This is a genomic window from Methanolobus vulcani, assembly GCF_006546655.1.
GTDB classification, from domain to species: domain Archaea; phylum Halobacteriota; class Methanosarcinia; order Methanosarcinales; family Methanosarcinaceae; genus Methanolobus; species Methanolobus vulcani_A.
In genome coordinates this window covers 230,466-288,136 of sequence record NZ_VIAQ01000006.1, presented here as the reverse complement: position 1 = coordinate 288,136, position 57,671 = coordinate 230,466, and the positions used below count along the sequence as shown (strand labels likewise).

The following is a 57,671-nucleotide window of genomic DNA, read 5'->3' as shown; positions in this document are numbered from 1 at the left end:
CGATGATGAAAACGGAAACACCGTTGAAAGAGAAATGGAGCCAATATATCAATACAATGGAATAATCAGGGACCAAACAGAAACAAGTAAAGTCCTTTTTACCATGGACAATCAAACTGTTCTGGGAACAATTGATTCAACCAATGAACGATATGTGATCGAGCAAATCGGATGGGTAATGGACAACAATACTAAAAGAACAGTATACGTTGCCTATAAAGAATCCGACCTTAAATCTATAATCAGTTCATACCCTTCCGGAAAAGAACTCCCTCTGGAATTTTCAGTCTACAATAGTGATGAATATCCACATACAATCTCAGTTGAATTATTCGATTCTGCAGGAACACTAATATTCGCAAATACATATGCTTTAGGTCCTAATGAATATGTCATCTCACCCGAGATGGAAAACACTGATGATAATTACATCTATAAAGCAACCTTAGAAGACAATGTAACTGCCACGTATAATTTCATACCCGATGCCTATGACTATTCTGCAGCTAGTATAGACATCATTAATGACTCAGATAATGGAAAAGCATTCATAAACTTTGGCATGTCAATAGCTTGATTTGAAGATACTCCATCCTTTTTGGATGGAATTTCTCTTTTTCATGAAAAACTCATTTCAATCAATATCATCAGATAAAATCGAAACATGTGGATAGTACATTTTATAACGTCCATTCTTTTTGGAATCGATCAAATCATCCTTGTGAAGTTCTTTGATGTGCCAATGAACTGTACTTTTATCAATCTTGAGCAGGTTAGCAAGCTCCTTTCCTGTAATACCCGGTCTTTCAGTTATAATCTCGAGTATCCTTTTACGGTTCTCGTTCTTCCTGTGAAGATGAAGCACTTTTTGCTCTTCTGTTTTAGAAGAAGTGATATGAAAGAGACCTTTTAACTTGCCTTTTTTAAATTTCTGTATTCTATTATCAGAGGAAAGTCTTGAAAGATAGTACCTTAGAGTACCTCTCTTCAGGTCAAGATCCTGAGCAATCTCAGATTCCATACAACCAGGATTCTCTGCTATGTAAGAAGCAATTTCCTGCATTTTTGGATTAATACCTTTTGATAGTACTTTGCCGAGAAGAAGTGGAAGACATTTTAATAGTGTTACTGTGGAAAATACAGCTCCGCTTATGACAGATAGTTGTATCCACAAAGGTAATTCCCAGAAAGTGATTTGCTTGTCTGCACCGCTGTCATCAACTACATCACCTTCTTCAAGAGGTAAATGCCCCGGAGTGACAATATACTCGTGCTCATCACCACCGCCAAATGGGTGCAACAACGCAGAAGGATGGTATAGATAGAAAAATGGACTTTTTTTAACACGGTAACCATCATCACCATTTAAAGTGCAGACTGTTAATACCGTTCCAAAAATAATAATCAGGATTAAGCCTGCTCTAACCAATGAACCAATTCTCATAATCCTCTAAGTTTATCCAAAAATCACAGCTTAGTATATAGTGACCATCAACCAATCTCATCAAATATTGCTAGAATTTTTTTGTATAGCTTTCTAAGAAAATTTCTTACCGGAACATATTATTTATTCCTTATGGCCATATTGTCCAACTATCCAATAGATTCCTATTTACCGTATAGTATTTCTGAAATGGAAGGAATATCACACTGTTGACTTATGCCAGAAATGCAGGATTATCTAAAACCAACGGATATCATCGACTTCGATCACCCAGCCGTCATCAAAAAAGCAAAAGAACTTGCAGGTGACAGTCAAGACCCAGCAGAAATAACCAGATTCTGCTTCGAGTTCGTCAGGGACGAGATCAAACACAGCTATGACTACCGTATGAATCCTGTCACCCTGAAAGCATCCGAGGTTCTTGAGTATGAAACAGGCTACTGCTATGCCAAAAGTCATCTTCTTGCAGCACTTCTCAGGGCAAACTCAATTCCGGCAGGAATCTGTTACCAGCGTCTGAGCAGGGATGATAATGCAGAAGGTGGACCATTTTGTTTGCACGCCCTGAATGCAGTTTATCTAAAAGAGTCTGGATGGTACCGAATTGATGCAAGAGGAAATAAAGAAGGAGTGAATGCTCAGTTTAACCCACCTCATGAACAGCTTGCATATAATATAAGAATCGAAGGTGAAGCTGACCTGCCTGAAATATGGGCAGACCCGATTCTACCTGTAGTTGAAGTTCTTAGCAAATATAAGAGGTATGATGAGGTTTATGAGAACTTGCCGGATATTCCATTGATTAGCAAAAAATGAGAGTTACAGATAATTAAGGAGCAAAAGACATGCGTCCGAAAGAACTTATTCAAAAATGGGTTCAAACTTTCAATAATGCAGACTCATCCGGCCTTGCTGAAATGTACAGCGAGACAGCCGTGAACTATCAGGTTCCTGAGGAACCGGTGGAAGGAAAAGAAGCTATCGGGAAGATGTTCAAAGAAGAGTTTGCACGTGCTGAAATGGTCTGCATAGTTGAGAACATTTTTGAAGATGGCGAGTGGGCAATTCTGGAGTGGAAAGATCCTCTGGGACTTCGTGGATGTGGATTTTTCCATGTTATAAATGATAAGATCGTTTTTCAGAGAGGATACTGGGATAAGTTATCTTTTTTGAGACAGCATGGGCTTCCGATACCGGAAGAGTAGAGAGATTTTGTTATGTCTTTCTACTCAACAAAAGTCCTATAATGAGAATAATCAATATCATTGACATAAAACCTTTTAGTAAAGGTTCATTTAATGTATTTGTACTAGTCGTAAGTTCTAAGCTACCATCAATCGCTACATCCTCATCTACAGCTTCATCCGGAACCGGCATAGATTCAAATGAAAATAGAACCGGAACCTCCTCAACACCATTTTTAAGAGCCTCTTCATCAATGACACTGTAAATCTCAGCCATAAGACTCTCATTTACTTCAGAGCCTATGAGAAGATCAACTATTAAATATCCTTGAAAATTCAAACCATATCCTATTACAGGACCATCCGGATAAAAATATGGCATTATGTATTCACTTCTTCCCTTCACAATTGGTTCGAGTGAACTCAACCACTCTCTTTTTTCATCTTCTACAAAGAACTCACGTTCTCTTCCGTAAAGAAAACTCTCTGTCTCAGGGGATTGGTTTTCCATTATTTCCAGGGCTCTTCTTGCTTTGTTCCTTGCATACTCATTTTCATCATCCAGCAATTTAGTCAATGGTTCTATTGCATCTGGATTAGTTGTTCCTATTAGTGCTTCTGCTGCTCTATCTCTTACCTGGGGATTAGCATCTGATAATAATGGAATCAAATAATCTTCAGCAGGTTCACCAATCATTCTCAGATGATAAGCTGCTTCAACCCTGAGTTCTGTATAAAGCAACTGAACCAATACAGGAACCGCAGGTTCTCCTATTGGTTCAAGAGCAGCAATAGCATGTCCTACCGAATGACTATACTCCTTTTCTTTTAAAAACTCAGCTAGTGGTTCAACCGCTGGTTCACCAAAACTTCCAAGAGCAGTTTCAAGTGCCCGACCAAATTCCTCTTCTTCCTGTGTTTCTTCCCATTCCTGCTCTGAAAGAGCTGTAATCAAAGGCTCAATTGCAGTTTCATTACCTATTTTTCCAAGTACAAGAGCTGCATTTTCCCTGACGTCGTAATTTTCATCATTCAGAGCTGTAATCAAGGGCTCAACTGCAGGGTCACCAATATTAACTAAACTTTTAGCAGCATTTGATTTGATTGTAGTATTGGAATTACCAAGCTCCTGTATAAGCTGATCTATTGCTTCATCAGATACACTCTCATCACTTTGATTTTCACTGGCTTGAACTTGTGAAGTCACCAGAAACAATGCAAAAATAATAGTAAGGAAGATTCTTGCTTTCATATTAAAATCTTATACAATATTAGTCATAAAACTATAAAATTTTTATTCCTATATCCAATAAAATTATAGTTTCCAATTAAACAAAGCTATGATTAAATCCAGATTAAACATAATTTAATAGCAGAAACCATCTAGTGTGATTAAGAAATAATTATGGTCCAGATAGACAAACTCCGCAAGCTCCTGAAAAATACTCCTATTAACGCATTCATCGGCTGGACAATAATTCTGCTGCTGACACTGCTTGGAATAGGTAACTTCATCTACGGCAGGTTCATGTGGACAATACTGATTGCCTTTGTCATAGGCATAATAATAACACCCGCAATCAGGATGCACAAACTCTCAGTTATGCCATCATGGTATTTTATTTTCCTGGCCATTCTTCCAATAGTGGGGAGTTCAACTGCATGGTATTTCTTTTCCACCAGTATACCCTTTTATGTTTCAATAGCAACCATTGCATTGCTAATGGCGGCTGAGATCAACTGGTTCACCTCGGTCAAAATGACCTACAGGTTTGCAATACTGCTCGTTATCGCCACAACACTTGCAATATCAGGACTATGGCACCTTATTGAATGGCTGCTGGATATTTATTTTGGAACCAGCTACCTACCTGGCGGCTTTTCACCTGATGCCATCAATGATACTGTGATGTACCAGTTCATCTATGCCACAATAGCCGGGGTTGCAGCAGGAGCTTTGTTTGGATGGTATTTCAGATCAGCCAAAAATGGAGACCTTGTTGAAGTTCCAACTCATATCTCAGTGGAAACTGATGATTACGTCACACACAGACCACCTGCTCCTATACGCAGGCTTCTTGGTATTTCCGACAAAACACAGGTCCTGGCGGCCAGAATGATGCAGGGTGGACTGGTACTACTACTGCTGTTTGGTATTTTCAGAAAAGACCTGTCCACCACAGTGAACGCAACAACCGGACTTATGCTCACTTTTGTACCTCATGTAATCACACGCAAATACCACATCAAGCAGGATACAGGACTTGTACTGTGGCTCACATTGGCTATCTTCCTGCATACCATTGGGACCTTTGAATTCTACGACTATATAGACCACTGGGACCATATCACCCATGCACTTTCAGCCAGTGTGGTTGCTGCTGCAGGATACACTCTGATAAGAGCCATTGACATCTATGTTGATGAGATTTACATTCCTCCCAGGGTACTCTTCATTTTTATCCTCATTTTCGTATTTGCAATGGGAGTCGTATGGGAAATTATCGAGTTTTTGAGCGATGAACTTACATCAACACTGGGATTCGATGCCATACTTGCCCAGCATGGTATTGGCGATACAATGCTGGATCTCATGTTCGATCTTTTTGGAGCTATGCTTGCAGCAACCTGGGGAACAGCCTATCTTTCAAACATATCCTACAAGCTGGCAGCTAAATTTGATGAGATGGGAAGTTTGAAAAATACAAAGTAAAAACAAGAAACAAAAAAGAAATTAAAAGAATAAAAAGATAGGGTTAATTTGTTGATCAACTTGTTTTAACCCAGTCCAAGAGCTGCAAATCCAGCACTTATTCCATTGCTAATAAGTTCCTGAGGATCAATTCCTGTAACCTGAAGCATTACATAAACACCAAGGAAAGTACCGATCATACTTCCAAGGTTGGCAAGAGCTGCCACAAGAACAACACGGAAGAGATTGTTCTTCATCATATCCTCAGTTGTTTCGATCTCAACAAGCTCCTTGAAATTATCAGTTGTAGGAGGGCGATATTTTGCTTCGGTCAGACCTGCAAACCATCCTGCAGCCATCATCGGGTTAAGGGATGTGAGCCATGCCACCGAAAAAGCTGTCAGAACTGAGTACGGATGACCTCTTGCAAGTATTGCTCCGACGGCGCTAAGAACACCGTTTATGATGAACCACCAGGCAAATGCAAGTGCAAGTGTTTCCAGTGGAACTCCGGAAAGAATAAGCAATGCGAATGTTCCAAGAGCAATTGCAACCACCAGTACACCGAAAAGCTTCATGATGCTAAATTTCTTCTTTGGAGCTTCAACCCCATAGTTAATTCTGGGAATGGTCTTCGGGTTTTCAAGATAACGCTGGATACCTGTCCTGTGGCCAGCACCGACGACAGCTACAATCTTCTTGTTGCCACCCATTGCAGCTTTTACAAGATTGTTGGCCATGTACGCGTCTCTTTCATCAATAAGAACCTTGACAGCATTCGGAGATGTATCCCTGAACTCTTCCACAAGCATGGAAACCATATCCTGATTTGTGATAGAATCCATATCAATTTCGTCGGTACCTCCGATACCAAGAACAGCAGCAATAAGTCCACTAAGCATTTTCAGCTTCTCGATGAAACCCATCTTGCTCCAGAAACGCTGCAATGTTACCTGAATATTCCTGTCTATGAGAAGAACCTGTGCACCACTGGCTTCAGCAGCCTCGATGGCACTTATCATTTCAGCACCGGGCTGCACACCCATCTCGTCAGCAAATTTCTTCTGGATATGAGCCAACAGCATATGAACAAGATAAAAATAGACCTTACCTTCTTTGAGAAGCTCCTTTACCGGAATGTCAGTATTTTTAACATTACCTTTGATAGCTTCATACCTGGCATGGCAGAGTTCAACTGCAACTATGTCCGGTTTTTCACGCTCAATTGTAGCATTCACTTCCCTGACACTTTTTTCAGAGACGTGGGCTGTTCCCACAAGAATTATCTCGCTGGGCCTGTCGGCATTTTCAGGTTCACCTTCAGATGCAGGTTTTTTAGGAATATCATCTTTGATGACCTCTTTTATAATCTGGATCTCAGAAGGCCCTGAACTGGAAAACGATGAACTCCCTGGATATTCCTCGGAATACATATCATCATTTGTTGATGTGTAACTGTAATCCGAAGACTTTTCCTGGGAATCACTTAAATTATCATGTTTCAATGTAGATCCTCTTTAAGATTGTAGAACTACCTGGTCACTCGGTCAATAACATCAGCGATCTCATAAGATCAGTTCTTGAAAGGATGCCTTTTACAATATCGTCATCCATAACTAGAACCCGTCCTATATTATTGATCGTCATTACTTTGAATGCTTCTGCCGCACTGGCGCTTGATGGCAATGTTACAACATCCTTGGTCATAACATCGGACACAAGAACCGCATAGCGCTCATGTGGCATTACATTACGTATGTCTGTAAAGGTTACAATCCCTTTTAAAGAATTGCTTTTTATTACAGGATAACCCAGATGTTTGTTCTCAAACATAAAATGTGAGAGTTCCTCAACTGTCATCTCCGGTTCAACTGAGATTACATCCTTTGACATGATGTCGCCAACCTTGTATCTTTCAAGACTGACCGTAACAGTGGTTGACTTGTCTTCTTCTGAAGCACCTATATACACAAAAAAAGCTATCAAAAGCAGCCACAGATTTGAAACAACACCTATCAGAGCCATCATGAAAGCAAACATCTTTCCAACGGATGCAGCATAGTGAGTTGCCTTTATGTAACTCATCCTTTTTGCAAACATGGATCTTAGAATTCTTCCGCCATCCATAGGGAAAGCCGGAATTAGATTGAAAAGTGCCAGTATTATGTTTATGGTGGCCAGGATATTTACCATCAGGTACAACCATGTGGTACTGTAAGATGAAATTAAAGAAGATGTTGCAATATTTAGTCCCAGCAGACCAAAACCTATTATAAGACTTACAAGTGGTCCTGCAAATGCCATCTTGAATTCCTGGGAGGGCTCCCTTGGAATCTCTTCCATGGATGATACGCCACCAAGTAACATCAGTGTTATATCTTTAATCTCAACACCGTAACTTTTAGCTATGTAGGAGTGGCCAAGTTCGTGGAGCAATACACAGACAAATAGTAGTATGGTCGTTAAAAGTGAGAGACCATATGTTATCGCAGGCGAACCAATATCCGCAAAACCATAAGGCTGCGGGTTTGTTGCGAATACAAGCGCAAAAATGGGAAGAATGAACAGAAAAGTGATGTGCACTTTTATGGGTATTCCCATGATGCTCCCGATCTTATATGAAGAATTCATGACAGTAATTTAGATGCGTTAATATTTATTTTTAACTTATTTCTGAAAATGAGAATTTTTTTCTCTGGAATTTCTTCATGAGAATTCTCCTGAATCAATTGGTGAATACTTTCACCCCGCTTGGCTCAGGAGTATAAGTAACAAACACATACTAGAATTTAGAACAGGCAAGATGAACACACGCCTTACACGTTTCAAGGCCAGGTGCCATCAAGCCTCATCCCCTCAACTCTTATTTTTATTTTTTTTGTTTTGAGCTACTCGAGTGAATCAAGGACTTTTTTCAGGTCGGAAACAAAAGAGTCTATCATCTCAAAACTTACATGAGGCATGATAACAAGACGAAGTCCATGTGGATTTTGGGTTATTGAAACCTGCCAGTTAAATTCTTTTGCCAGCCTGCTTCTTACAATATCGCATTTTGGTATTTCCAGTGCAACTACATTCATAAGCGGCTCTATTAACGGATAAACATTAATCTCTGCGAGCTTGTCCAGAAGATAAGAGGTAAGTTCCATGCATCTTGAAACTGTTTTTCTGTAACCTTCCTTTCCCAGATGATTTATAACAGCATATGTCGCAGCAACTGCAGCTCCGCTTCTTGTTCCTGTTAATGTGTACTGTGTGGAAACAGTAAGATACGGAGTATCTGCTTTAAGGCTTTCAAGATGATGAAAATCACGGAAAAGAAGAATTCCGGCCGGAATTGTACTCAGGCCCATTTTGTGAGGGTCAATGGCTATAGAGGTTACTCCCGGCAATTTGAAATCAAACTCATAGGACTTTTTCAGGAAAGGTAGTACAAAACCTCCAAAAGCTGCATCAACATGCATAAAAATGTTTTTCTCAACAGCAATATCCGAGAGAGCTTTAATGGGATCTACCTGTCCGAATTCTGTAGAACCTGCAATTGCAACAAGACCGATTGTATTCTCATCTATAAGTGACTTTACAGATTCAACCGAGACTTTTAATTCATCATCAAGACTTGCTTTTCTGAGTTCAACATCAAGAATGTCTGAAACTTTATCAAACGAAAAATGAGCTGACTCCGGCACTACCAGATTTGGTCTTACGTATTTTTGGCCGCTTTTTAGTGATTTTTGGTACTTTTCACTCTGTAAAAAGAGGTTTCTCATTGAACGAATTGCCTGAATATTTGACTCAGTACCACCAGTTGTCATGTAACCAACTGCGTCAGCCTTGTGGAGAAGATCCCCAATTGAACTTAAGATCTCTTTTTCGAGATTATATGTTCCCCTGAAAAGACCAAAGTCACCCATATTTGATTCTATGAACTGCATATGTGCCTGAACTGCTATTCTGTGTGGATAGGTGCACATAGAACTCAACACACGTTCGTATTTCAGGTCCTGTCCTTTTGAATCGTTTAAGATGTTGCGTATTTTCTCTTCAGATAGGCCAGTTTCATTCATTTGCTATATGAATAAAAGAAGATGATTAAAACAGTTGTGTTGCAGAACAGGTTTGAAGAATAAATGAAAAGATTTTATTATGGTTTTAGTTTTTCTTTTCATTTGTTTAATGATATTATTTATTCTGTCAGACTAACCCCAATGTTTCAACTGGAAATCTGATTTTTGAAAACATTTTTTTGATTATTCAGTTAATTAACCAATTATTTATATCAACTGTTATCAACCATCCAACTATAAAATTTAATTTTGTTATTACTACAGATTTTTTATGGATGTGTGCGACCCCATGATTTCAACTGGAAATTTCAAATTGTGTTTATTTTTGAAAAATTCAGTTTACTTCTACTATTCTTCTATTATTTTCAGCTAATATTTTAAAAATTATTTTGAATATCTTAATTAAAATTAACTTAAAATAAAGAAAAGCTTATATAGTAATATATCGATACATACACTGCCATCTTTTTTTATTAATTTTTAAAAAAGATAGTCATATCTTTTTTCCAGCTTCCAGACGAAATCATAGGGTCTCTGTTTTTTATAAACCTTCCAGTTGAAATAAAGGGGTTTACTTCCATATGAAACAATATCCTTTATATTCTTCTTAGTTTATTGATCATTAATTAAGTATCCTGATGCTTTTTTAAAATAATTCTTATATTTTTATATAAAATTCCAGTTGAAACTAAGGGGTCTTCACCATAAACATTAATAACCTACACTTCCATTGTAACGCTTGGAATTGAGAGAGGAAATTCAATCAATCATTTCAATCAAAAAGCTTTCTTTTGAAGCTAGAGATCTGGTCCATTATTTTTAAGTCAGATTTCAGTTGATTTGATATGTTTTTGGTTGGTAATTCTTATCCATAACAAACAATGTTTGAGTACGGTTTGTAAGTTTAAGGATAGGGTGAAATAAGTAAATGCAAAATAAATCATTAGATGGTCTGTTCCAAGAATTACTGGAAAATGAACCTATTTTCAAAAACAAAGAAGTTTTAAGACATTCATATACTCCTGATTCGCTTGTTCACCGTGACGACCAGATCAATAGTCTTGCGTCCATTCTTGTTTCAGCACTTAGAGGAGATACGCCTTCTAACATTCTTATTTATGGAAAAACAGGTACAGGAAAAACAGCTGTAACAAGGCATGTTGGAATCGAGCTTGAAAGAAAAGGAGAAACACTTGGACTTTCCTGTAAAGTTGTCTACCTTAATTGTGAAGTTATTGATACTCAATACAGGCTCCTTGCAAATCTCACCAGACAGTTTGGTGAGGATGTACCGATGACCGGATGGCCTACTGATCAGGTGTTTTTCAAATTCAAGGAAACCATTGACAACGAAAGACAGGTTGTAATTATTATTCTTGACGAAATAGATAAGCTAATCAAAAAAGGCGATGACGTTCTTTACAACCTTTCAAGAATTAATACCGATCTTAAAAACGCAAAAGTCAGCATGATTGGAGTTTCTAACGACCTGAAATTCACAGAGTTCCTTGATCCAAGAGTAAAAAGTTCCCTTGGAGAGGAAGAGATAATTTTCCCGCCATATGATGCTGATCAGATCAGTGATATCCTTCACGAAAGAGCTCAGATTGCTTACAAGCCTGATGCCCTTGATGAAATGGTTATTCCTCTATGTGCTGCTTTTGCAGCTCAGGAACATGGTGATGCAAGACGTGCTCTGGATCTTCTCAGGGTTGCAGGAGAAATCGCTGAAAGAGAAAACAAATCCCATGTTCAGGAACAGCATGTTAAAGGCGCTCAGGAAAAGATCGAAGTTGACCGTGTCATTGAAGTTGTGCGCACACTTCCAACTCAGTCCAAGCTTGCACTCTACAGTGTAATGCTTCTCAGGAACAACGGTTACAAGAACGTAACAACCGGTGAAGTCTACAATGTATACCGCCAGCTCTGTCTCCAGGTAGATATGGATATTCTCACCCAGCGCAGGGTAACAGATCTCATGTCCGAGCTTGACATGCTTGGTATTGTCAATGCTGTTGTTGTAAGCAAAGGAAGATACGGCAGGACAAAAGAGATCGTATTAAGCGTTCCAATAAACAGTACGAAAAAAGTATTGTTTGAGGATTACAGGCTTAAACCACTTGAGTTCTTCAAACCTGTCCTCACAACACAGTTGCATCTTTAAACTTAAATCAGGTTTAAAGATTACAACTTTTTTATTCTCAACTTTTTAAATCTTGAAATCTTATATTTTTGTTTCTAAACCTTGGTTTTTAGTTCCTGATTCCGTTAGAAACCAGGAAGCAATAGTCTTAGATATCCAATATATGGAACTCTGTAGCGTGCAACACCAATTACCCATTCTTCCTTAACAGGCATCAGGTAACTGACCTGTCCCTGCTGGTCATAGTATTTATTGGTTACCTGGTTGTCACCTTTTGTAATATAACCGGAATAAGGCGCAGCAGGTCCTCCATCCCACATGGGCTCTCCTTCTTCAACATAATACATAGCCCTGTGAATGATTGGAGTTACACCTTCCTGTCCGTAGGGTTTGTAAAGGATCACGTTACCGTATTTTTCGAAGGTAGTGTAATTGCCGTTATTCATGCCTTCTTCATAAGTGACAACTTCGGTCCTGTCTATGCTCTGAATGAATATTATGTCGCCGATATTCATGTGTGGCTCCATACTTCCGGATTCCACTGCAACCATTGGTGTCCACATACCAAAAACGATCTGAGAGAAAGTTGCAAATACCAATACGGCTAACAGAACAGTCAGGATGTCCCGGGCAAGCGAAACAAAGAAATTATCACTTTCTTTGAAAACATGGTAGCTTTCTTTTAAATTCATATTCTTACCTGTCTTCCGTCCAAATCAATGAAAGAATCTATTAATGAGTATGGAATATAATTGCAAAAATAAAATGTTTCCCCCTTATAAAACATTTTTCAAATTTTTATTGTAAGATAAGCTGTACTTAAAATGCGTACTTAAATACGAATTATATCCGAATTGAATTATATCACCATGAATGAAACTGATGTGCTTACCGCCTTTATTGAAGAAGGCTATCAGATAAGTCCTGAAGCAGTGGACCTTATATGTTCTCATTGTTCCCCTTGGGAACTTGTGGCTTACGTACTTGAAAATATAGATCTTTCAGTACTTGTCATTGATGTTGAGCACATCGATCTGGAAGGTTTCAATTCTTCTCTCCATGTGAATGAAGAAACTTTTAAGCTCTCAGAAGAGCTTTCCCCGGAACCAGACAATTCATTCGATGATACATATGATTCATATTCTTCTTATCAGCCATCTTCAATGTCATCAGATTTCAGGAGTAATTATTGTAATGTTGACAACCCCATTTCCGTGCTTTCTGATATTACCGACAATTCAACATGTGTCGGTGAGTACATGGAATTTGTTCAGTTTTTCAGGAACAGGTACACAAGACTCAGTGATATCATTCGTGGAAGGATAACATCCCGCCCTATTGAGAGTCTCAAAAAAGGCAAAGGTACAAATTTCAGAGGCAGCCGTGAGGCAGGAGAAGTTTCCATAATTGGCATGATCTCTGATATGAAAAGCACCAGCAATGGCCATAAAATTCTGGAGGTTGAAGACCCTACAGGATCATTTTCGGTTCTCATACGCTCAGCTGACAAAGATCTTTTTGAGCAGGCCAGTCATTTCGTATTGGATGAGGTTGTGGGATTCACGGGAACTCTCACAAATGACGGAAACCTCATGATAGCTCAGAAGGTCACACTTCCGGATCTGCCTGCAGTAAACCCGAAAAAGACCGGAAGCTTTGGAAAAGCCATACTTACATCTGATATTCATATAGGAAGCAATACTTTTCTTGAGGAACCATGGGAGCGCTTCCTTGATTTTCTTAATGGGGACACTGATAACGAAGCCCTGCTGGCAATTTCAAAAGAAATTCGCTATCTTCTTGTTGCAGGGGATCTTGTGGATGGTGTGGGCATCTATCCGGGACAGGATGAAGAACTTTCCATCATGGATGTGTACGACCAGTACAAAAAAGCCGGTGAATATTTCCATATGATCCCAAAGCACATCAAGATCATTATTTCTCCCGGAAACCACGATGCGGTACGTCAGGCTGAACCCCAGCCACGACTTCCGGAATGCATCAGAGATTATTTCCCTGATAACGTCACTTTTGTAGGCAATCCATCTATCGTTGACCTTGATGGTGTAAAGGTGATGTTGTATCACGGTCGTTCTATTGATGATCTGGTAGCTTCAGTTCCAGGTGTGTCATATACCGAACCCACAAAGGCAATGGTGGAAATGATGAAGTTTAGGCATCTTTCACCAACATATGGAAGCCGTGTTTCCATTGCACCTGAAAAAAGAGATTATTTTGTTATTAGTAATGTACCGGATATCCTTCACTGCGGTCACGTTCATACAGTGGGAGTTGAATGGTACAAAAATGTCCTGCTGATAAATTCAGGTACCTGGCAGGACCAGACCGAGTTCCAGAAAAGAGTAAATGTTGTCCCGACACCTGCACAGGTGCCGGTGGTTGATCTTGAAACCCTGAAAACAACAATTTTAAAGTTCAATGAATGATTCGATAACCCGTTAATTTCCACTGGAACCTTAATGATTTATCATTACTTTTCCCTGATCTTCAGCAATGAATGATTCATCGTCTGCTCAGGGCAGATTGTCACACAACGCCTGCAGCTTGTACCAAGGCAGTGCTGACTGTCGATATTGACAATTCTTGCACTGTTTTCCTCAATTATTTCCAGTGCATCCTCAGGACATTCTTCCTCGCATTCATGGCAAAGTATGCATTTCTCAACCGGAGCTTCGAGTGTAATACCGATATCCTTTACGATATCAAGACCAAGGTAGCCTACATCATCAATATCCCTTGAAACCCTTCTTTCGATCTCAACTTTTTCAAGATCCTGTGGGAATACAGGAATACCATACATTTCTAGCATCTGGGCATACATCTCGGCTGGCATTCCCTGCTGCCATGTTGAGAGCTCGCAGACGTAGATATCCTTAAAAGTCTCGCTTGTGGCCATCATCAGGTGATCTGCATGTATCCTCTTTGCAACAGCAATAACTTCATCCAGCTTTGAAACATCTAGTGCAAGTTTTCTTGCAAGTCCGATAGAAGTATTCCCAAACTGGATAATTCCTTTTGAAAAACCAGGAACTGAACCTATGTGTCTTGCTTTGTTAGCATCTACATACGTGCCTGTTGCACCTGACATGTATGAGTACCTCAAATCTCCATATTTCAGGCCGGATTCAACCATCAGGGTCATGTGAGCTGCACGGATTGCTCCGATTGCCTTACCTACTTCCTCCACATCTTTGTCAGTGATGACAATACTATCACCAAGTATCAGTTTTCCATTGGGCAGTTGTGGTAGTTTTTCGATAAGTCCTTCCTTTATTGCAAGTGCCATTGTGGAAATAACTCCAGTACCGGTGATGCCTTTCGGGATAAGATCTCCTTCCTCGATGGTTTCACCACTTACCGGATCTACAAGAGGGCCTTTTCCAGGATTCATTGTACTGTCAATTACAGTGAGTCTCCAATGACCGTTCTCAACATTGATATCACTGATAGCTCCCGGACCTGCAAGCATTCCGCATGCAATTCCCTGTCCTTCGATTGCAGGACCGGCGGCTGCACTTGCGGTTATTATTTTCTCACCAATCTTCAATGCCATTTCGGCATTGGTTCCATAATCGGTAACAAGACAGGGTTCAGTCTGGTGAATGAAATCGGTTTCCAGCATCATTGCAAGAGCATCCGCACCAATCTCGTGTTTGATTGCCGGAGGGATGACTATCTCGCAGTTATCCATTGGGTAGACATCTCCGAAAATCTCGTTTGCAGGGAAAATCCTTGCATCTCTTTTCACATCCTTTACACCAAGAGATGCCTGTTTGTTCTCACCTGCATATGCAAGGTCCCTTATCTCCATGTTCTGGAAAAGTGAGAGTTGTATCGGATTACCGCAAACAGCTATTCTCTGTATCTTTTCAGGTTCAACATCGAACTTTTCAAATATCTCTTTCACAGTTTCGATAATCAGTCCGTGGGCTACATCTGTTCCGGTAGCCATCGCAAAATCGAGGTGGTCCATTACGTTTCCACCAGGAAGCGGGTGTCCCATTGTGATTACAGTCTTTACAGTTTCCTGTTTCTCAAGATCGATAAGCTGTGACCTGAAACCACTTGTTCCAAGGTCTAGGGAAATCACATACATTTTCTTAGCACTCCATTTCCAATTTCATTTAGATTTATACTTAGACTTAACTTACAGCTTAATTCTGGATTACAGAATACAGCATTGAAGCCACTCCTATTACAAGTGGCTCCATTACAAGGTCAACATGATATTTTTGTCCGATTTCAGGTGGAAGTCCGCATGGAATCCCCGGAGTTGAGACTAGGCACCTTTCCTCGATCATACCTTCGGATATGGTGTCTGCATTTGGTGTTGCCTCAAAGACCATTGAGAATTTCTTCCTGTCATCACTGCAATAGGGCTTGATTCCAAGTTCATTCACGGCTTTGTGCAGGAATTCCTTGTTCGGGTCGCATGCGTAGACATTGAATCCCTTGTTCACAAGATGGCAGGCTCCTGCATAACCAACTCTTCCGAGTCCGATAACAAGTATATCCTTTGATGTGGCTTCCTGGAATCTTGAAGCGATATCTGCATAGATTACACCTGTTGCAACGTGGTTGCTCACTATTTTTTCATTCCTCAGGTTGTGGGCAGTGAAGATGTGGTCATCCGCCATCATTATGATATCAGCACCCTGAGAAACAGCTTCATAATAACCTGTGACATCCGGGTGTTCTGTTATGAAACCTTCAAAGCCGAAATACCGGACTATGAACAGGAGTGACGATGTGAAGTTACTGATGACACCATTGCCAGCGGTGATTGGAATGATTCCTACTTTTTCAGTACCGGGCTCTGTATCGTATAGTGCTTTGCATATACCTCTTATATCAAGACCTGTGACTTTTTTTGCAATCTCATCATTCTCTTCAAGTTGCATTGAAAGGTTCTCAAGGTCTTCCGGTGTTAAAAGTGCCATTTTTATTCCTCCTGTTCTCTGTTCATGAAATGACCGATGATCATTTCCATTCCATTCTGTCTTATCTTTTCAGTCTCTTCTCTGTCGGTTCCATAGCTTATCAGGGTGAAAACGCTATCTTTGTTATCTCCTCTGGACTCGAATATTTCAAGTCCTTCTGACTCGTGGAACTGTACGTATTCGTCTCCCTGTGAGAGCACATGCTCACCAACAGGTTTTAGCTCTCCATTTTCAAGCAAAAGGTGCTCGTAGATGCAATAGTTAGTCTCAGGAACCATGTTAGTTTCCTGGACTTCTCCCAAAAACGCCTGCATGAGCATTTCCACAAGGTTAACTCCTGTAGAATGGTAAACGGCTGTGGGTGTCTGGCTAGGGAATCTTGCATCTATTTCCAGTACCTTAAGTCCCCTGGGGCTGTCTATTGCTTCAACGTCCATAATTCCCCGGAGATTGAGGTTCTTAGCGAGCTCATAGGTAATCTTCCTGAACTCAGGATAATTATCGATAGGTGTCACCATGTGGCAGTCGTAGGTATCATCGATGTGTATCTTCGTTTCTTTAACAACTGCAAAATGAGTTCCGTCACCAATTACCTCAAGAGAAATAACATCGCCTTCAACATATTCCTCGATGAGCATTGAGGGGTCAAGTCCTTCCAGACCCTCGTTATCATATATTATAGATGTCCCGATGCTGCTGCTCTCACAAGGTGGTTTTACGAAATATGGAGGCTTGGTTGGTTTATCAGCAGGAGCTGGGATGTCAATTGACTTGAAATAGTCCTTGGAACGCTTCTTGTCCATGCTGATGTGATAGGCATCGAAGTCAAAGAGTACGGGACATGCAAGCTTGTCCTTTACACTCCTGAGGAACTCTATTGTCTCAAGGTTCTCATTCACAGGAATTATAGTATCCACGTTTTTTGAGAGTTCGATGAGTTTTTCAGGTTCCTTGACAACATCAAAGCAGTGAAAATCATCGACAACCTTGCGTATAAGGGGCTTTTCCCTGCGGTCAACAAGTACGACATCCATACCTGCCTTGTGTGCAAGGTAAGTGACCTCAAAACCCTGTAGCTTGCCACCTATTATGCATATTGTTGTCATAGTGCAGCCACCGGGATTCTTATTGGGGTTCCCTGCTGTTTTTCTATGATCCTGTTGAATTCAGCCTGGCTTGCTGGTTCCATTCCCATAGTCCTCAGGCGTCTGATTACACTTTTTGAGTCCCTGTCCCTTTCTTCAAGTTCCCTGTCATAGTTGACAACGCCTTCAAGTGAGGAATCTGCGGATATTATAGATGTGACAACATTTGCACCTGCATTCAGGCGGTCCACCATGCCATCGATTCCTTCAAGGTCAAGGGATGCTGGTATGAGTTTATCAGGGAACATCAGTCTGAGAACTGAGATTATCTTGAGCTCGGAGAGGCTGGATTCCTGTGATACCTGTTCAAGAGGAGTTCCTTCCTGTGGAACAAAGGTCATAACACGAACCATATCAGGTTGTCCCTTTTGCATTCCACGAAGGGAGATTATTGTAGATTCAATATCATTTCCAACACCTGTGAGGATTCCATCCTCAACACAGTAACCGTTGGTTCTGGCAAATTCCCTGGCATGATTCCTCTCATCGAAGGATTGTCCGACCCTCAGTTTCCGGTAGAGTTCCTTATCATGTGTTTCCTGGTAGAGTGCAAGGAAATTTGCTCCGTTCTCATGCAGTCTGCTGAGTGTCCTGTCATCCATAACACCAGGTGATATCATAATTGGAAGTCCGGTTTCTTCCTTTACTGCCTTTACAACATCAATGAACTTTTCAGGATTATTATGGAAATAAGGGTCCTCGCCCATGGTAAGATCTACCATGTGGATGGTCTCGTTCTTGATTGCTCGTGCTATGCTGCGGATCTCTTCCAGATTAAGGCGATAGCGCTGTATTTCGTTGCACCTGTTGTAGTAACAGAAAGCACAGTTGTTCTTGCAATGCGTTGAGAAGTAAACGAAACTATAGAGGAATACCCTGTTCCCGAAATAGTGGTCTCTCACTTTTCTTGCAACGTATTGAAGCTTCTCTATGTCTTCTTCTTCTGTCAGGGAAAGAAGCTCTCTAAGGTTATCATCGGTGAGCTTCTGTCCGTTTATTATATTATCAGCAATAATGTCAAGATCCCGGTAATTAATGTCCTTTATCATGGTTCTACCTCAAAGATTGATGCTTATTCCGTTGTAGTATGATTCTGATCTGGCTGCACGTTTGATGTTCTTGAAATCATGCTTCGCTTTTAGCAGCCTTTCAAGACCAAAACCGGCTCCGATCCAGGGTTTATCTACTCCCCAGTCCATATCCATTGGGACCGGACCAACAACGGCGGATGAGAGTTCCATTTTCTTGTGCATCACATCGATGGTGTCACCATAGACCATGCAGCTATCTTCAGCTATTTCGAATTCAATTCCCAGGAAATCCAGGAGTTCCTTTATCAGGTACTCAAGCTCGTCCCTGGTACAGTTGGATCCCATCTGGCAGAAATTGAGCATGGTGAACTCTTCAAGGTGACTGTTTCCGTCAGATTCCTTGCGGTAGCAGGGACCTATTTCAAATATCCTGACCGGGTCAGGAAGTACATTATCAAATTTCCTCAGGTGGTTGTAGAGTCCGGGAGCAAGCATTGGACGCAGACACATGTTGTCTCCGACCCTGAATATCTGCTCTGAGAGCTTCTTGTCTTCTCCAACTCCCATCCTTTCCATGTATTCGAAAGGAATGAGGATCGGGGACTTGACTTCAAGGAAGCCCATATCCACAAAAAACTCTGTAATTGTTCTCTCAAGTTTTCCAAGAAGGTTTTCACGGCTATCCTCATACATCTCCCTGATGTCCTTCTTACGCTGGATAGTCAGGGTGGATTCGAGTTCTGCAAAGGATCTCTTCTCCTTTGAGAATGATATCATTTCTCCGGGACCTAAAAGTGAGAGTATCCTGTTCTTTTGCAGTGGTGTGAACTCAGTCTTTTTTGACTTTGCTTGCTGTGGCTGTAAAGATGTCTTCTTCGCCTTCTTAGTACTGGAAGAATTAGGTTTGGAAGGGCTGGAACCGCTTGTATTGTGTTTCAAAGCTGATCTGTGGTAGGTGGAACTATCGGCAGTTATTCCAGCCCGGGATTCATTATGAATGTGAGTTGCAGGATTATCAGTTTCATTAACTGCTGCGGGTTTTACGTTAACAGGCTCGGCAGGCTTTTCAGGTGGAAGTCTGAACGAGCGAACGATTTTGATCTCAGCTTCATCCTTTCTTGAGATCTTCTTTGAGAATTCGTTGATTCTGTCGTCCGACAGGCGACAGCGTTTGCAGGGTTTGTGGAACTTATGGTTCCTCAGGGCCCTTGCGGACCTGCTTGTTCTGGAATTGCGTACAGTGATAATCTCTCCGCAATCCATTTCTATTCTAACATACTTCTGTGATGTCTGGCAACTCTTCACCCCGTGAAGATGTCCGTTGCGTGACACCCATAATCCATTTTTGCCAATAAGTGTATCAAGTGGCTTTCTTTCCATGCTAACAGCTCCTGGAGTCTAAGCTTTTTTCCAATCAATTCCTAAAATCCCAGATATTCGAGTATCCAATTGTGGTTTTTGTTGTATTGTTTCATGATTTTGCTTCCATCGTTTGTGTTTTTGGATCGTTTCTCATTGGTCTCCTGATTATAAGAGAAACATCTTTAGTTTTGGTTATCGACATATATATATATTGTCCTTGTTGGCTACTATTTATATTTTTGCATTTGTTCAGGTTAATGCTATATATATAACTTTCGCCAAAGCGGTTGTTTTTTGAAGGTACGAGAATACTTATTTACCTTGTAGCATGCTGATTTGTCTTTTATAAGGGACACTTTTCAGTAGAACAGAATGATATATAGCATAATTTGGTGGCAATATTAGCAGGGTATATGAATTGTCATAGGGTATGATAATCTTGTAATACCAGACTCATACATGAGAATTTCAGATTCTAATCTAAATAAGTAAATATGGACATATTAGCAAAGTTACCTGGAAGTGCAGGGGAAGTGCAGGAATACCGACCCGTATCCCTGCCTATGGATATAGACCCTTTTATTAAGGGATACTTCCAGTAGAACAGAATAATATATAGCATAATTTGGTGTTATTATCTGCATGACATGTGAATTGTCATGGGGTATGATAACTATCATTCTATGGATGAAATAATGTACTTCTAAGAAAACGTATAAATCTTCTCAAAAAAAAGCCGAAATTAGAAATTATTTATTGTGGCAATTTTCCATTTTATGCTTATATAAAGCTATTTCAATTGCCGTTCGAAGGTCATCTTCTTCAAAGGGTTTTAAAATGTATCCGTACGGCTCTGTCTGCTTTGCCCTTTTAAGGGTCTCATCGTCCGAATGGGCGGTAAGATATATTATTGGTATATTGAATCTTTCATGAATCTCCTGCGCTGTTTGAATTCCATCCATATCTCCTTTTAGTCTGATATCCATGATCACAAGATCCGGAAGGAACCCTTTAGCTTTGTTAATTGCTTCCATCCCGGTTGCTGCAACACTTGGAACCTGATACCCAAGCTTTTTCAGCCTTTTCTTTAGTTCCAAAGCAACGATATTTTCGTCTTCAACAACAAGTATCTTAGGAATAATCTCTATTTCTTCCATTCTAGTTCCTCTCTGAAAAGTTTATGATAAATTCTGTTCCGTGAATTGAGTTCATTTCGATGGTTCCATCGATCTGGTCAACCAACGTGGTCACAAGCTGTAAACCCAGGGATTCTGTATTTCTGAAATCTATATCCGGAGAGATACCAATTCCATTATCTTTTATTTTCAATAAAAAATCATTTTTAACGACATTGAGTTCCACACTTATTTCCCCTTCTTTCATTTCGGGGAAAGCATGTTTAAGTGAGTTTGAAACAAGTTCATTGATTATCATACCAAGCGGAACAGCTGTATCAACGTTCAGATAAACGTCTTCGATTTTAGAAACAAGCTTAATATCCTTCTTTCCATCTTTGCATGATCCGGATAGGTAATTCATCAATTTCTCTGTGTAATCAGAAAAATCAACACTCTTCATATCCTTGGATTGATATAATTCTTCATGTATCAGAGCCATCGAACGCACACGGTTGCGACTATCTAAAAAGGCCTCTATTACATCCGGTTCATCAAAATTATCAGATGCAAGATAAAGAAGACTTGAAATTACCTGTAAATTGTTCTTGACACGGTGATGTATTTCTTTCTTGCGAATATTCTCTGCCTGCAGAAGTGCCTCTTCCACTTTTTTGCGTTCAGTAATGTCAAGGATAATTCCCTGCAAAGTAATTTTGCCGGAATGATCACGCCTGGTAAACGTCCTTTCATCTACCCATTTTATCTCACCTGATTTAGTGTATATTCTGTATTCGTAGTTTAGTTCAGCCTCCTTTTTCATATAATAGTTGGAGATATGCAGGTGAGTCCTTTCACTATCATCAGGGTGTATGATGTCGGCATACTTAAGGCGATTAGATGTGAAATCTTCTACAGTATAGCCAAGTTTTGTGATGTTTTCTGAAACGAATTCCACTGGCCAGTCAGTTTCTGTCTTCCATTTGAAGGCTATAACAGGACTGTTATTGATTATACTCTCCATTTCTTCCTTAAGTTCGTTGGAGTGCTCAAGTTCTTCAGCATATTTTTTGAGTTCTTTTTCGTTTTGTTCTCTTTTACTAATGTCTCTTGCAATAGTAATGATTGCTTTATGCCCATCGAACTTGATCATGCGACTGCTCAATTCTACCGGAAAGACAGTACCATCTTTTCTCATATGGATTGTTTCCAGGAGGTTGCTCTTCATTTTACATAGCTCTTTAAGTACTGTGAGAAAATCTTTGCCACGATTTGAAGCATCCATGTCCATATACTTCAAAGAAAGGAATTCATCATGGCTATACATCATTCTTTTACATGCGATTTCATTTATTTCCAGAATATTTCCTTCTAGATCGGTGAGATATATTGCATCATTTAAACTTTCAAACAAAGTCCTGAATTTCCTTTCAGAATCTCTTAGAGCCTTCTCAGCCTTTTTTTGCTCGTGAATAGCCAGATCTAGCGAGTTTCTTGTTTCTTCAATTCCTTCGGTGAGGATATTAAAATCACCCATTCCATGTACTCGAACATTACGGGAAAAATCATTGTTCTGTATAGCAGTAAGTACGTTATTGGAATCTGCAATAATATTGTTTAAAGAATCTGCAAAATCATCCAGTGTATCTCCAAGGTGCTTGAATTCCCCTTTCAGTTCCAGTTCGGTACGTGCTCCAAGTTCTCCTTTTGCAAGTGCATTTGTAACTCTGATAGATTCACGTATCGGTGCTATCACAGCATCAAGGATCATATTAAGTCCAATTGGAATTTCTTTGAAATCTTTTTCTACATCTGTTTTTGCTCTTGTATCCAGTTTACCGTCAACAGCATCCTGCGCAATATTCCTGAAGTTCTCAACTATTTCATCTATAGGAGCGGTTATCGATGTTGCTATCAAATAAGAGACAAAACTCATAAAGAATATTGAAATAGTAGAAATAATGACCAGAGTATTTCTGAGTTTGGTAACCCCGGCAAACATCTCTTCTTTTGGGATCACAAGCACAAAAGAGTAGTTACCTGTCTTCACAGGTTCGTAGAACATTATTACTTCTTTGCCTGTCAAAGGATCGACAGTTTCAATACTCCCTCCCCTTCCATTTTTGATATCGTCTGCAGCACCTGATATTTCAGGAATTCCAAGATCATAAAGGGTGTGTGTTCCTATTGCCTCTTTGTATTCAGGGTGAGATACCAGAATACCGGTGTTTCCTGTCACAAATGCATATCCTGTTTCAAAGGCTTTTATGTCACTAACAACATCATCGATATAATCAAGAGATACATCAACACCTGCAATACCTGCGAATTCACCCTCTTTAAAGATAGGCACATCATAGCTTACCATGAAGATGCCCTGATAATAATAAGGTTCAGTAACAATTTTTTCCTGTGTTGTCTCTGGAAGCTGATAATAATTCTGGGTGTCATAGTCCACCAAAGGTTCAACTTCTATCGTTCCCTGGATAGTATTCCAGTAGGGTACGAATCTTCCGGTGGAATCATGGTATGGTGCATTGATATATTCGTTGTCGTTTCCGTCAAAAGCATCAGGTTCGTATCCTACATAGACACCTGTAAGAGAAGGATACGTTTCAAGGATATTTCTGAGAATATCATTCACTTCCTCCCTGTCAGAGGTTGTGTACATTTCCATTGATTTTGCAATGGTTTCTGCTATTGCCATATTCGCTCTCATATCACCGTCAAACTGGTTTGCATAATCCCTTGCCATCTCTACGGATTGGAGATATGCAAGCTCTCTCTGCTGAGCAGTCACAGTTGAGATACTGACAGCAGTTGAAATGACAAGTACGAGAAAGACACTGATCACTATATACATAATCAGCTTGGTTTTTATTGTCATTTCCTTCTTTTTCAATCACATACACCTTCCAGTCTCTTTCATATGGATACGCAGTCCCTGGTGTTCTGAATTCTAGATTTCAGTTGCCATATTTTGGTAATGTTTGAACATCTCTTCTCCCCAGTTCCGCGAACTCCGGGAATAACTCATTATATCCCTGTGGTCGTACCTTCCATTGACATTGAAAAAACTTGCCGAAATAAAATTATCCGTAACCACCATTGAAGGAGGACACACATCTTTTTCGTACAGGAATAGTTTCGTATTTTGCGAATCCCTCATTTTCTGCAGTTCCTTATCTTTGTCCTCAAGCATTCTTTGCATCACGGATTGTGTCAAAACAATTGACACTTCAGTTTCCTTCTCTGCAAGCTCACTGTAAAATGGTGGATATAGAGGATGATAGATGGAAAAAACGGAATGCACGTATTTTGAATGCAGAAGTCCCTCTGTAAACTCCACAGGAGGTTCGAACATATCGTTCAGTTCCGGTTCTGCAATTATACAGTCCTCGATTTCTCCCATCCTGTCCAGAAGGTATTTTGGTATTGCATTCAGATCTCTTTTTACCCAGTAATCCGTATCTTTTTCAAAAAGGTTTAAAATACCATTAACTGGTTTTACTGTTTCTGCTATAAGTTTTCCTATATAGGACAGTTCATACATTCCTTCTGGATTGCAGACAAGTTCCGCTTCCCTCAGTTCTTTAAGAGGAAGTATCAGTGAACGCCACGCAACACCGAATGCTTCCTTCATTTCTTCGGGTTTTTTTGGTCCGTCCAGTAATAGCAGCAATATTTTCCTTCTTTTTTCAGAGAACCAGATTGTTTCGGTTAATGATGATTCCATATGCTTTGCCCCCGTAACTATTTGTTAACCATCATCTGTCATCTGACAGAGCTTTTTTGAATTACACCGGTAATACTCAAACAGTTCATGGCACCACTCCAGTGAACTTTCGTCAAAACTAATGATATCCCTGTGATCATACCGCTTTTCTTCATTGAAAAGGCAGATGTAGCAAAACCAGTCAGTCACTGTTATCATCGGTATCCTGGGGTTTTCTTCACAAAGAAAGATGGATGTACCATTCATGCCGATCAATTCGTTGAATTGCCCGAGATATTCTTTTCTTATTTTGTCCAGTGCCGCTTCTGAAAGAAAAAGTACGATATCTGCTCCTGAAAGGGCTGCTTTAAGATAAAGAGAAAGGAATGAAGGATGAAGGTATGAGACAAAAGTCATGATTGTTTTTGATTTAGGAATATTATCCACAAATTCCCTGGGAAGTTCAAACATGTGGTTAATATCGGGTTCTATAAGGAAATAATGTCCAAGATCCCTCATTCGGCTGAAAAGGTGTGCGGGTATTGCATCAAAATCCCTGCTTGTCCAGAAATCTTTGTTTTCCTCGACGATTCTTGACGTGTCAAGAAATGGCAGCATATTATCAACAATAATGTTTCCTATGGTAGTCAGGCTGAAGTTCTCTTGTTCCTGTTTAATAAGATTCTGGTTTTTCAGGGTTTTTATCTGGGGCATTATTGATCTGGTTGTCACATTAAGTGATTTTTTAATTTGTTCCAGATCTCTCTCTCCCTCACTTAATAACAGCAAAAGGTTTTTTCTTTTTTCAGAATACCATACAGTATTTACCAGTGACGTTTTCATACCCATCTTTCCCTGTTTCCTGAAATACGAGCCTATCAGAATCTCTGGTTATATCAGCCGTTTTTCAAGTTTTTATTTTACCACTGAGGAATTTTTCAACACCTGAAATACTTTTCTACACTACTAATAACGTTTTGGTTTAAGCTATATTAATTTAATTTATGTGAAGATTCACAAGGGTATTTACAAATCATATACCCCATGATAATTCACAAAGGTAGTTACAATTCATGAGTCACATGAAAAATCAACCCCTCTTTTAGAAATCAATTCTAATTCAAAATTTCCATTCTTGTACTTAAGTAACAATGAAGGAGCTATATCTTGTAATTAATGAAAAATAGACAAGGATTAGTCTATATGCTGTAAAGTAAATGATGTATTTGCGGTGGCAATCCCAAGGATAGCCCGCAAAAGGCAGTTGTTTTGAGAATGATTGTAAAGATAGTTGCAACGCTGTAAAAACAACTGCAATAGGAAATTTGGAGGTAAAATATGTCAAATCAAGAGTTATTAGACAAACTCAGAGATACTATAGTCAATCAGGATATCAATGGCTGTGCTACAGCTACTCAGGAAGCTGTAGACGCAGGTATTAGTGCTGTTGATGCGATAGAAGGCGGCCTTTCAGTAGGCATGAAGATCGTAGGCGACAAATTTGAAGCAGCAGAGATCTATCTTCCACAGATTATGATGTCTGCAAAGGCTATGAATGCTGCAATGGAAATTCTGACTCCTATACTTGCAGAAGAAAAGACAGGAGAAGGAGTAGGAACAGCAATCACTTTTGTACAGGAAGGTGACATCCATGACATCGGCCACCGTTTAGTTTCAACTATGCTTGGTGCAAATGGTTTCAAGATAGTTGATCTTGGTGTTGATGTACCTGATGATACCATCGTAGATGAAGTCAAAAAGCTTGAGGGTAACAAAATCCTCCTTGTAGGTTCTGCACTCATGACAACCTCAATGCTGGGTCAGAAAGACACAGTGGGAACTCTTGTAGAAGAAGGTCTCAGAGACTCTGTCAAAATAATGTTCGGCGGAGCACCAGTATCTGATGCATGGATTGCAGAGATCGGAGCAGATGCAACAGCAGAAAACGCAGCAGATGCAGCAAGAGTTGCACTCAGTCTTATGAAGTAATCGAGGTGAAAAGTATGACATTTTCAAGATCATTAGATTGTTTTGAATTCTATGAGCGTGCAAAGAAGGGAGAGAAGATGACCCAGGATGACTGGGACCTCATGACAATCCCAATGAAGGCAATGGAACTCAAACAGAAATACAACCTTGATTTCAAGGGTGAGTTCGTACCAACCGACAAGGACATGATGGAAAACCTCTTCAAGGCAGGTTTCGAGATGCTCCTTGACTGTGGTATCTTCTGTACAGACACAGGCCGTGTAGTAAAATACACCGAGGACGAGATCTGGGACGCAATCAACAATGTCCAGAAAGAATTCGTTCTGGGAACTGGCAGAGATGCCGTAAACGTCAGGAAAAGAAGCGTTGGTGACAAGAGAAAGCCAATTGTCCAGGGTGGTCCAACAGGTTCCCCTATTTCCGAAGACATGTTTATGCCAGTTCACATGAGCTATGCTCTTGAGAAGGAAGTTGACACAATCGTTAATGGTGTCATGATGACAGTCCGTGGCAAACCACCAATTCCAAAGAGTCCATACGAGGTTCTTGCAGCCAAGACCGAAACCAGACTCATCAAGACAGCAGCAGCAATGGCCGGCAGGCCAGGCATGGGCATATAGGGACCAGAGACTTCCCTGTCCGCTCAGGGAAATATCTCCTCAGACTGTGTCGGTGGCCAGATCTGCAGCGACAGTCACGAAGTATCACAGCTCAACGAGCTTAAGATCGACCTTGACGCTATCAGTGTAATGGCACACTATCAGGGTAACAGTGACATCATCATGGATGAACAGATGCCTATTTTTGGTGGATATGCCGGTGGCATAGAAGAAACCACTATCGTAGATATCGCAACCCACATCAATGCATTTGTAATGAGCAATGCAAGCTGGCACCTTGACGGTCCGGTCCACATCCGCTGGGGCTCAACCAACACCAGGGAAACCCTCATGATCGCAGGATGGGCATGTGCAACCATTTCTGAATTCACTGACATGCTTTCCGGTAACCAGTACTATCCATGTGCAGGTCCTTGCACTGAGATGTGTCTTTTGGAAGCATCCGCTCAGTCTATCACTGACACAGCATCCGGCCGTGAGATTCTCTCCGGTGTAGCAGCTGCAAAGGGTGTTGTCCAGGACAAGACAACCGGTATGGAAGCAAGGATGATGGGAGAAGTTGCAAGAGCAACAGCAGGAATGAACATCGACGATGTCAACAAGGTCCTCGACCTTCTTGTAAGCTCCTACGAAGGTAACTATGCAAATGCACCAGAAGGTAAGACCTTCCAGGAATGTTACGACATTGCAACCGTAACACCAACTGACGAATACGTCAAGGTCTACGACGCTGCACGTAAGAAGCTAGAGGAGTTCGGTCTTACTTTCTAATCCCTCCGGAATAATACGCCAGCGATATTTTTCGCTGGTATTTTTTTTCTATGGGAGGGTATGAAAACCGTGTTAAATCATAAAAAGGAGGTTTTGTGATGGACGGATATTGGACGATCATTAATGGGATAATATACTTGCTGGCTTTTGCATTGATTGGGTGGGTCTTGCTTGACGCGAGTAAAACATCCAAGAAATTGAAGAGGTGATCATGTGACCAATGAAGTTACAGAAACGACAGGACTTGTCAAGACCCTAAGACCATACCATGTCTGGGCATTGGGAGTCGGAATAGTTCTTGTTGGTGAGTTCATGGGGTGGAATTTCACTGTTGCAAAAGGAGGAATTCTTGGTGCCCTGTTGGCAATGCTTGTCGCAGGAACAATGTACGTTATGATTTCTCTGTGTGCAAGTGAACTGGGATCCGCTACTAAACTGGCAGGCGGACCTTATGACTGGGCAAGGCTCTTTGTAGGACCAGGTGCAGCAGCCAGTGTTGGGCTTGCGGTATATATGGAATTTATAGCCCTGGAGGCTGCAGATGCCATAGTTGTTGCTTTTATTGCGCAGGAGCTTTTCCCGCAGTTGCAGGTTTTCCCTGTTACATTACTGGTAATTGCCACTTTGACATTTATTAACTACAGGGGTGTTGTGGCTGCACTCACACTTAACTTCTTCATGACTGCCATAGCTTTCCTTGCCATAATATTGTTCTTCTTTTCAGGAACATTCGGCGTCTTTGAACTTCATCCGGAGAACCTTTTCCAGGGTGCAATGCCAAATGGCATGATAGGTCTGTTTGCCGCTTTGCAGTTCGGTCCCTGGTTTTTCCTGGGTATTGAAGGAGCAGCAATGTGTGCAGAGGAATGTAAGCGCCCGTCAAGGGCAGTTCCCCTGGGACAACAGGCAGGAATGATCACATTGCTGGTCGGAGCTGCAATGACGCTCTTTATATGTGCAAACCTGCTCCCATCCAACATACCTGCCGAAGGTCTTGGAGTTTCCGTGTATCCACTTTTTGAGGCTGCACAGGTAAGCGGAGTACCAGTCCTGATTGCGCTTCTGGCAATTGGAACTTTGCTAACATGTGTTTCCAGTGCAAACGGCTGTGTTTGTGATTCATCGAGATCATGGTTTGCTCTTTCAAGAGATCATTTTGTGTCTAATTGGTTTGCTTCAGTGCATCCAAAATACCAGTCACCTTACAAAGCGGTAATTTTCACCATGCCTATAGCAATAGCCTTTGCATTCAGCGGCTACCTTGACCAGGTAATTACTTTCTCTATCGTATCCGGTTTGCTTTGTTACGTTCTGATACCATTCTCTTTGATACGTTTCAGAAAAATGTTCCCAACACACATTAACAAGGTGCGCCCATTCGTAAGCCCACTTCAGCCATGGATATCTTACTTTGCAATGGCAATAGCTATCACTATCATGTCCACGTTATTCTGGGGTTACAGATACAACCTTATTTTCGCTCTGCTTTTCTATCTGATAGCGTACTTCTACTTCCATAAAAAGCACAAGAAGCATCAGAAAGAATTTGATTGGGGAAGAGAAATGGGATGGCCAAATCCCAGTCACCATAAAACTGAGGAGTGATAGTAATGGATGGAGTCAATGAAGCAAAATACAATAGTGCGTTTGCAAAGGATACTTTCCTGATTCTGGGTGCGATTGCACTGCTGATTGTCGTGGAAGGTTATGTGGTCTTTACAATACTATCTGAAGCTGGTTCAGCTGTTGCACCTGCAATCAGGGGAATATACATCCTGTTCTTCGGATTGGTAGTTGGTATTGAAACCATAGGTTACCTGCAGGTCCGGCACTCAATTAAACAGCATATGTTTGATTTCAAGTACTATGATTGAGGTGAATAATATGAGTGAAGATGTTGAAAAGAAAAACTGGATGATGGAGGCATTTGACATAATTTTCATTTTTGTACTTGCTTTCATCTGTCTGGTTGTACCAACACAGATACAGGGTTCAGTACTTGTCGGCTGGTCAGAGACCGGGGCAATTCAGTTCGTATGGGATCCGGTGGGCTTTTTCAGTTTACTGGGAGTCATTATCGCATTTTTTGCGATTATGTTGTACCATTCTGTAAGCCATTATAAATACTGAAGAAATGTCAGCATAACTGACATTTCTTTTTGAATTTTGTGTTTAAATTTATGTTTAATTTAGTAATTAATGGATAGTATAAGGTGAAATTATGAGTTCAGATATCAATATTCAAAGAGCAAAGGATCATGATAACCTTACCGAAACGGAAAAAAAACATGTTCCTGTCATTGAGGCTCCTTCAGAGGTGATAGCCGGGGAACCTTTTGATGTAAAGGTAACTGTAGGAGATATTCCTCATGTTATGGAAGATGATCACTACATACAATGGATCGAACTATACCTGAACGGTGATCTTGTGGGAAGAAAGGAACTGCAGGCATCTGAAGGAAAAGCTGAAGCGACCTTTACCGCAGTAGGCACTGAAGAGATGATCTCTGCAAGGGAGATCAGGAACTGTACGATTCATGGTTTTGGTGTATGTGGTATATGCGGTACCAGGTCAGCCATTGTCAATCTCAGAGCAGTTGAAAGTTGTAATGTTCATGGATTGTGGGAAGATTCGAAAGGTATTGAGATTATTTCTTCTACTACCAAAGCCGGGAAGAAATGCACCTGGGGCCCACAGTTGTGATCTCATTTTAATTTACAGGAGATTTATCTATGACAGAATATACCCCTAAAGAAAGATTAGCACGTGCCTTAACAGGCCAGCCTGTAGACAGGATGCCAGCAGTCTCTGTCACCCAGACAGGAACAGTTGAACAAATGGAAGCTTGCAGTGCCTTCTGGCCTGAGGCTAACAGCGACGCAGAAATAATGGCTAAACTTGCAGAAGCTGGTCACACAATAGTTGGCTTTGAAGCCGTACGTGTGCCTTTCGATATTACAGCAGAAGCCGAGTTCTTTGGCTGTGAAATAAAGGATGGTACAAAAGAGCAGCAACCATCCGTTGTAGGGCATGTTGTAAGCAGTGTTGAAGACATCGGGAAGCTTAAAGGTTACAGCCTCGATCACGGTAGGATCGGAGTCGTCTGTGAAGCTATTAAAATACTGGCAGACAAGTATGGCGATGAACTTCCTGTCATGGGAAGTATGATCGGTCCTTTCTCCCTTGCACAGCACATTAATGGCGACGACTGGTTCATGGCAATCTTCACTGATGAAGCATTCGGACTTGCACTCATGGAATTCACAACCGATTTCTGTGTTGCATACGCAGAGAAGATGGTTGAAAGCGGTGCTGACACGATGGTCATCATTGACCCTACAGCAAGTGCCCAGCTCATTGGTGCCGAATTCTATGAAAAGTTCGTTGTACCTTTCCACAAAAGAATAGTTGATGCAATGCACGAGGTCAATGTGCCTGTAGTATTGCACATCTGTGGTGACACAACCCAGGGTCTCAAACTTATGGAATCATCGGGAGTAGACGGTATCAGTGTAGACCAGAATGTTGATGTAGCAACCGCTGTTGGCAGTGTTGAAAAAGCTGTAATTGTCGGAAATCTTGACCCTGTGAACATGCTCTGGAACCAGGCTCCTGAAGCAATAAAGGAGCAGTCACAGAAGGTCCTCGATGCAGGCGTGGGTCTGCTTGCACCGGGCTGTGGTATTGTCAGCAAGACTCCCACAGAGAACCTCCAGGCAATGGTAGAGATGGCAAAGAACCACAAGTACTGATTAAAAGTTTCTCCGGGTTAAATCCTTCGTACGAGTAATCATCACCTTCACCCGGAGAACTATTTTTTTATAAGTTTAGAGCAGCAACCAGCCTAGGATCGGAATCCGGTAATTTTCTGGTGATGATATTGTAATTCTGGATATTAATTCTTCTGATGTTATTTTTAAAGCTATTCTGTGGATCTTGGTCCTCTGCATTTCTTTTCGCTTTGAAATAGCTGATATTCTGTTTATGATCTATTTACGATTTTTTTCTTGGATAAATTCAAAATTATTTGTTTTATACTGGATTTTTACCAATCTATTAATCATTGTACAAAAGATATAAATAGTATCAGGCCAGTTTGCAGATGCCGGCTTCCACATAGTCGAGTAGAAACCAATCAACACAAAAAGGAGAAAACTGTTATGTCTGAAAAATCAGAAGATAGAGTATTTACTGCATCACCATTACCACCTGTATTGCATGGAGTCAGGTTGAGAGATGCAAAAGCTCCAGCTGAAGCACATACATCCTGTGAAAATTAAGAGTTATTCTTTCGTAATGATTTAATATTCTATTTGGAGTTGTAGGGATGATAAGGTCATCCTTATTTATTTGTAGGGAGAGCCTCATTATGTTATTGCGGTAATGGGGGGCTTGATGGCAACAACTCTTTCATTGAATAATATTCGGGTATGTCACTCTAGAACTAAAAAACAGAAAACCTAAAAAACCGGCTTTTTGTTCACTTTCACTTGGTGTAAAAATGGAAATTGAAGATCTTGTTATTGCTAATCTTGCTATTGCCATTCTGGCAAGTTTTTTTATCTATTCAGCGACCAATCCTCTCCCGTCAGGGATCCCAGTGCTTGAAACTCTGGCGATTGGTGGTATATGTGCTTATCTCTTTAGTAATCCAAATATTTTATAGAAACTTAGCTCTTTCTTGATTCAAAAATCTAATAATAGAGTCCTTGATCCTTATTTATTTTGGGTTGATCAGATATTTTGTTCACATTCTGTTTAATTTTGAAAATTTTGATTCCGCATCTTTTTTTGTTTTCTATGGAAAAGGAAGACTATGTAAGTAGGACAAGATCCATTAATTTCTATAGTCTATTTTGATGCTCCTCTAAGATTACAATCCATTGTAATAATACAATGACAATCGAATATTCCAATATTAATATTGAAAACAACATCAATATCTCTATTTTTCTCATAAGGACGTATAAGGCGGAATACTATGTCCGTTATTTTTAAATATAAGTGCTAGGAATAGTATATCCGTAAAATATAAGTATCGTGCCTGAAATCGCATATATATTTATCGTTCAGGTAGGTTACTTTTAATCACTAAGGTGGTAGAATGAACAAAATCATCATTTTGAACGAATCTGTGGATTGTATTGTCCACGAGCATTGTCCCATGGCTGGAATATAGGCAGGAACCGGCTACCCGATGGGTACGCCTCTTTCCTGGAGAACAGACCTGAATTGTCCAGAGGTGGGTGCATGAGCAATAAAGCTGAGACGTCTCAGTCAGGTATCGATTGGGAACATGGTGCTCAATGCGCTAAAAATATATGTGATCCTCAGGAACTTGAGAGATCCATTGACTGGAAACAGGGTCTTGCAATAGCACTGGGTGTTCCTCTGCTTATCCTACCTTCCATCGGATACCTTACAAGCTATGTCTGGTCCTTTGCAATAGTAATATGGGGAGCAACGGTTCTTCTTGGTTTTTTACAGAACTTCGCGTTCGGAGAACTGGCAACAGTCTTTCCCAAGGCATCAGGTCTTCCTGGTTATACACAGACAGTCTTTGGTTCAGATAAAGACAAGAATAACAGAGGAAAGTTCAAGTTCGGTAAGTTCATAGGTGGTTTCAGTGCCTGGAGTTACTGGTTTGGATGGAGTCCTGTTCTTGCAATTTACGCAATACTGATATCCAGCTACGTTCAGGGAATGGTCCCGGCTCTAGCAGGTATCAACTCAACACTTATGGCATTGGTAGTAGGAGTTTTCATCTTCGGTTCCCTTGCAATCATTAATTCAAAGGGACTTAAGAACGGAGCAGCCGCTGGAATGATCTTAGCTGTTATTTCCCTGATACCTCTTCTGGTCATCACCATTGCACCATTCTTCACAGGCGATTTCCAGATGTCAAATATCACAAGTTCATGGTTCCCGACTGACTGGAGCTGGGACTGGGAACACATACTGATCCTTCTCGGACTTCTTGCAATGGCTGAATGGAGTGCTGCTGCATGGGAAACAGCTGCTATCTATGGTCCTGAATACAAGAAGCCAAATTCAGATATACCAAAAGCACTGCTTGTTTGTGGAGCAATATGCCTTGTTCTTTACGTACTTGTACAGACATCTGTAATTGGAGCTCTTGGAGTTGACGGAGTTCTTGCAGAACCTATCTCACCCATGCTTCCACTGGCAAACATGGCACTTGGTCCTATTGGTGCTTCAATTTCAATTGTAATGTTGATTGGTGCAATGCTTCTGATCATCCAGACGGCTTTCCTTTCATCTGCACGTTCCATATATTCAATGTCAGTTGAAGGTAATCTGCCATCAGTTCTGAGTAAGTTGAATAAACACGGACATCCAATGAACGCAATGATCGCTGATGCAGGTTTCAACATGTGTTTAATTCTTCTTGGAACACCAACAGCTATCCTTGCAGCCTCTGCAATCGGTTACATCTGTGCCAATGGTATCAGTCTTTACACCTATGTAAAGGTCAGGAACGACCCTGAACTGTCCAGGCTGGAAAGACCTTTCAAGGCTCCAAGAGGATGGAAGAGTGTTGCTCTGGCAACCACCATTCTGAACACCCCGTTCTTCCTGATCGGTATCATCTACCTCAACAGTCTTGAACTTGGATGGGCGACAACAGGTGTCGGGTTTTTCATGCTCTGTCTCTTCATCCCACTCTGGATATACTCACAGCGTGAGAACAGGAACAGAATGCCTGCTGCTAGTGCAGTACACAGAGAGCATGGTATATTTGAACCCGAACTTGTTCCGGTAGAAGAATAAGTAAAATACTATGAGTAACACAGGTTCCTGATACTACGGTATCAGGATTCCTCTTTGATATTTGGATATTAATACTCTAAAACCAAAAAATATAAGAATTAAAAAACCGGTGATATTGCCTGTTTTCACTTGGTGTAAAAATGGAAATTGAAGATCTCATTATTGCTAATTTTGCTATTGCCATTCTGGCAAGTTTTCTAATCTATTCAGCAACCAATCCTCTCCCGTCAGGGATTCCAGTGCTTGAAACTCTGGCTATTGGTGGTCTATGTGCTTATCTCTTTAGTAATCCAAATATTTTATAGGACTCAGTACTTCTTCGATGCTATATATGAATTCTGAAAATACTATTATGCTACTATAGCGAGATTCATTTTAATATCAATATCTGTTTTCCCTTAAGATTACAACGCCATTGTAATGATTCAATCATAAGTAAATATTAACTCCTTCTTTATAAATTCAAGGGCAGTAGACATATTTGTCTGAGTTTATGATATATACATTTTCTTCTTATGCATTTATAGCTGATTGCTCTTCAAGTCTGAATTTCTCTATCATGAACTGAAGGCAAAAAGTATGGAGGTATTATTATTAGCAACGAAGAAATGTTCAAAGAACTCTCCGACGCTGTTGTCACATGTAAAAAAGATGTTGTAACAGCAGCCGTTGAGAAAGCAAAGGGTGAAGGTATCCCTGCACCTGAGATCATAGAGAAGGGTCTTGCAGCAGGAATGAACGAAGTAGGTGTGCTTTTTGAAAGAGGTAAGTTATTCCTTCCTCACGTAATGATGGCAGCAGGCGCAATGGAAGAAGGTGTTGCACTCCTTGAGGCAGACATGCCAAAGGATGCAGTAAGTAAGAAACTCGGTGTCATTGTTAATGGTACCGTTGAAGGAGATGTGCATGACATCGGTAAATCCATCGTGTCCACAATGCTCCAGTCTGCAGGTTTTGAGGTCCATGACATTGGCAGAGATGTCCCACTTCAGGACTTCGTTGACAAGATCAATGAAACCAATGCAAACATGGTGGGTATGTCTGCTCTTATGACGACCACATTGCCTGGTCAGAAAGAAGTCATCGAAATGCTTAAGGAGCAGGGTCTTCGGGACAAAGTAAAGGTCATGGTCGGTGGTGCTCCTGCAACCCAGGCATGGGCTGAAAAGATCGGTGCAGACTGCTATGCAGAGAATGCAAGTGAAGCTGTTGTAAAAGCAAAGGAGCTTCTGCTTTAAGGGAGGCATTATCATGGCAACTGAATATAAATTGAGAATGGGAGATGGAAAGCGCATCTTCATGACAAAGGAGCAGATTATCGCTGACCTGAAAGAAGGTATGGCAGATGCTGCCGACCTTGGTGAAATTCCTGATCTCAGTGAAGATGAGATCGACAAGCTTGTTGAGATTGTCACTATGCCTTCAAGAATGGTTGGTGTCGAACAGGGTAAAGAAGTACCTGTAACCCACGATATCGGAACAATCAGAATTGATGGTGACCAGGGTAACAGTGGTGTAGGTATTCCATCCAGCAGGCTTGTTGGTGCAATGATGCACGAGCGTGCATTCGGTGCTGACACAATGGAACTCGGTCATATCGACTACAGTTACAAACCAGTAAAACCAGTAATTGCACAGGAGATGCAGACAATGGAAGTCTGCCAGGCCAACATGGTCGTTCCTCTTCTCTACGGTGCAATGCCTAACATGGGTCTTTACTACACACCCGATGGTCCCTTCCCTAATCCGGGTGATCTTATGAAGGCTTTCAAAATTCAGGAAGCTCAGGAATCCATGCAGCATGCAGCTGAACACCTTACAAGGGACACAGTCTGGATCATGCAGAGGCTTATGGCTTCAGGTGCTGACGGTGTTAACTTTGATACTATCGGTGCAGCAGGCGATGGTGACATGTATGCATCACTCCACGCAATTGAAGCATTGAGGAAGCAGTATCCTGATATCTATATTGAAGCAGGAATGGCAGGAGAACTTCTGCTTGGTCTGCACGGTGAAATGGAATATGATGGCACAGTACTTGCAGGTCTGTGGCCACACCAGCAGGCTCCACTTGCTGCAAAGGCAGGAGCAAACGTTTTCGGACCTGTTGTTAACACAAACACAAGCAAATCCTCAGCATGGAACCTTGGAAGAGCTGTTACATTCATCAAGGCAGCTGTTAAGGCTTCACCAATACCATGTCATGTAAACATGGGAATGGGTGTCGGTAGTATCCCGATGTTTGAGACTCCGACTATTGATGCTGTATCAAGAGCCAGCAAGGCGATGGTTGAAATTGCCGGTGTCGATGGTATATAGATAGGGGTCGGCGACCCGATGGGTATGCCGATCTCCCACATAATGACTTCCGGAATGAGCGGAATCAGAGCAGCAGGTGACCTTGTTGCAAGAATGCAGCTTGCAAAGAGCATGAGAATTGGAGATGCAAAGGATTACGTTGCAAAGAAACTTGACGTAACCACAGATGACCTCAGTGATGAGTATGTGATGAGGGAACTGAGAGAAGAACTTGGTATAGGGGTCATCACTTCAGTAGCAGGCGCTCCAAAGGGAATTGCAGCTAAGATGAATATAGAGAAGCTTCTTGACCTCAACATTAACTGCTGTGAGAAATTCAGGGGACAGTTGAAGTAAAGAATCTTTTTCTTTCAAAAATCTGGCAATTGTTCAGATACAGAAAATATAGAAGGCACCTGTAATTGCTTTTTCAGTAAATACAGGTGTTAACCATTTTTGGAAGAAGGGGGAATTATTAAATGGAAAAAGAAGAAGGAATAGACTGGCATCATGCAGAACAGTGCTCTAAAGTGGTTTGTGAAACCGGTGAAGAAAGTGGACTTGAACGTTCGATCGACTGGAAACAGGGTCTCGCAATTGCTGTAGGTGTACCTCTGTTGATCCTGCCATCAATTGGATACTTTGCAGGCTGGCTATGGTCTGCTGCTATTATTGTCTGGGGTCTTTCCGTATTCCAGGGATTTATGCAGAATCTGGCATATGGTGAACTTGCAACAACTTTCCCGAAAGCATCCGGACTACCCGGATTCGCACAGAACGTTTTCAAAACCCGCAATTATACGGGTAAATATGACAAGAGTAAACTTGTAGGTGGATTCAGTGCATGGAGTTACTGGTTTGCATGGAATCCGGTACTTGCTATCTTTGCTATCCTTGTAGGTTTTTACCTGCACAGCCTTTTCCCGGGACTGGCAGCTACTTTCAGTGAATATCAGCTTTCACTGGCTGCAGGAATCGTTATATTCGGAGGTCTTATACTTATTAATTATCGTGGTGTTTCAAGTGGAGCACTGGTAGGTTATATTCTTGCAGCACTCGCATTTATACCTTTGATCATAATTGCACTGGCACCTTATGCAACAGGTGACTTCGTACTGGCAAACATCACCAGCACCTGGTTGCCAACTGACTGGGTATGGAATTTGAACAGTATTCTTATCCTGCTGGGTATTTTTGCAATGGCACAGTGGAGTGCATGCGCCTGGGAAACAGCAGCTATCTATGGTCCTGAATACAAGAATCCGGGTAAAGATGTACCAAAGGCACTTTTCACATGTGGTGCTATCTGTCTTCTGGCGTTTGTGATTGTACAGACAACAGTTACCGGAGTACTGGGAGTTGATGGTATTGCCAACGCACCTATCGATCCTATGCTTCCTGTAGCACAGGCAGCTCTTGGTGACATGGGTTCAACAGTTGCTATTGTAATGCTCATTGCCGCAATGGTCCTTATCATACAGACTGCATACCTTGGTTCTGCAAGAGCAATGCACTCCATGGCAATTGAAGGAAACCTTCCCAGAGTATTCGGTAAAGTGAATTCTCATGGAACTCCAATACTTGCAATGGTAGTTATCGGTATCTTCAACCTGGCACTCATTTCAATGGGTACTCCAACAGCCATCCTTGCAGCATCTGCTATTGGTTATGTCTGTGCAAACGGTATCAGTCTCTTTGCATACGTAAAGGCAAAGGCAGATCCGCATCTTGCAGGTCTTGAAAGGCCTTTCAAGGCACCAACCGGCTGGAAGAATGTTGCACTTATGTTCGGGTTTTTCAACATTCCCCTATGTCTGATCGGTATAATTTACCTCAACAGTATTGAAGGCAGCTGGTTCTCCACCGGTGTCGGGATTGTTGTTCTGGCTCTGTACATACCAATGTGGTATTATTCACAGCATGAAAACCATGTGGCTAAAAGAGTCGAAACACCTGCGGCCTGACATGCATCCGCAGTAAGTGCTAAAAACACTTGCTGCAACATTTTATTTTTATTACCGCATAACCTCCAATTATGCAGAAACAGTTAAATCCGGTAGTCTACTCCTGACAAGTAAAAGGCTATCGGATTCTTTTTTTGGATATCTTTAAGAAATATTCTGAGCTTTATCTTTAAAATGAGAGAACAGTTCTTTGCTCCATTGGAGCGCATTGCTGTCAAAGCTCATAAGGATTGTATGGTCATATTGTCCCTGTTTATTGAAGAAACAGAGGAAAAGGAACCTGTCTGTGGAAACCAGTGTTGCAAGACCGGTTATTTCATCTGATACGAAAAAATCTGTATTATCATAGCCGGTGAATTTCATCATCTCTTCATTGTAATCATTCTCCATTCTTTCATGGACAGAGTTAGTTGTAACAAGAGATACGGGAATTCCTTTTTCGGCAAGGCTTGAGTAAAGAGCCGGGTATTCAGGATGGAAATAAGCGTTAAAGGCCATAACATAGCTGGCTTTGTGTATGTTCTCGGTGAACTCTTTAGGGAACTCGAACAGGTAATTAAGATCAGGCTCAATAATAACGCAGTTACCTAATTCTCCAAGTCTTCTCAGGATAGATTCCGGTATGCCACTAAGATCTCTGTTTCTCCAGTAGCGGCTGTTCTCCTCAAAGACCTCAACAGCATTCAAAAGAGGCAGCATGTTTGCCACCAGTACTTTTCCCATGTTTGTCAGTATGTAATAGTCTCCGTTCTGTATGACAAGACCATGTTCCTTTAATTTCTTTATCTGGGGAATAAGGGCTGTGGAGGTTACATTCAGACTTGTTTTTATTTCTTCACGGCTTTTCTCTCCTTCAACAAGGAGAAGAAGAACATTTTTCCGTTTTTCCGAATTAAAGATTATGTCTATTAATGAATTGTTCATTCCAACCAACTACCGCAGTTTTACATACAGTCTATAATGATCACGATTGCTTTCAAAAAGGTTATGTGTTGCTATTACAGGCTGTTTCCGGTTCACTTTTTTCCATTTCATGCCTGTATAGTGCCATTTCAATGTTGCTGCGCAGATCATTGGCTTTGAAAGGCTTGACTATATACCCGTATGGTTTTGTTTTCTTTGCTTTTTCGAGGACTTCGTCATCTGAATATGCAGTGAGATAAACTACCGGGATGTCAAAGTTTTTACGAATCTCCTCAGCTGTCTGGATTCCGTTCATTTCACCTTTTAATCTGACATCCATAAGGATGAGATCCGGGAAAGTTATCTCTGCCATTTTTATGGCCTCTTCCCCTGTGGTAGCGAGAGCCGGTACGGTATATCCGAAGCTTTTCAGCTTCTTTTTTATGTTTAAGGCAATGATACTTTCATCTTCAACGACAAGTATTTTTATATCTTTCGTATCTTCCACAATAATCACCTGTTCTTCTTTACTTTAGTTTTATCCTGAATTTCGTACCTTCACTAGTATCCAGTTCAATAGTTCCATTTATCTGGGCCGTTAATGTAGTTACAAGCTGGAGTCCCAGGGATTCTGTCCGGGTAAAATCGATATTCTCAGGGAAACCACGTCCATTGTCACCGATCGTCAATGTCAGTTTTCCATCTGAAAGCTTCAGATTGACAAATATTTCTCCTTCCTGGCCCGGTTCAAATGCATGTTTAAGTGAATTTGAGATAATCTCGTTCACTATCATTCCCAGTGGTATTGCAGTATCCATTTCAACGAAGACAATGTCAAGATCCAGTTTTATCTTGATATTTTTCTTTTCCACCATGTATGAATAGGATAGTTCATTTACAAGTTTCATGAGATAATCGGAAAAATCGATGCTTTCCATATCCTGTGACCTGTAAAGTTCTTCGTGCACAAGGGCCATGGATATTACACGGTTCTGGCTCTCCTTGAACGCCTCGACAACTTCTTCATTTTCGAATTTCTCTGATTCAAGGTCAAGCAGGCTTGAAATAACCTGAAGATTATTCTTAATACGATGATGAATCTCCTTCTTGCGTATTTCTTCAACTTTTTTTCGTTCATCCATCATACTTGACAACGTTTCTCTTGTTTGTTCGATTCCCTCGGTAAGTATGAGGAAATCTCCCTCACCATATACCCGGACATTTCTTGAGAAATCGTTATTTTGTACTGCAGTAAGTACCTTATTTGAATCTTTTATGATAGTATCCAGCAGCTCCGCAAAAACATCCAGTGTGTCTGTGAGCTGTCTGAATTCCCCGTGGACATTTAAGTGGGACCGTTCGTTGAGTTTTCCTGTTGCAAGCTCATTTGTAAGCCTTATAGCATCACGGATGGGTGTTATTACTGCGTCCAGGATTTCATTGAGACCCATGGGTATCTCCCTGAAATCAATTTCCACGTTCGTTTCAGCTCTTGAGTCGAGTTTTCCCATGACCGCATCCTTCGATATGTTCTTAAAATCAGTTACTATCTCCTTAATAGGTCTTGTGAAGGACAGGGCTATGAGGTAAGAGATTGCCGCCATGAAAATTACGGCTGCAAAGGAAATGTGGAGAAGCTTATTACTGAGGCTGTTCACACCTGCAAGCATCTCATCTTTTGGAATGACAAGAACAAATGAGAAGTTGCCGGTTTCTATGGGTTCATAGAACATTACAACTTCTTTACCTGTGGTAGGATAGATGGTCTCAATGTGACCGCTCCTCCCATTATTAATATCATCTGCAGCTATTGAGGATTCTTCTATACCAAGGTCATAGAGTTTCCTTTCTCCGATCCAGTCCTTTTTTGTAGGATGGGATACAAGGATGCCGGTATTACCAGTAAGAAAAGCATAGCCGGAATCGAATGCTTTGATTTCGCTGGTTATTTCGTCCAGATAATTAAGTGAAACATCCACCCCACCGATCCCGATAAATTCATCATCTTTTATGACCGGGAAAACATAGCTTACAATGAAGACCCCTTCATAATAATAGGGTTCAGTTATTACTTCGTTTCCTGTGTTTTTTGGTACCTGATAGTAATCCAGTGTTTCGTAATTCAGAAGAGGATTGAGTGTGATGGGGCCGGTGATCTTGTTCCAGTAGGGGATGAACCTTCCGGTGGAATCATGCCCGGGAGAATTAATATACAAGCTGTCATTACCGTCAAAGGCGTTAGGTTCATAGGCAACATACGTACCGAGTAACTGAGGGTGTTCAACAAGCAGGTTATAAAGCATTTTGCTTGCTTCATCCCTGCTCATAGAGTCATAGCTTCCCATGCTTACTGACATGGTTTCAGCAATGGCCCGGTTTGTCTCCATGTCTCCATTGAACTCATTTGCGTAGGTCTTGGCCATTTCTATGGATTGCTTGTAGGCAAGTTCCTCTTCCTGATTCGTAACGGTGGAAATGGTCATTGCAGTGCTGGCTGCAAGCACGAGTAAGGTACCCACTACTATGTAAAGAATTAGTTTGAATTTAAGTGAAGTGCTTTTCCATTTCATTTTCAGAGCCTGCATTTGACAACGTTATATCAATTCTAAATGTTTATTAGGTACTTACAATATTAACTGTAATCTTTTACTTTATAATAGACTCATATTAAGATTATAACAGCATTATAATCATAAAGTACCATTGTAATCATTCCAATAGAAGCCAATATTTTTAATACATAACAAAATCTGATTCAATAGGCATGTTTCTCTGAGTTTGTGCTTGATACCATTTTTTAATCTGGAAAGTAGATATGGCTAAGAACCAAAATTATAAATATGAGGGATCTTCGAATAAATCCTTTATTTGAGTGATCTGCATCATTCTTCCTGGAGATATTTCTTTTTAATTTATTTCTGATTATGCTTTTAGTGTTTTAGTTATAGTAATCTTAAAAAGGGTACATTAGGCATGATATCTTTACAATATCCATAATTGTGACTAACCGTTCTCTGAAGTTATAGTCTTTATATTTTATTTCTTAATTTCTATTTTTACCTGTTTTAAGGGAAAATTATAAATATTAGCGATAAGGTACAAGATTACCGTATTCTTATAATTTGCAACGGTATATTTGACAAATAATCAGGAATACACACCAGAATAAGGCTCAGCATAACGATTAGAGCTATAATTGACTTTCGAGGCAAAAATATGTCAAATCAAGAAATGTTAGACACACTTACAGACACAGTCGTTACACAGAATATCAACGGTTGTGCAGAAGCTACTCAGGCAGCCCTTGATGCTGGCCTTAGTGCAGTTGAGATTATAAATAATGGTCTTTCCCCAGGAATGAAGACCGTCGGCGACAAGTTCGAGGCAGCAGAGATCTACCTCCCACAGATCATGATGTCTGCAAAGGCAATGAACGCAGCAATGGAACTCTTACTCCCTGTACTTGAACAGGAGAAGGGAGATACCGAAGGTGTAGGAACAGCAATCACCTACGTTCAGGAAGGAGATATTCACGATATCGGTCACCGTCTTGTAACAACCATGCTTGAAGCAAACGGTTTCAAGATAGTAGACATGGGCGTAGACGTACCAAACGAAAAGGTAGCAGAAGAAGTTGAGAAGAACAAGGGCAAGAAACTTCTGCTTGTTGGTTCAGCACTTATGACAACATCAATGCTTGGCCAGAAGGACACAGTATCCATGCTTGCAGAAGAGGGTCTCAGGGACTCTGTTAAGATCATGTTTGGTGGAGCACCAGTATCTGACGCATGGATCGCAGAGATCGGAGCAGACGCAACCGCAGAAAACGCAGCAGATGCAGCAAGAGTTGCACTCAGCCTTATGCAGTAAAGAGGTATAATAATGACATTTGCAAGATCACTTGATTGTTTTGAGTTCTATGAGAGAGCAAAGAAGGGAGAGAAGACAACCCAGGATGACTGGGACCTTATGACAATCCCAATGAAGGCAATGGAACTCAAGCAGAAATACAACCTTGATTTCAAGGGTGAATTCGTACCAACTGACAAGGACATGATGGAGAACCTCTTTAAGGCAGGTTTTGAGATGCTCCTTGACTGTGGTATCTACTGTACAGATACAAGTCGTATAGTAAAATACACCGAAGACGAGATCTGGGACGCAATTAACAACGTTCAGAAGGAATTTGTGCTTGGAACAGGCAGGGACGCCGTCAGGGTCCAGAAGAGAAATGTTGGCGACAAGAGAAAGCCAATAGTTCAGGGTGGTCCAACAGGTTCCCCTATTTCCGAAGACATGTTTATGCCAGTTCACATGAGCTATGCTCTTGAGAAGGAAGTCGACACAATTGTCAACGGTGTCATGATGACAGTCCGTGGCAAGCCACCAATTCCAAAGAGTCCATACGAGGTCCTTGCAGCAAAGACCGAAACCAGGCTCATCAAGACCGCAGCAGCAATGGCCGGAAGGCCAGGCATGGGCATATAGGGACCAGAGACTTCCCTGTCCGCTCAGGGAAATATAGCTTCAGACTGTGTCGGTGGCATGGTTTGCAGTGACAGTCACGAAGTATCCCAGCTCAACGAGCTTAAGATCGACCTTGATGCTATCAGTGTAATGGCACACTATCAGGGTAACAGTGACATCATCATGGATGAACAGATGCCTATCTTTGGTGGCTACGCCGGCGGCGTAGAGGAAACCACAATTGTAGATATCGCAACTCACATCAATGCATTTGTAATGAGTAATGCAAGCTGGCACCTTGACGGTCCGGTTCACATCCGCTGGGGATCAACCAATACCCGTGAGACCCTTATGATCGCCGGATGGGCATGTGCTACAATCTCAGAATTCACTGACATGCTTTCCGGTAACCAGTACTATCCATGTGCAGGTCCATGTACCGAGATGTGTCTTTTGGAAGCATCCGCTCAGTCTATCACTGACACAGCATCCGGCCGTGAGATTCTCTCCGGTGTAGCATCTGCAAAGGGTGTCGTTCAGGACAAGACAACCGGTATGGAAGCAAGAATGATGGGAGAAGTTGCAAGAGCAACAGCAGGAATGAACATCGACGATGTCAACAAGGTTCTTGACCTTCTTGTAAGCTCTTATGAGGGCAACTATGCAAACGCACCAGCAGGTAAGACTTTCCAGGAATGTTACGACATTGCTACTGTAACTCCAACTGATGAGTACATGAAGGTCTACGACGGCGCACGCAAGAAGCTCGAAGAGTTCGGACTTACTTTCTGAGATAAATCGAAACCCTCTTCAATTCCATTTAGATGACTGGCCTCTTCCATTCACCGGTCATCTTTTTTTTATGATAAATTATAAGAATAAAATTAGCATAGAACAAATTTTACAACATTGCTACTTGTTAGTTAAAATATGATGCTATAATTACAGCCACTAAACCGCAAAAAAAACAGGATATTGCTAGTAACATAGATTGAACAGTATTCCAGTTTTTATTTCTTCCGACCATATAGAAATATATCATGCTCAAAAACATAATTGGTAGAACATATGGTAATTTTCCAAAGAATTGTTCATAATTTGGTAAGATCCCCAAATCAAAAAAAAGAGGTTTTAGTATGATTACACCTACAAAATTAAAAATAATGGTGAATGCTAATGCTAGAAGTGTCCAAACCCATTTTTTAATCACAGTTTATCCCTTCAAAAAGTAAAATGTTGCATTCATTATAGTACTATAAATTGCAGTACGAAAGTTGCCAATATCAGTTAACAAATAATCCCTTAATAAGCAAGGAACTTCACTAAATATATAATTTTCTTTTTAGATACTAATATTTTATCACTAAGTATCTTCGATTAATTTAACTTTCTCTAACATACAGCGATTGCTGAAATGGTATTGAGATAATTTTGTTGTGATTAATCTCGCTCTTGAACATGTTCCTGATATAAACTCTTATTGAGAATCTCTTATCTACTAATAGTGACAAGATAAAAGAAAATATTTTGTCATAAGTGGTAATATGGATACTTCAAGTGATTATATCAATGGTTTTTTTGGCTTTATGAAAAAAGCAACAACTCCTGTCCAGACTGTGGATACTATAATAGAACGTCTGGATGCCGAATGCTTTTCAAAACTTGATATGAATGAGCAGTGGAACCTGTCAGCATCAGGAAAATACTGGCTGTCACCTTATCCTACCATGATTGTCGCTTTTACCATCGGAAGCAGTGATTCTTTCTCAAAAGGAATGAGGATAATTGCCGCTCACACTGATAATCCTGCATTCAGAATCAAACCAAATCCGGAAGTGAATAGTGAAGGAATGCTGACACTTAATGTGGAACGCTATGGCGGTCCAATTTTCAGTACATGGTTTGACCGTCCTTTATCTATTGCCGGCAGGATTGCCGTAAAGTCAGATGAAGTGTTAAAACCAAAAGTAATTCACCTGGATTTTCAGAGGCCAATCCTTACTCTTCCAAACCTTGCCATCCACATGAATCCTGGAGCCAATAAAGGAACGGAGATCAAGGTCCAAAAGGAAATGCAACCGCTTTTGACCCGGTTGATTGAGGATGAGGTCAAAGATAATTATCTGCTTGACCTTGTTGCAAAGGAAGCAGGAGTCAATAGTGAAGACATTCTTGACATGGATCTGAATGTCTATTGCTGTGAGGAAGGAATGCTTGTAGGAGCCAAAGGAGAATTCATATCCTGTCCGAGGATCGATGATCTTTGCATGGTTTACGCTGCTATGGAAGCTCTTGTAGCTTCGGAGAATAATGGTGGAATAAATATAGCAGCATTCATGGATAATGAAGAGGTCGGTTCCATGACAAAACAGGGAGCTGACTCTGTACTTTTGAGCACGATCATGGAAAAGATCCATGTGGGAATTGAGGAAACTGAAAAAGAGTCTTCATGTCAAATGAAGGATTACTTTGTTATTTCAGCAGACGGTGCTCATGGCTTGCATCCGAATTATAGTGAAAAGAACGATATTACCAACAAGCCTGTGATGAACAAAGGTATAGCAATCAAGATAAGTGGCAGTCGTTCCTATGCATCGGAAGTCGAGACAATTGCGGCTTTCCAGCAACTATGCGATAAGGCCGGTGTGAAGTATCAGAAATTCGTGAATCATTCTGATCAGAGAGGAGGAACAACTCTTGGTCCGATTCTCAGTAAATATCTGCCGACTCATGTGGTAGATGTCGGAGTACCGATGCTTGCAATGCATTCAACCAGGGAGCTGATGGGCAAACAGGATTTCCTTGATTCCATTGATGTTTTCAGGACATTTTTCCAGCTGGAGTAATACTAAAAAGCAAAAAGCTACCGCTGTGATACTAAAAACAAAAGAAAAAGATTTTGTCATTATGTGACTCTGGTCACACAATGAAACACATATGGCGGAAACCTCGGGAATTTAACCCGACTGAACGGATTTAGAGTCCATTCGATCAACCTGATCTGATTTCCAGAATGATTGTTTGAATCTACCTTCTAATTGGGTTTTATTGTATTTATATTTATTGCAATACAGGTATTGAAAAATACCTATCATGTCTATTGAGTTTTTTTTTAATAGCTTTCTTTCTTTGTCAGGCAAAAAATAGATATAATAGATTTTACAGAAAAAAATAATTCGTGATTCACTACTATTTTTCCGGTATACCGGTACCAAGGAAAATCAGTTTTGTTTCTATAGGAGCCCCACCTTCATCGGTCATTGTGATATCCTCTCTTTTAATGTCAATATTTACATTTTCAGGTTTCAGGTCCGATTCCTGCATATACTCAAGTATCAGTTTTTTCCCATGCTCGGTTGCGTATTTAAGAGCTTCCGAATAAGTGGAGAACTCCCTTCTTTCCACTGGAGAAAACACCAGAATGCTTCTTTCGGTCTTCTTGTAAAATGATTTCACAAGTATCTCAATGCTCTTGACACCTTTGCCAACAAGAGCTCCGACAGCATTTCCAACATCTGCATGTTCAGGGACAATAATATCAGCAACAATAAGCCGGTTAAGTTCTTCCACATAGCAACTGACAGGTCCTCCAAGAAGCACAACCGGTACATTCACTTTAAACTGTGAGAGGAAATCCCCGCGTATCATCTTCTCTATCTCGGTTTTTGACACTCCCTTATACATGAAGCTCATGAGGTCCAGTGCCATATTGATTGCAACTTCCTTTTTGATATGCTTGCAAAGTTCTATTTCATCCATCGCTGTGAGCCTTGCAAGGATCTTAGCACCAATAACTGAGGCTTCACGTTCCCATTTTGTGTATTCGCCAAGCACATGGAGAGCATCTGTAGGAGTAAATCCTAAAGCCTGAACCAGTCTTTTTTGTATAAGTGAATCAAGACTATTCGGGGATATTGGCTTGCCGATTTTCCAGAATATATCATTCAGGGAGACTGGCTCATCCTGTATTATCTCCATAAGCTCTTTTTCAAATGAACTAAGATTTGCGGCTTCTTTTCCTGTTTTGACAAAGAACTTGGTAGGCTGAACATTTTCAGCAAGCTGAATCTTTGAAGGAGTTCTACCTGATTTTAACAGTTCCATAAATCCCGGATATTTTACAGCAGCCAGACATAGTGGAACAACCCTGCGCGGTCCGATATTGACATTGCGGTTCTTGATCCATACGTGGCTGTCACCACCCATTGCGGCTGTTTCCATGCGAATGGCTTTGACTTTAGTATGCCAGCCACCGACCACGGCTCCGGTATCTACAAGTTCAGGAAGGCCATTGTAGTTCAGTGAAACGTCGGTGCTTGTTCCTCCGACATCGATGACTGCACAGGTATCACTTCCTGAAAGGAAGGATGCACCCATAAGACTTGCAGCAGGTCCTGAAAATATGGATTCTATTGGTCTTTCCATGGCTTCATGGATGCCTATTACTGAGCCATCGCATTTGAGCATCATTAGTTTTGCTTCAATGCCGCGTTTTTTGATATCAGTCAGTATTGCATGGATGAACTGGTCAGCAATTGGAAGCAGTTGTGCGTTCAGGTAAGCTGTAACACCCCTTTCGTATGCACCAAGGTCCTGTGAAAGTTCATGTCCACATACTATGGGAAGCCCTGTGAGCTCTGAAAGCATATCCCTCACTTTTATCTCATGTTCTGGATTGCGAATGCTGAAATATGAGGATACAGCAAATGCTGAGACTTTATCCTTGACTTTAAGGGCATATTCCCTGACAGCTTCAATATCAAGGATATTATCTTCCAGTCCGGCTACGTTGTGCCCACCTTTTACAACAATAAAATTCTCTATTGGGATATTTGCAGGGAGGGTATGTTTTCCTATGAGTATAAGTGCAACCGGATAACCGGTTTTTTCAAGTATTGTGTTGGTTGCAAGGGTTGTTGATACTGATACCAGTTTGACATCAGGCAGGTATTTGCTGTCAATGCCATCAATGGCACTTTCAATTCCTGTTAAAAGATCAGGATATGTTGTTAGTGCTTTGTTTGAATCGATAACTTTTCTGTCCGAATCCCTGACAATGACTGCATCGGTGTAGGTCCCACCGGCATCTATTCCAAGACTGTACCGCATTATTCGACCTCTATTTTCCTGTTTTTCCCGGCTTTTCCAATACCGGAAAATGCAAGTCTTGTTTCCACAGGAAGTCCGCCTTCATGTGTAATAATATCATTGCGATGCATATCGATGCTAACGTCAGCGGTGTCCAGACCTGCATCAGTCATATAGTTCATAATGAGCTTGCTTCCAATTTCTTCCCCGAATTCAAGTGCTTCATGATATGATGCGAATTCTTCCCTGCCTCCCGGGAAGAAAGTAATAAAAGAAGATGTTTTGAGATTGTATTTTGATTCGGTGTAATTTGCCTTAATGAGGACTTCCAGTTTTCTGGCACCTTTTCCTGCAACTGCACCAACGGCATTCCCGACATCACAGTGTTCAGGCAGGATTATTTCTGCATCTATGAATTCTGCAAGTTCTTTTACATAGGCTTTCACAGGTCCGCCAAGAAGAACAACAGGGAAATCAACCTTAAATCCTGCAAAGAATTTTCCTCTAAGCACTTTTTCTATTTCTTCCCTGCTGACATTTTCAAGCAGGAATGAAATAAGGTTCAGTGCCATATTCATTGCAACTTCTTTTTTTATCCTGAGACAAAACTCATCTTCTTCAGTTCCTGAGAGTGCAGCCAGTATACCGGCTCCGAGAACTGAGGCTTCCCTGTTCCACTGAGTGTATTCTCCCAGTACATGAAGTGCATCGGTGGGGGTGAAACCAATTGCTTTGATGAGTCGCTTTTGTATCAACAGGTCAAGGGTTCTGGGATTTGGAAGTCTGTTCTCATTCCAGTAAATTTCACTCACTGTAAGTGGTCTATCCTTTATCCTTGAGAGCAATTCTTCTTCAGCAGGACTTATGTCAGAAGATTCAAGTCCGGACCTGAAAAAGAATTTTGTGGGCTGAAGATTCTCTCCAATCTGATTGCGGAGGATTACCTGATTTTGTTTTAGTTTTCCAGTTATCTCAGGATACTCTACAGCAGCAAGGCAGAGTGGGATTACTCTGCGAGGGCCGATATTTGTCAGATGGTTCCTGACCCATACGTGGCTGTCACCACCCATTGCAGATGTTTCCATGCGTATGGCCTTGACCTTTGTCTGCCAGCCGCCAACTATGGCACCGGCTTCGCTTAGTTCAGGAACTCCACGGTGTATTAGGGATACATCGGTGCTGGTACCCCCAACATCAATCACGGTGCAATTCTCATTTTTTGAAAGGAAAGCTGCTCCAACAAGGCTTGCAGCAGGTCCTGAGAATACGGATTCTATTGGTCTTTTCAGGGCTTGACTGATTCCCACAACAGAACCGTCACATTTGAGCATCATTAGTTTTGCATCAATATTTCTTCTTTTCATTTCAGAGCTGACAGCTTCCATGAAATGACTGGAAATTGGTATGAGTCTGGCGTTGAGATATGCAGTGATCCCTCTTTCGTATGCACCAAGATCCTGTGAGAGTTCGTGTCCGCAAACTACCGGAAGTCCGGTGAGTTCAGTGATAATTTCCTTAATCCTCAGTTCATGGTCAGGGTTGCGTACACTGAAGTATGATGAAACTGCAAACGCAGAGACCTTGTCTTTTACTTTAAGGACAAAATCACGGACAGAATCCAGATCAAGAGGGCATACTTCGTTTCCTGCACTGTTGTGTCCGCCACTGACAAGGGTAAAATGTTCTATCTTTGATCTGTTGGGAATGTCTGTGTTATTTGCAAGAATGAGCGCAACGGGATAGCCTGTTTTTTCCAGAACGCTATTGGTAGCAAGGGTTGTAGAAACGGATACATAATGTACATCTTTGAGATATTGCTCTTCCAGTCCGTCCAGGGTATTCCTGATACCTGTTAAAAGATCCGGGTATGTTGTAAGTGATTTGTTGCAGTCCAGTATCTTTCCATCTGAGTCCCTGATCAGGACAGCATCAGTATAGGTGCCTCCGGCATCTATTCCAAGACTGTACATTAGAGCACCTCCTAGCTTGCAATAACAAATGTTGGGTAAATAGTTCTTTTTAATGAAGACATTTTTTAACCTCAAAAAACAAATCAAATTGAAGGAAATTCTTGCTCTCTGTTTTTGTGGAGAAAAACAGAGGAGCAATTGAAGGAGGTAGTGGAATTTCCTCTGAGATTCCTGCCGTGATATAGACCCAATTAAATCAAGGCGAGTTGTTTTATCTCTAAATCTCTATATGGTCTATTTACTATATATATTTATTGGTGTATGGTGGGCAATATGTTTTTACTTTTTGCATATTATTCTGGCTTTAGATTCTGTTTTTTTGTTTTTTCAGGGCAAAATCATGAAACATGTAGTATCAGTAAGTTATATATAGTAAAAGACCCCGTTTTGATGTAAATTAATGTTTAATCTGAATAATATCCATGGTTCTTTTTCAATAGTGTGTTGCGACATGGATATTCTTTCTTTATAGAGAAATTAACCCGAAATATTTACTATTTATATTTTGCTATGGATTACTTTTCTAAAATCCTACTATAAGGGATATTTTCTTCTGCCCTTTATATACATGGGTGCTTAAAAACTGTATTTTAGATTTACTATCGTAACTTTTATAAGTCATGTATCCAGACATATAGCCGATAATTCTATATAGTAGAATAATACTCTCCACTCTCAAATAAAGGCGATTGCAATAAATCCATTGTTTTGGATTTAGATGAGATTATAAACTTAAAAACTATCACCTAAAAAAGTATGAATGCAAGTTCAGGAGTGATGAACATTTCAACTAACAGACCAGGAAAAACCGTGGCCAGGAATGAAAACCTTCCTGCCTCCATCCTTATTGATAAAAAACTGGAAGCTGTTTACAACAGCAGTCCTGTCATCTCTTTCTTATGGAAAGCAGAGGGTGAGTGGCCTGTAGAATCAGTCTCAGGTAATATAACACGTCTTAGTTATTCCCCGGAGGAATTCCTTTCAGGAAAACTGCTCTATGGGGATATAGTTCATCCTGACGATCTTGACAGAATCCATTTAGAAGTAAAGAAGCACTCCGAAAAAAAGAACACTTCATATTTTTCTCTTAATTATCGTGTGCTCACCAAAGATGGTGACGTTCGTTGGATAACTGAAAGGTCTTTCATTAAGAGAGATGAAAATGGTGAGATAACTCATTTCCAGGGTATAATCATCGACAACACCGAGCTTGAGGAAACCGAGCGTCGGTTGCTGGAAACTGGAAAAAAGTATCAGATAATCTTTGAAAGTTCACCTGTTGGCATCATTTATTTTGATGAGAATGGTATCATCACACATTGTAACAAAGCATTTTCAGATATTATAGGAGCGCCTGTTAAGGACATAACAGGTTTCAGTGTGCTTTCATCACTTAATGATGAAAATCTGAAAAGTGCGGTAGATGTTGTTTTCTTGGGTAATCCTGGTTATTATGAAGGTGAATACTTCTCTGCTATAAGCGGAAAAAAACTCATTGTAAAGGCAAGTTTTACTCCGATACTCGATGATGACGGTTCACTTATTGGTGGTATCGGTATCATGGAAGATGTTGAACTTAGTAAAAAAGCTCAGGAGATCATAAACCTGAATGAGATGCGTCTTGAAGCCCTTCTGAAACTCTACCAGATGCAGGATTCCCCGATGAACGAAATTGCGGAATATGCTATCGAAAAAGCGGTGAAGCTTACTAATAGTAAGATTGGCTACCTTGAGTTCTTCAACGAGGATCAGAATGTTCTTGAAACATATCACTGGCCAAACGACTATGATTATTCTTTGGATGAACCATTCGTACATCCGGTTCGCTCAGCAGGTTTCTGGGGCGAAGCTATACGGGAACGTCAGGCTGTTATTGTAAACAGGGATTGTGAAACGGAGCCTATGGATGACATATATCCCGGAGCGAAAGAGAAAATGCTTCGTCATATAACCATTCCTGTATTTGATAATGATCAGATAGTTGCTGTTGCGGGTGTAGCCAATAAAAAAAGCGATTATGATGAATCTGATGCCAGGCAACTCACCCTTCTGATGGAAGGAATGTGGAAGCTCGTACAGCACAAGCAGACTACTGAGATACTTTATGACGCATTAAGGATGCGCAGGGTGTTAGAATCCATCATGAGCTCAAGTCCTGCCATTGTCTTTTTGTGGAAGCCGGAGCAGGACTGGCCTGTAGAGTTCGTATCAGATAATATCGAGCAGTTTGGTTATACTGTTAATGATTTCATATCAGGCAAGGTAATCTACGGAGATATCATTCATCCTTCTGATCTCCAGAGGGTCAGGGATGAAGTTGACAGGGCTTCTCGAGATGGTTTCTCGGATTTCAGTCAGGAATACAGGATTCTAACCAAATCAGGTGATGTCAGGTGGGTTGATGAAAGGACCATGCTCCATTATGACCAGGGAGGAATGGTAGATTACCTGCAGGGTATCATTGTTGATATAACAGAACGCAAACAGGCTAATAATTTCATGCGCGTGGAGTGTGATCTGGATAATGTTCTTGGTGACACCGGCAGCCTTGAAGATACATTTGATAAGCTTCTTGATTTTACACTTGAAGCTAAATCAATTGATTCAGGTATTATGTATGTGGTGGATAAGCTTACCGGTGAGTTTGATGCGGTATCTTATCGAGGTCTATCGGAAAATTTTGTCAACTCGCTTTCCAATTTTAAATCAAACACGCTTATGGCCCGCATGTTTTCCACAGGTTTCCCGGTTTACAAATACTTTACTGAGATCAATATGATACTTCCTGCTACCAATCTTAACTATGAAGGATTGCAGGCAATGGCTTTCATCCCTATTAAGCACAATAAAGAAATGGTTGCAGCTATGGTACTTGGCTCTCACTCAGAACTTGAGGTTCCGGCCAGCTCAAGGAACCTTATAGAAACCATTGCAAATCAGGTTGGAATAGTTATCTCTAGGATGAAAAAGGATTCAGGATTGCAGAAAAGCAAGAATAATATGAATTCCCTTCTTGATGTGCTTAACGATATGGTTTTTATCATGGACCTGCAGGGAAGCATACTACATGTGAATTCTTCTCTCATCGATAAGCTAAAATATACTGTTAAAGACCTTGAAATGAAAGATTTCCTTATGCTTTATCCTGAAGGCTGGGAAGACGATGTACTTTCAACTCTTGATGAAATCATGGCAGGTAAGTCCTCTACTTCCGAGATACCATTGATAAGTAAGGAAGGCACACTGGTCCCTGTAAAATCAAAATTCACAATAGGGGATTGGGGAGGACAGGATGTCCTCATATCAATTTCTTCCCCTATAAAAGAGCCAGGAGCTTAACAGCAATCCTGGTCTGTATTCCTGTTTCCAACGCCCAGGATAACGAGTTTAGTTTGCATTGGGGTCTTCCAGCCCTGGGGAATCACTTCTTCTTTTTTGACATCTATTTTAATGTGATTGGAATCAAGTCCTGCATCTTTCATGTAACTTAACACAGTACTTTCTCCAAGATTAACTGCATAGTCCAGAGCTTCCTGATACTCATAGAAGTTGCTTCTTCCGTGCTCTGAAAATACAAGGAATTCCCAGTCAGGAGCTGCCATTGATGCGGGTCTTATGAGTACTTCAAATCTTCTGATTCCTTTTGCAGCAAGTGCACCGGCAGCATTTCCAACATTAGAATATTCAGGAAGGATTATCTCAGCATCCAATATTTCCTGCATTTCATTCACGAAAGCACTCACAGGTCCTCCTATCAGTACAACAGGAACCTCTATCTTGAATTTTGCAGGTGACTGGATATCAAATATTTTCCTGATCTCAGATTTCTCAACTCCATCAAGGAAGAAAGAAACAAGGTCACATGACATATTCTTTGCAAATTCTCTCTTGATATATCTGGCAAACTCATGCCTGTCCATATCAACAATAGAACCGAGCATGTCAGCACCCACGTTAGCAGCTTCCACGTTTCTTTCTGTGTACTCTCCAAGCACATGAAGTGCATCGGTTAGTGTAAATCCGATGGGTTGCAATAGTCTTTTCTGGATCAGGCTGTCAAATACCTTACTTGCAGGGAATTTCTTGGTACGGTTGAAGATCTCTGTTGTTGATGTTGGTTCTTTTTTAACGGCTTCAAGGACTTCTTTCTCTTCCGGACTTGCATCTATTGCTTCGTAATCAGTCCTGAGGTAGAATTTAGTTGGCTGGTAATTGATTCCGAGTCTCATTTTTGATGGCATGGGATTTGCTTTGAGCTGTTCAAGGAAATCAGGGTAGAGTACAGCAGCCCTGCATAGGGGAATAACTCTCCTTGGGCCAATATTGATATCTTTACCCCTGACCCAGACGTGGCTATCTCCTCCCATGGCTGAAGTTTCCATTTTTATGGCTTTTACTCTTGTCTTCCATCCGCCTACAACAGCACCTGCATCGCTCATTTCAGGCACGCCATCGTAGATAACTGAGATATCGGTGCTGGTACCTCCAACATCAATAACTGCGCATGATTCACTTTTTGCCAGGAAGGAAGCTCCTACGAGACTTCCGGCAGGGCCTGAAAAGATGGATTCAATTGGTTTTTTCAGGGCACTTTGTATTCCAATAACAGAGCCATCACATTTAAGCATGAATACCTTGGCATCGATTCCTCTTGACTTGATTTCAGCTTCAACAGTAGTCATGAATCTTTCAGTTACGGGTATCAATTGTGCATTTAAGAATGCTGTAACCGCTCTTTCAAATGCACCAAGGTCCTGTGAGAGTTCATAGCTGCAAATTGCAGGAAGGCCTGTGAGTTCTGTAATTATGTCCTTGGCACAGAGTTCATGGTCGTGATTCCTGACGCTGAAGTAGGATGAGATTGCAAATGCTGATACCTTATCTTTGACCTTCAGGACAAATTCTTTTATTGATTCGGTATCAAGAGGATTTGTCTCAATTCCATTGTGGTCGTGTCCCCCTTTGACCTGTAAATAGTGATTAGTTGGAAGTTCTTCTTTGATGTCGAAGTTGCCGATGAGTATAAGCGCCACAGGTGACCCGGTTCCTTCAAGAATGCTGTTGGTTGAAAGGGTAGTTGATACTGAAACAACTTTCACTTCCTTGAGCCTATCCGGATCGAGTCCTTCAATAGCTCCGCGGATTCCTTCAAGTGGATCGGGGTAACTTGTAAGTGATTTACTTGACTCAATTATAGTTTCATTTTCATCATTAAGAAGAACTGCATCTGTATATGTTCCTCCTGCATCTATTCCAAGACTGTAACTCATGTTGTGAACTCCTTATTTTTATGTTATTTGTGTGGAAATTCCAATATTATAGTATATATATTTTATGCATCATAACTTAACGCTGTTAACTATAAAATCAATATCAACTGCCGTAATTCTAGTTGGCATCTTTACTTGGCAATCTCGGCCATAGGGAATGTTTATATAGTATTTCTTTCAATCAGAAAACTCACGTGAGTCAGTCACCATGAGAATTTATGGATTTTTCTTGTTAGATTTCAGGTAATTTCCAGCGAAATATGTCCAAAAAAGAAATACTTAAATATGAGATCAAAAACAGTATGAATAGGAAAGTTCATATAATAGAAAGGATCCTTCCAATTTTAAGCAAAATGCCTAAATTTCGTGAATAGTTATCTATCCACTTGCAGTAGCTTGTTTTTGTATTTTTGTCTGCTTTTTATCAAGGGTTATTTTTTTATACTGCATATTATATCCGTGCAATAGTAAAATATAAATACTAGATTATCAAGAAAAGCTTATATACTAGTGTATTCTACCTATCAAACAGGAACATACTGCTACAAAGCAGGTTCAATCCTTCGGAATATCTTGGAGGTATTCCAGATACATAATTTAAATTGGAGGTTAAGAAATGGTAAATCAATATTTCCCAGGTAGAAATCCATTAGACGGTGTAACTCTGGAACTCTTTTCA

General features: G+C 40.8%; 41 protein-coding genes and 4 pseudogenes (2 of these 45 cut by a window edge). 24 read left to right on the top strand and 21 right to left on the bottom strand.

All coding sequences use genetic code 11. The features are described from left to right. Nucleotides 1–577, top strand: partial view of a hypothetical protein gene (locus FKV42_RS01870; RefSeq protein ID WP_154808529.1) — the 3' portion only. Its footprint begins 335 nt before the window's first position; only the last 577 of its 912 coding nucleotides appear in the window; its start codon lies off the left edge, out of view; it ends in the stop codon at nt 575–577. A gap of 57 nt (nt 578–634) precedes the next feature. Here FKV42_RS01870 and FKV42_RS01865 read toward each other — a convergent pair whose 3' ends face one another. Continuing rightward, nucleotides 635–1,444, bottom strand: a complete 810-nt coding sequence (locus FKV42_RS01865) for a winged helix-turn-helix transcriptional regulator (RefSeq protein ID WP_154808528.1) — start codon at nt 1,442–1,444, stop codon at nt 635–637. Between the two features lie 216 nt (nt 1,445–1,660). Here FKV42_RS01865 and FKV42_RS01860 point away from each other — a divergent pair, with 216 nt between their 5' ends. After that, nucleotides 1,661–2,260 carry a transglutaminase-like domain-containing protein gene (locus tag FKV42_RS01860; protein ID WP_154808527.1) on the top strand — a complete coding sequence of 200 codons (600 nt, stop codon included), beginning with the start codon at nt 1,661–1,663 and terminating at the stop codon, nt 2,258–2,260. A gap of 29 nt (nt 2,261–2,289) precedes the next feature. Continuing rightward, on the top strand, nt 2,290–2,649 hold the full coding sequence (locus tag FKV42_RS01855) for a nuclear transport factor 2 family protein (protein WP_154808526.1): 360 nt from the start codon (nt 2,290–2,292) through the stop codon (nt 2,647–2,649). A gap of 10 nt (nt 2,650–2,659) precedes the next feature. Here the strand turns inward: FKV42_RS01855 and FKV42_RS01850 are convergent, their stop codons facing one another. Further along, the gene (locus tag FKV42_RS01850; protein WP_154808525.1) at nt 2,660–3,880 is read right to left on the bottom strand and encodes a HEAT repeat domain-containing protein; all 1,221 of its coding nucleotides are present in this window, start codon (nt 3,878–3,880) and stop codon (nt 2,660–2,662) included. Between the two features lie 153 nt (nt 3,881–4,033). Here FKV42_RS01850 and FKV42_RS01845 point away from each other — a divergent pair, with 153 nt between their 5' ends. Further along, nucleotides 4,034–5,341, top strand: coding sequence for a hypothetical protein (locus FKV42_RS01845; RefSeq protein WP_154808524.1), 1,308 nt, complete (start codon nt 4,034–4,036; stop codon nt 5,339–5,341). A gap of 65 nt (nt 5,342–5,406) precedes the next feature. On the opposite strand, the gene FKV42_RS01840 is transcribed toward FKV42_RS01845, so the two are convergent. The 3 genes from FKV42_RS01840 to mfnA form a co-directional block, all read right to left on the bottom strand. Next, nucleotides 5,407–6,753, bottom strand: coding sequence for a TraB/GumN family protein (locus FKV42_RS01840; protein ID WP_154808620.1), 1,347 nt, complete (start codon nt 6,751–6,753; stop codon nt 5,407–5,409). Nucleotides 6,754–6,859: 106 nt separating this feature from the next. Next, nucleotides 6,860–7,951, bottom strand: a complete 1,092-nt coding sequence (locus tag FKV42_RS01835) for a M50 family metallopeptidase (RefSeq protein ID WP_154808523.1) — start codon at nt 7,949–7,951, stop codon at nt 6,860–6,862. A gap of 257 nt (nt 7,952–8,208) precedes the next feature. Beyond that, complete coding sequence (gene mfnA, locus FKV42_RS01830) at nt 8,209–9,387, bottom strand: tyrosine decarboxylase MfnA (protein ID WP_154808522.1); 1,179 nt, start codon at nt 9,385–9,387, stop codon at nt 8,209–8,211. A gap of 928 nt (nt 9,388–10,315) precedes the next feature. Between mfnA and FKV42_RS01825 the strand changes: the two genes are divergently transcribed. Beyond that, the gene (locus tag FKV42_RS01825) at nt 10,316–11,551 is read left to right on the top strand and encodes an ORC1-type DNA replication protein (protein WP_154808521.1); all 1,236 of its coding nucleotides are present in this window, start codon (nt 10,316–10,318) and stop codon (nt 11,549–11,551) included. Nucleotides 11,552–11,655: 104 nt separating this feature from the next. Here FKV42_RS01825 and FKV42_RS01820 read toward each other — a convergent pair whose 3' ends face one another. Next, on the bottom strand, nt 11,656–12,222 hold the full coding sequence (locus tag FKV42_RS01820) for a signal peptidase I (RefSeq protein ID WP_154808520.1): 567 nt from the start codon (nt 12,220–12,222) through the stop codon (nt 11,656–11,658). 177 nt (nt 12,223–12,399) lie between these two features. Between FKV42_RS01820 and FKV42_RS01815 the strand changes: the two genes are divergently transcribed. After that, nucleotides 12,400–13,977, top strand: coding sequence for a DNA-directed DNA polymerase II small subunit (locus FKV42_RS01815; protein ID WP_154808519.1), 1,578 nt, complete (start codon nt 12,400–12,402; stop codon nt 13,975–13,977). Between the two features lie 44 nt (nt 13,978–14,021). Here FKV42_RS01815 and FKV42_RS01810 read toward each other — a convergent pair whose 3' ends face one another. The 9 genes from FKV42_RS01810 to FKV42_RS01770 all read right to left on the bottom strand — a co-directional run bounded on the left by FKV42_RS01810 (nt 14,022) and on the right by FKV42_RS01770 (nt 25,702). Beyond that, nucleotides 14,022–15,647, bottom strand: coding sequence for a methylamine methyltransferase corrinoid protein reductive activase (locus FKV42_RS01810; RefSeq protein WP_154808518.1), 1,626 nt, complete (start codon nt 15,645–15,647; stop codon nt 14,022–14,024). Nucleotides 15,648–15,705: 58 nt separating this feature from the next. Continuing rightward, entirely contained in the window at nt 15,706–16,491 is a 786-nt protein-coding gene (gene pylD / locus FKV42_RS01805) for a 3-methylornithyl-N6-L-lysine dehydrogenase PylD (RefSeq protein WP_154808517.1), read from the bottom strand. Nucleotides 16,492–16,493: 2 nt separating this feature from the next. Continuing rightward, nucleotides 16,494–17,597, bottom strand: coding sequence for a 3-methylornithine--L-lysine ligase PylC (pylC, locus tag FKV42_RS01800; protein WP_154808516.1), 1,104 nt, complete (start codon nt 17,595–17,597; stop codon nt 16,494–16,496). Next, a complete protein-coding gene (gene pylB / locus FKV42_RS01795) occupies nt 17,594–18,685 on the bottom strand; it encodes a methylornithine synthase PylB (protein ID WP_154808515.1) in 1,092 nt (363 codons plus the stop codon). The genes pylC and pylB overlap by 4 nt, the downstream gene beginning before the upstream one ends. 9 nt (nt 18,686–18,694) lie before the next feature. Further along, nucleotides 18,695–20,047, bottom strand: a complete 1,353-nt coding sequence (pylS, locus tag FKV42_RS01790; protein ID WP_154808514.1) for a pyrrolysine--tRNA(Pyl) ligase — start codon at nt 20,045–20,047, stop codon at nt 18,695–18,697. Between the two features lie 731 nt (nt 20,048–20,778). Further along, a complete protein-coding gene (locus FKV42_RS01785) occupies nt 20,779–21,186 on the bottom strand; it encodes a response regulator (protein ID WP_154808513.1) in 408 nt (135 codons plus the stop codon). Between the two features lies 1 nt (nt 21,187). Beyond that, on the bottom strand, nt 21,188–24,031 hold the full coding sequence (locus FKV42_RS01780; protein WP_394348033.1) for a PAS domain S-box protein: 2,844 nt from the start codon (nt 24,029–24,031) through the stop codon (nt 21,188–21,190). Nucleotides 24,032–24,103: 72 nt separating this feature from the next. Beyond that, nucleotides 24,104–24,880, bottom strand: a complete 777-nt coding sequence (locus FKV42_RS01775; RefSeq protein ID WP_154808511.1) for a helix-turn-helix transcriptional regulator — start codon at nt 24,878–24,880, stop codon at nt 24,104–24,106. Nucleotides 24,881–24,904: 24 nt separating this feature from the next. Further along, nucleotides 24,905–25,702, bottom strand: a complete 798-nt coding sequence (locus FKV42_RS01770; protein ID WP_154808510.1) for a helix-turn-helix transcriptional regulator — start codon at nt 25,700–25,702, stop codon at nt 24,905–24,907. A gap of 495 nt (nt 25,703–26,197) precedes the next feature. On the opposite strand from FKV42_RS01770, the gene FKV42_RS01765 reads away from it, so the two are divergent. From FKV42_RS01765 to FKV42_RS01705, 13 genes and pseudogenes are all read left to right on the top strand, one after another. Beyond that, nucleotides 26,198–26,848, top strand: a complete 651-nt coding sequence (locus FKV42_RS01765; RefSeq protein ID WP_154808509.1) for a methyltransferase cognate corrinoid protein — start codon at nt 26,198–26,200, stop codon at nt 26,846–26,848. 14 nt (nt 26,849–26,862) lie between these two features. Continuing rightward, nucleotides 26,863–28,239 (top strand): annotated as a pseudogene (locus tag FKV42_RS01760) (monomethylamine:corrinoid methyltransferase). Between the two features lie 213 nt (nt 28,240–28,452). Continuing rightward, nucleotides 28,453–29,844, top strand: a complete 1,392-nt coding sequence (locus tag FKV42_RS01755) for an APC family permease (protein ID WP_154808508.1) — start codon at nt 28,453–28,455, stop codon at nt 29,842–29,844. Between the two features lie 5 nt (nt 29,845–29,849). Then, complete coding sequence (locus FKV42_RS01750; RefSeq protein ID WP_154808507.1) at nt 29,850–30,113, top strand: monomethylamine permease; 264 nt, start codon at nt 29,850–29,852, stop codon at nt 30,111–30,113. 10 nt (nt 30,114–30,123) lie between these two features. Then, entirely contained in the window at nt 30,124–30,369 is a 246-nt protein-coding gene (locus FKV42_RS01745) for an efflux RND transporter permease subunit (RefSeq protein ID WP_154808506.1), read from the top strand. A 91-nt stretch (nt 30,370–30,460) separates the two neighbouring features. Continuing rightward, nucleotides 30,461–30,943 (top strand): class II SORL domain-containing protein, encoded by a 483-nt coding sequence (locus FKV42_RS01740; RefSeq protein ID WP_154808505.1) that lies wholly within the window; start codon nt 30,461–30,463, stop codon nt 30,941–30,943. Between the two features lie 29 nt (nt 30,944–30,972). Then, nucleotides 30,973–31,992: a methylcobamide:CoM methyltransferase MtbA gene (mtbA, locus tag FKV42_RS01735; protein WP_154808504.1), complete on the top strand. Its 1,020-nt coding sequence runs from the start codon at nt 30,973–30,975 to the stop codon at nt 31,990–31,992. A gap of 749 nt (nt 31,993–32,741) precedes the next feature. Beyond that, nucleotides 32,742–32,906: a hypothetical protein gene (locus FKV42_RS01730; RefSeq protein WP_154808503.1), complete on the top strand. Its 165-nt coding sequence runs from the start codon at nt 32,742–32,744 to the stop codon at nt 32,904–32,906. A 584-nt stretch (nt 32,907–33,490) separates the two neighbouring features. After that, nucleotides 33,491–35,032, top strand: coding sequence for an APC family permease (locus FKV42_RS01725; RefSeq protein ID WP_154808502.1), 1,542 nt, complete (start codon nt 33,491–33,493; stop codon nt 35,030–35,032). A gap of 140 nt (nt 35,033–35,172) precedes the next feature. Then, nucleotides 35,173–35,337 carry a hypothetical protein gene (locus FKV42_RS01720; protein ID WP_154808501.1) on the top strand — a complete coding sequence of 55 codons (165 nt, stop codon included), beginning with the start codon at nt 35,173–35,175 and terminating at the stop codon, nt 35,335–35,337. 303 nt (nt 35,338–35,640) lie between these two features. Further along, the gene (gene mtbC, locus FKV42_RS01715) at nt 35,641–36,270 is read left to right on the top strand and encodes a dimethylamine corrinoid protein MtbC (protein WP_154808500.1); all 630 of its coding nucleotides are present in this window, start codon (nt 35,641–35,643) and stop codon (nt 36,268–36,270) included. 13 nt (nt 36,271–36,283) lie between these two features. After that, nucleotides 36,284–37,687, top strand: a pseudogene (gene mtbB, locus FKV42_RS01710) ([dimethylamine--corrinoid protein] Co-methyltransferase). Between the two features lie 122 nt (nt 37,688–37,809). Continuing rightward, the gene (locus FKV42_RS01705) at nt 37,810–39,294 is read left to right on the top strand and encodes an APC family permease (protein WP_154808499.1); all 1,485 of its coding nucleotides are present in this window, start codon (nt 37,810–37,812) and stop codon (nt 39,292–39,294) included. 144 nt (nt 39,295–39,438) lie between these two features. Here the strand turns inward: FKV42_RS01705 and FKV42_RS01700 are convergent, their stop codons facing one another. The 3 genes from FKV42_RS01700 to FKV42_RS01690 all read right to left on the bottom strand — a co-directional run bounded on the left by FKV42_RS01700 (nt 39,439) and on the right by FKV42_RS01690 (nt 42,767). After that, nucleotides 39,439–40,218: a helix-turn-helix transcriptional regulator gene (locus tag FKV42_RS01700; protein WP_154808498.1), complete on the bottom strand. Its 780-nt coding sequence runs from the start codon at nt 40,216–40,218 to the stop codon at nt 39,439–39,441. 61 nt (nt 40,219–40,279) lie between these two features. Next, nucleotides 40,280–40,705 (bottom strand): response regulator, encoded by a 426-nt coding sequence (locus FKV42_RS01695; RefSeq protein ID WP_196214009.1) that lies wholly within the window; start codon nt 40,703–40,705, stop codon nt 40,280–40,282. 19 nt (nt 40,706–40,724) lie between these two features. Further along, nucleotides 40,725–42,767 carry a histidine kinase dimerization/phosphoacceptor domain -containing protein gene (locus FKV42_RS01690; protein ID WP_154808497.1) on the bottom strand — a complete coding sequence of 681 codons (2,043 nt, stop codon included), beginning with the start codon at nt 42,765–42,767 and terminating at the stop codon, nt 40,725–40,727. Between the two features lie 646 nt (nt 42,768–43,413). Here FKV42_RS01690 and FKV42_RS01685 point away from each other — a divergent pair. From FKV42_RS01685 to FKV42_RS01675, 3 genes and pseudogenes are all read left to right on the top strand, one after another. Continuing rightward, nucleotides 43,414–44,067, top strand: coding sequence for a methyltransferase cognate corrinoid protein (locus FKV42_RS01685; protein WP_154808496.1), 654 nt, complete (start codon nt 43,414–43,416; stop codon nt 44,065–44,067). Between the two features lie 12 nt (nt 44,068–44,079). Then, a pseudogene (locus FKV42_RS01680) lies at nt 44,080–45,456 on the top strand (monomethylamine:corrinoid methyltransferase). Between the two features lie 752 nt (nt 45,457–46,208). Then, nucleotides 46,209–47,510: a M18 family aminopeptidase gene (locus FKV42_RS01675; RefSeq protein ID WP_154808495.1), complete on the top strand. Its 1,302-nt coding sequence runs from the start codon at nt 46,209–46,211 to the stop codon at nt 47,508–47,510. A gap of 343 nt (nt 47,511–47,853) precedes the next feature. Here FKV42_RS01675 and FKV42_RS01670 read toward each other — a convergent pair whose 3' ends face one another. Further along, nucleotides 47,854–49,773, bottom strand: a complete 1,920-nt coding sequence (locus FKV42_RS01670; RefSeq protein ID WP_154808494.1) for a hydantoinase/oxoprolinase family protein — start codon at nt 49,771–49,773, stop codon at nt 47,854–47,856. Beyond that, the gene (locus FKV42_RS01665; RefSeq protein WP_154808493.1) at nt 49,773–51,722 is read right to left on the bottom strand and encodes a hydantoinase/oxoprolinase N-terminal domain-containing protein; all 1,950 of its coding nucleotides are present in this window, start codon (nt 51,720–51,722) and stop codon (nt 49,773–49,775) included. Before FKV42_RS01665 ends, FKV42_RS01670 begins: the two co-directional genes overlap by 1 nt. 756 nt (nt 51,723–52,478) lie before the next feature. Here FKV42_RS01665 and FKV42_RS01660 point away from each other — a divergent pair. After that, on the top strand, nt 52,479–55,061 hold the full coding sequence (locus FKV42_RS01660) for a PAS domain-containing protein (protein ID WP_230375396.1): 2,583 nt from the start codon (nt 52,479–52,481) through the stop codon (nt 55,059–55,061). Here FKV42_RS01660 and FKV42_RS01655 read toward each other — a convergent pair. Beyond that, complete coding sequence (locus FKV42_RS01655; protein WP_154808492.1) at nt 55,058–56,992, bottom strand: hydantoinase/oxoprolinase N-terminal domain-containing protein; 1,935 nt, start codon at nt 56,990–56,992, stop codon at nt 55,058–55,060. The two genes, FKV42_RS01660 and FKV42_RS01655, sit on opposite strands and share 4 nt — an antisense overlap. Nucleotides 56,993–57,608: 616 nt before the next feature. On the opposite strand from FKV42_RS01655, the pseudogene mttB reads away from it, so the two are divergent. Next, nucleotides 57,609–57,671, top strand: a pseudogene (mttB, locus tag FKV42_RS01650) ([trimethylamine--corrinoid protein] Co-methyltransferase) (it continues 1,428 nt past the right edge of the window).

What these genes read in the sequence shown, in the direction of transcription:
- FKV42_RS01810 (WP_154808518.1), bottom strand. Translation starts at nt 15,647, where the DNA reads ATGTATGTGATTTCCCTAGACCTTGGAACAAGTGGTTTCAGGTCACAG.
- FKV42_RS01665 (WP_154808493.1), bottom strand. Translation starts at nt 51,722, where the DNA reads ATGTACAGTCTTGGAATAGATGCCGGAGGCACCTATACTGATGCTGTC.
- FKV42_RS01820 (WP_154808520.1), bottom strand. Translation starts at nt 12,222, where the DNA reads ATGAATTTAAAAGAAAGCTACCATGTTTTCAAAGAAAGTGATAATTTC.
- FKV42_RS01835 (WP_154808523.1), bottom strand. Translation starts at nt 7,951, where the DNA reads ATGAATTCTTCATATAAGATCGGGAGCATCATGGGAATACCCATAAAA.
- FKV42_RS01675 (WP_154808495.1), top strand. Translation starts at nt 46,209, where the DNA reads ATGGATACTTCAAGTGATTATATCAATGGTTTTTTTGGCTTTATGAAA.
- pylC (WP_154808516.1), bottom strand. Translation starts at nt 17,597, where the DNA reads ATGACAACAATATGCATAATAGGTGGCAAGCTACAGGGTTTTGAGGTC.
- mtbC (WP_154808500.1), top strand. Translation starts at nt 35,641, where the DNA reads ATGTTCAAAGAACTCTCCGACGCTGTTGTCACATGTAAAAAAGATGTT.
- FKV42_RS01860 (WP_154808527.1), top strand. Translation starts at nt 1,661, where the DNA reads ATGCCAGAAATGCAGGATTATCTAAAACCAACGGATATCATCGACTTC.
- FKV42_RS01865 (WP_154808528.1), bottom strand. Translation starts at nt 1,444, where the DNA reads ATGAGAATTGGTTCATTGGTTAGAGCAGGCTTAATCCTGATTATTATT.
- FKV42_RS01725 (WP_154808502.1), top strand. Translation starts at nt 33,491, where the DNA reads ATGAGCAATAAAGCTGAGACGTCTCAGTCAGGTATCGATTGGGAACAT.
- FKV42_RS01770 (WP_154808510.1), bottom strand. Translation starts at nt 25,702, where the DNA reads ATGAAAACGTCACTGGTAAATACTGTATGGTATTCTGAAAAAAGAAAA.
- pylD (WP_154808517.1), bottom strand. Translation starts at nt 16,491, where the DNA reads ATGGCACTTTTAACACCGGAAGACCTTGAGAACCTTTCAATGCAACTT.
- FKV42_RS01855 (WP_154808526.1), top strand. Translation starts at nt 2,290, where the DNA reads ATGCGTCCGAAAGAACTTATTCAAAAATGGGTTCAAACTTTCAATAAT.
- FKV42_RS01775 (WP_154808511.1), bottom strand. Translation starts at nt 24,880, where the DNA reads ATGGAATCATCATTAACCGAAACAATCTGGTTCTCTGAAAAAAGAAGG.
- FKV42_RS01690 (WP_154808497.1), bottom strand. Translation starts at nt 42,767, where the DNA reads ATGAAATGGAAAAGCACTTCACTTAAATTCAAACTAATTCTTTACATA.
- FKV42_RS01670 (WP_154808494.1), bottom strand. Translation starts at nt 49,773, where the DNA reads ATGCGGTACAGTCTTGGAATAGATGCCGGTGGGACCTACACCGATGCA.
- FKV42_RS01840 (WP_154808620.1), bottom strand. Translation starts at nt 6,753, where the DNA reads ATGTATTCCGAGGAATATCCAGGGAGTTCATCGTTTTCCAGTTCAGGG.
- pylS (WP_154808514.1), bottom strand. Translation starts at nt 20,047, where the DNA reads ATGGAAAGAAAGCCACTTGATACACTTATTGGCAAAAATGGATTATGG.
- mtbA (WP_154808504.1), top strand. Translation starts at nt 30,973, where the DNA reads ATGACAGAATATACCCCTAAAGAAAGATTAGCACGTGCCTTAACAGGC.
- FKV42_RS01785 (WP_154808513.1), bottom strand. Translation starts at nt 21,186, where the DNA reads ATGGAAGAAATAGAGATTATTCCTAAGATACTTGTTGTTGAAGACGAA.
- FKV42_RS01745 (WP_154808506.1), top strand. Translation starts at nt 30,124, where the DNA reads ATGAGTGAAGATGTTGAAAAGAAAAACTGGATGATGGAGGCATTTGAC.
- FKV42_RS01815 (WP_154808519.1), top strand. Translation starts at nt 12,400, where the DNA reads ATGAATGAAACTGATGTGCTTACCGCCTTTATTGAAGAAGGCTATCAG.
- mfnA (WP_154808522.1), bottom strand. Translation starts at nt 9,387, where the DNA reads ATGAATGAAACTGGCCTATCTGAAGAGAAAATACGCAACATCTTAAAC.
- FKV42_RS01765 (WP_154808509.1), top strand. Translation starts at nt 26,198, where the DNA reads ATGTCAAATCAAGAGTTATTAGACAAACTCAGAGATACTATAGTCAAT.
- FKV42_RS01700 (WP_154808498.1), bottom strand. Translation starts at nt 40,218, where the DNA reads ATGAACAATTCATTAATAGACATAATCTTTAATTCGGAAAAACGGAAA.
- FKV42_RS01750 (WP_154808507.1), top strand. Translation starts at nt 29,850, where the DNA reads ATGGATGGAGTCAATGAAGCAAAATACAATAGTGCGTTTGCAAAGGAT.
- FKV42_RS01705 (WP_154808499.1), top strand. Translation starts at nt 37,810, where the DNA reads ATGGAAAAAGAAGAAGGAATAGACTGGCATCATGCAGAACAGTGCTCT.
- FKV42_RS01720 (WP_154808501.1), top strand. Translation starts at nt 35,173, where the DNA reads ATGGAAATTGAAGATCTCATTATTGCTAATTTTGCTATTGCCATTCTG.
- FKV42_RS01740 (WP_154808505.1), top strand. Translation starts at nt 30,461, where the DNA reads ATGAGTTCAGATATCAATATTCAAAGAGCAAAGGATCATGATAACCTT.
- FKV42_RS01845 (WP_154808524.1), top strand. Translation starts at nt 4,034, where the DNA reads ATGGTCCAGATAGACAAACTCCGCAAGCTCCTGAAAAATACTCCTATT.
- FKV42_RS01780 (WP_394348033.1), bottom strand. Translation starts at nt 24,031, where the DNA reads ATGACAATAAAAACCAAGCTGATTATGTATATAGTGATCAGTGTCTTT.
- FKV42_RS01730 (WP_154808503.1), top strand. Translation starts at nt 32,742, where the DNA reads ATGGAAATTGAAGATCTTGTTATTGCTAATCTTGCTATTGCCATTCTG.
- pylB (WP_154808515.1), bottom strand. Translation starts at nt 18,685, where the DNA reads ATGATAAAGGACATTAATTACCGGGATCTTGACATTATTGCTGATAAT.
- FKV42_RS01850 (WP_154808525.1), bottom strand. Translation starts at nt 3,880, where the DNA reads ATGAAAGCAAGAATCTTCCTTACTATTATTTTTGCATTGTTTCTGGTG.
- FKV42_RS01660 (WP_230375396.1), top strand. Translation starts at nt 52,479, where the DNA reads ATGAATGCAAGTTCAGGAGTGATGAACATTTCAACTAACAGACCAGGA.
- FKV42_RS01825 (WP_154808521.1), top strand. Translation starts at nt 10,316, where the DNA reads ATGCAAAATAAATCATTAGATGGTCTGTTCCAAGAATTACTGGAAAAT.
- FKV42_RS01655 (WP_154808492.1), bottom strand. Translation starts at nt 56,992, where the DNA reads ATGAGTTACAGTCTTGGAATAGATGCAGGAGGAACATATACAGATGCA.
- FKV42_RS01685 (WP_154808496.1), top strand. Translation starts at nt 43,414, where the DNA reads ATGTCAAATCAAGAAATGTTAGACACACTTACAGACACAGTCGTTACA.